The sequence below is a fragment of the Azospirillum himalayense genome, from assembly GCF_042657465.1.
GTDB classification, from domain to species: Bacteria; Pseudomonadota; Alphaproteobacteria; order Azospirillales; family Azospirillaceae; genus Azospirillum; species Azospirillum himalayense.
In genome coordinates this window covers 1-57,671 of record NZ_JBHSLC010000017.1, presented here as the reverse complement: position 1 = coordinate 57,671, position 57,671 = coordinate 1, and the positions used below count along the sequence as shown (strand labels likewise).

At 65.2% G+C, this 57,671-nt stretch carries 46 protein-coding genes and 2 pseudogenes (1 of these 48 running past the window's edge); 13 read left to right on the top strand and 35 right to left on the bottom strand.

The annotated features are described in order from the left end of the window. Positions 1 to 539, top strand: the 3' portion of a protein-coding gene (cysN, locus tag ACFPMG_RS11550) for a sulfate adenylyltransferase subunit CysN (RefSeq protein WP_376995277.1). The gene continues 1,372 nt to the left of window position 1, outside the view; 539 of the gene's 1,911 nt are visible here — the last part of the coding sequence; its start codon lies beyond the left edge, outside the window; its stop codon occupies positions 537 to 539. Positions 540 to 591: 52 nt separating this feature from the next. On the opposite strand, the gene gmhB is transcribed toward cysN, so the two are convergent. The 15 genes from gmhB to ACFPMG_RS11475 form a co-directional block, all read right to left on the bottom strand. Next, entirely contained in the window at positions 592 to 1,149 is a 558-nt protein-coding gene (gmhB, locus tag ACFPMG_RS11545) for an HAD family hydrolase (RefSeq protein ID WP_376995276.1), read from the bottom strand. Positions 1,150 to 1,334: 185 nt separating this feature from the next. After that, complete coding sequence (locus ACFPMG_RS11540) at positions 1,335 to 2,213, bottom strand: hypothetical protein (RefSeq protein WP_376995274.1); 879 nt, start codon at positions 2,211 to 2,213, stop codon at positions 1,335 to 1,337. 159 nt (positions 2,214 to 2,372) lie between these two features. After that, on the bottom strand, positions 2,373 to 3,269 hold the full coding sequence (rfbD, locus tag ACFPMG_RS11535; RefSeq protein WP_376995273.1) for a dTDP-4-dehydrorhamnose reductase: 897 nt from the start codon (positions 3,267 to 3,269) through the stop codon (positions 2,373 to 2,375). Further along, positions 3,269 to 4,333, bottom strand: a complete 1,065-nt coding sequence (gene rfbB / locus ACFPMG_RS11530) for a dTDP-glucose 4,6-dehydratase (RefSeq protein ID WP_376995272.1) — start codon at positions 4,331 to 4,333, stop codon at positions 3,269 to 3,271. Before rfbB ends, rfbD begins: the two co-directional genes overlap by 1 nt. Positions 4,334 to 4,348: 15 nt before the next feature. Then, a complete protein-coding gene (gene rfbC, locus ACFPMG_RS11525; RefSeq protein ID WP_376995285.1) occupies positions 4,349 to 4,906 on the bottom strand; it encodes a dTDP-4-dehydrorhamnose 3,5-epimerase in 558 nt (185 codons plus the stop codon). A gap of 145 nt (positions 4,907 to 5,051) precedes the next feature. Further along, the gene (locus tag ACFPMG_RS11520) at positions 5,052 to 5,903 is read right to left on the bottom strand and encodes a hypothetical protein (RefSeq protein ID WP_376995271.1); all 852 of its coding nucleotides are present in this window, start codon (positions 5,901 to 5,903) and stop codon (positions 5,052 to 5,054) included. 108 nt (positions 5,904 to 6,011) lie between these two features. After that, positions 6,012 to 7,733, bottom strand: a complete 1,722-nt coding sequence (locus ACFPMG_RS11515) for a tetratricopeptide repeat protein (RefSeq protein WP_376995270.1) — start codon at positions 7,731 to 7,733, stop codon at positions 6,012 to 6,014. A gap of 42 nt (positions 7,734 to 7,775) precedes the next feature. Continuing rightward, complete coding sequence (locus ACFPMG_RS11510; protein WP_376995269.1) at positions 7,776 to 9,140, bottom strand: HlyD family type I secretion periplasmic adaptor subunit; 1,365 nt, start codon at positions 9,138 to 9,140, stop codon at positions 7,776 to 7,778. Next, positions 9,100 to 11,289, bottom strand: coding sequence for a peptidase domain-containing ABC transporter (locus tag ACFPMG_RS11505; RefSeq protein ID WP_376995268.1), 2,190 nt, complete (start codon positions 11,287 to 11,289; stop codon positions 9,100 to 9,102). The genes ACFPMG_RS11510 and ACFPMG_RS11505 overlap by 41 nt, the downstream gene beginning before the upstream one ends. A 287-nt stretch (positions 11,290 to 11,576) precedes the next feature. Continuing rightward, positions 11,577 to 12,200, bottom strand: coding sequence for a DUF1796 family putative cysteine peptidase (locus ACFPMG_RS11500; protein ID WP_376995267.1), 624 nt, complete (start codon positions 12,198 to 12,200; stop codon positions 11,577 to 11,579). A gap of 71 nt (positions 12,201 to 12,271) precedes the next feature. Continuing rightward, positions 12,272 to 13,978, bottom strand: coding sequence for a glycosyltransferase family 61 protein (locus tag ACFPMG_RS11495; protein ID WP_376995265.1), 1,707 nt, complete (start codon positions 13,976 to 13,978; stop codon positions 12,272 to 12,274). Positions 13,979 to 14,045: 67 nt separating this feature from the next. Beyond that, positions 14,046 to 14,924 carry a DUF7796 domain-containing protein gene (locus tag ACFPMG_RS11490; RefSeq protein WP_376995264.1) on the bottom strand — a complete coding sequence of 293 codons (879 nt, stop codon included), beginning with the start codon at positions 14,922 to 14,924 and terminating at the stop codon, positions 14,046 to 14,048. Between the two features lie 45 nt (positions 14,925 to 14,969). Continuing rightward, positions 14,970 to 16,082 carry an FkbM family methyltransferase gene (locus ACFPMG_RS11485; protein ID WP_376995262.1) on the bottom strand — a complete coding sequence of 371 codons (1,113 nt, stop codon included), beginning with the start codon at positions 16,080 to 16,082 and terminating at the stop codon, positions 14,970 to 14,972. Between the two features lie 54 nt (positions 16,083 to 16,136). Next, on the bottom strand, positions 16,137 to 17,435 hold the full coding sequence (locus ACFPMG_RS11480; RefSeq protein ID WP_376995261.1) for a hypothetical protein: 1,299 nt from the start codon (positions 17,433 to 17,435) through the stop codon (positions 16,137 to 16,139). An 83-nt stretch (positions 17,436 to 17,518) separates the two neighbouring features. Continuing rightward, entirely contained in the window at positions 17,519 to 18,340 is an 822-nt protein-coding gene (locus tag ACFPMG_RS11475; RefSeq protein WP_376995260.1) for a hypothetical protein, read from the bottom strand. A 253-nt stretch (positions 18,341 to 18,593) separates the two neighbouring features. On the opposite strand from ACFPMG_RS11475, the gene ACFPMG_RS11470 reads away from it, so the two are divergent. Together ACFPMG_RS11470 and ACFPMG_RS11465 are read left to right on the top strand one after the other, a co-directional pair. Beyond that, a complete protein-coding gene (locus ACFPMG_RS11470) occupies positions 18,594 to 20,078 on the top strand; it encodes a hypothetical protein (RefSeq protein ID WP_376995259.1) in 1,485 nt (494 codons plus the stop codon). Positions 20,079 to 20,196: 118 nt separating this feature from the next. Beyond that, a complete protein-coding gene (locus ACFPMG_RS11465; RefSeq protein ID WP_376995258.1) occupies positions 20,197 to 22,029 on the top strand; it encodes a ParB N-terminal domain-containing protein in 1,833 nt (610 codons plus the stop codon). Positions 22,030 to 22,111: 82 nt separating this feature from the next. Here the strand turns inward: ACFPMG_RS11465 and ACFPMG_RS11460 are convergent, their stop codons facing one another. Genes ACFPMG_RS11460 through ACFPMG_RS11450 form a run of 3 tightly spaced genes read right to left on the bottom strand, consistent with a single transcriptional unit; the run spans position 22,112 to position 23,647 of the window. Then, complete coding sequence (locus ACFPMG_RS11460; RefSeq protein WP_376995256.1) at positions 22,112 to 22,390, bottom strand: hypothetical protein; 279 nt, start codon at positions 22,388 to 22,390, stop codon at positions 22,112 to 22,114. 41 nt (positions 22,391 to 22,431) lie between these two features. Beyond that, the gene (locus tag ACFPMG_RS11455; protein ID WP_376995255.1) at positions 22,432 to 23,316 is read right to left on the bottom strand and encodes a hypothetical protein; all 885 of its coding nucleotides are present in this window, start codon (positions 23,314 to 23,316) and stop codon (positions 22,432 to 22,434) included. Positions 23,317 to 23,326: 10 nt separating this feature from the next. Beyond that, positions 23,327 to 23,647: an NAD/NADP transhydrogenase alpha subunit-like protein gene (locus ACFPMG_RS11450; RefSeq protein ID WP_376995254.1), complete on the bottom strand. Its 321-nt coding sequence runs from the start codon at positions 23,645 to 23,647 to the stop codon at positions 23,327 to 23,329. A 610-nt stretch (positions 23,648 to 24,257) separates the two neighbouring features. Here ACFPMG_RS11450 and ACFPMG_RS11445 point away from each other — a divergent pair. From ACFPMG_RS11445 to ACFPMG_RS11435, 3 genes are all read left to right on the top strand, one after another. Continuing rightward, positions 24,258 to 24,920, top strand: coding sequence for a DUF1796 family putative cysteine peptidase (locus tag ACFPMG_RS11445; protein WP_376995253.1), 663 nt, complete (start codon positions 24,258 to 24,260; stop codon positions 24,918 to 24,920). Positions 24,921 to 25,401: 481 nt separating this feature from the next. Next, positions 25,402 to 25,794, top strand: a complete 393-nt coding sequence (locus ACFPMG_RS11440; protein ID WP_376995252.1) for an HAD family hydrolase — start codon at positions 25,402 to 25,404, stop codon at positions 25,792 to 25,794. Further along, on the top strand, positions 25,791 to 27,425 hold the full coding sequence (locus ACFPMG_RS11435; protein WP_376995251.1) for a phosphotransferase: 1,635 nt from the start codon (positions 25,791 to 25,793) through the stop codon (positions 27,423 to 27,425). The genes ACFPMG_RS11440 and ACFPMG_RS11435 overlap by 4 nt, the downstream gene beginning before the upstream one ends. 25 nt (positions 27,426 to 27,450) lie before the next feature. Here the strand turns inward: ACFPMG_RS11435 and ACFPMG_RS11430 are convergent, their stop codons facing one another. Further along, complete coding sequence (locus tag ACFPMG_RS11430) at positions 27,451 to 28,824, bottom strand: sulfotransferase family 2 domain-containing protein (protein ID WP_376995250.1); 1,374 nt, start codon at positions 28,822 to 28,824, stop codon at positions 27,451 to 27,453. Between the two features lie 268 nt (positions 28,825 to 29,092). On the opposite strand from ACFPMG_RS11430, the pseudogene ACFPMG_RS11425 reads away from it, so the two are divergent. Next, positions 29,093 to 29,287, top strand: a pseudogene (locus tag ACFPMG_RS11425) (IS5/IS1182 family transposase); the annotation flags it as partial. 77 nt (positions 29,288 to 29,364) lie between these two features. Here the strand turns inward: ACFPMG_RS11425 and ACFPMG_RS11420 are convergent. From ACFPMG_RS11420 to ACFPMG_RS11355, 14 genes and pseudogenes are all read right to left on the bottom strand, one after another. After that, complete coding sequence (locus ACFPMG_RS11420) at positions 29,365 to 31,167, bottom strand: glycosyltransferase family 61 protein (RefSeq protein WP_376995249.1); 1,803 nt, start codon at positions 31,165 to 31,167, stop codon at positions 29,365 to 29,367. A 101-nt stretch (positions 31,168 to 31,268) separates the two neighbouring features. After that, the gene (locus tag ACFPMG_RS11415; RefSeq protein ID WP_376995248.1) at positions 31,269 to 32,006 is read right to left on the bottom strand and encodes a glycosyltransferase family 2 protein; all 738 of its coding nucleotides are present in this window, start codon (positions 32,004 to 32,006) and stop codon (positions 31,269 to 31,271) included. Positions 32,007 to 32,117: 111 nt separating this feature from the next. Further along, positions 32,118 to 36,275, bottom strand: a complete 4,158-nt coding sequence (locus tag ACFPMG_RS11410) for a glycosyltransferase family 4 protein (RefSeq protein ID WP_376995247.1) — start codon at positions 36,273 to 36,275, stop codon at positions 32,118 to 32,120. 13 nt (positions 36,276 to 36,288) lie between these two features. After that, entirely contained in the window at positions 36,289 to 36,990 is a 702-nt protein-coding gene (locus ACFPMG_RS11405; RefSeq protein ID WP_376995246.1) for a DUF4214 domain-containing protein, read from the bottom strand. 229 nt (positions 36,991 to 37,219) lie between these two features. Then, positions 37,220 to 37,456, bottom strand: a complete 237-nt coding sequence (locus ACFPMG_RS11400; protein WP_376995245.1) for a hypothetical protein — start codon at positions 37,454 to 37,456, stop codon at positions 37,220 to 37,222. Between the two features lie 167 nt (positions 37,457 to 37,623). Then, positions 37,624 to 38,187 carry a D-sedoheptulose-7-phosphate isomerase gene (locus ACFPMG_RS11395; RefSeq protein WP_376995244.1) on the bottom strand — a complete coding sequence of 188 codons (564 nt, stop codon included), beginning with the start codon at positions 38,185 to 38,187 and terminating at the stop codon, positions 37,624 to 37,626. A gap of 336 nt (positions 38,188 to 38,523) precedes the next feature. Further along, positions 38,524 to 38,678: pseudogene (locus ACFPMG_RS11390) on the bottom strand (transposase); the annotation flags it as partial. A gap of 24 nt (positions 38,679 to 38,702) precedes the next feature. Further along, positions 38,703 to 39,614, bottom strand: coding sequence for a recombinase family protein (locus tag ACFPMG_RS11385; RefSeq protein WP_376995242.1), 912 nt, complete (start codon positions 39,612 to 39,614; stop codon positions 38,703 to 38,705). A 915-nt stretch (positions 39,615 to 40,529) separates the two neighbouring features. Next, entirely contained in the window at positions 40,530 to 41,375 is an 846-nt protein-coding gene (locus ACFPMG_RS11380; protein ID WP_376995241.1) for an amino acid kinase family protein, read from the bottom strand. A gap of 13 nt (positions 41,376 to 41,388) precedes the next feature. Next, positions 41,389 to 42,201, bottom strand: a complete 813-nt coding sequence (locus tag ACFPMG_RS11375; RefSeq protein WP_376995240.1) for an amino acid kinase family protein — start codon at positions 42,199 to 42,201, stop codon at positions 41,389 to 41,391. An 872-nt stretch (positions 42,202 to 43,073) separates the two neighbouring features. Further along, positions 43,074 to 44,279: a glycosyltransferase family 4 protein gene (locus tag ACFPMG_RS11370; RefSeq protein WP_376995239.1), complete on the bottom strand. Its 1,206-nt coding sequence runs from the start codon at positions 44,277 to 44,279 to the stop codon at positions 43,074 to 43,076. A 50-nt stretch (positions 44,280 to 44,329) separates the two neighbouring features. Continuing rightward, positions 44,330 to 45,022, bottom strand: a complete 693-nt coding sequence (locus tag ACFPMG_RS11365) for a TVP38/TMEM64 family protein (RefSeq protein WP_376995238.1) — start codon at positions 45,020 to 45,022, stop codon at positions 44,330 to 44,332. A gap of 370 nt (positions 45,023 to 45,392) precedes the next feature. Beyond that, positions 45,393 to 45,548, bottom strand: a complete 156-nt coding sequence (locus ACFPMG_RS11360) for a hypothetical protein (protein ID WP_376995237.1) — start codon at positions 45,546 to 45,548, stop codon at positions 45,393 to 45,395. A 1-nt stretch (position 45,549) separates the two neighbouring features. Continuing rightward, on the bottom strand, positions 45,550 to 46,128 hold the full coding sequence (locus ACFPMG_RS11355; protein ID WP_376995236.1) for an NUDIX hydrolase: 579 nt from the start codon (positions 46,126 to 46,128) through the stop codon (positions 45,550 to 45,552). Between the two features lie 575 nt (positions 46,129 to 46,703). On the opposite strand from ACFPMG_RS11355, the gene ACFPMG_RS11350 reads away from it, so the two are divergent. The 6 genes from ACFPMG_RS11350 to ACFPMG_RS11325 all read left to right on the top strand — a co-directional run bounded on the left by ACFPMG_RS11350 (position 46,704) and on the right by ACFPMG_RS11325 (position 54,776). Next, positions 46,704 to 47,135, top strand: coding sequence for a tripartite tricarboxylate transporter TctB family protein (locus ACFPMG_RS11350; RefSeq protein WP_376995235.1), 432 nt, complete (start codon positions 46,704 to 46,706; stop codon positions 47,133 to 47,135). After that, the gene (locus tag ACFPMG_RS11345; protein WP_376995234.1) at positions 47,135 to 48,637 is read left to right on the top strand and encodes a tripartite tricarboxylate transporter permease; all 1,503 of its coding nucleotides are present in this window, start codon (positions 47,135 to 47,137) and stop codon (positions 48,635 to 48,637) included. Before ACFPMG_RS11350 ends, ACFPMG_RS11345 begins: the two co-directional genes overlap by 1 nt. Positions 48,638 to 48,718: 81 nt before the next feature. Next, entirely contained in the window at positions 48,719 to 49,387 is a 669-nt protein-coding gene (locus tag ACFPMG_RS11340) for a 4-carboxy-4-hydroxy-2-oxoadipate aldolase/oxaloacetate decarboxylase (RefSeq protein ID WP_376995233.1), read from the top strand. 99 nt (positions 49,388 to 49,486) lie between these two features. Beyond that, a complete protein-coding gene (locus ACFPMG_RS11335) occupies positions 49,487 to 49,855 on the top strand; it encodes a hypothetical protein (protein WP_376995232.1) in 369 nt (122 codons plus the stop codon). A 495-nt stretch (positions 49,856 to 50,350) separates the two neighbouring features. Further along, complete coding sequence (locus ACFPMG_RS11330) at positions 50,351 to 53,506, top strand: FG-GAP-like repeat-containing protein (protein WP_376995231.1); 3,156 nt, start codon at positions 50,351 to 50,353, stop codon at positions 53,504 to 53,506. Between the two features lie 151 nt (positions 53,507 to 53,657). After that, the gene (locus ACFPMG_RS11325) at positions 53,658 to 54,776 is read left to right on the top strand and encodes an NAD(P)/FAD-dependent oxidoreductase (protein WP_376995230.1); all 1,119 of its coding nucleotides are present in this window, start codon (positions 53,658 to 53,660) and stop codon (positions 54,774 to 54,776) included. Positions 54,777 to 54,813: 37 nt separating this feature from the next. Here the strand turns inward: ACFPMG_RS11325 and ACFPMG_RS11320 are convergent, their stop codons facing one another. Both ACFPMG_RS11320 and ACFPMG_RS11315 read right to left on the bottom strand, forming a co-directional pair. Beyond that, positions 54,814 to 56,337 carry a glycosyltransferase gene (locus ACFPMG_RS11320; RefSeq protein ID WP_376995229.1) on the bottom strand — a complete coding sequence of 508 codons (1,524 nt, stop codon included), beginning with the start codon at positions 56,335 to 56,337 and terminating at the stop codon, positions 54,814 to 54,816. Further along, positions 56,334 to 57,347: a lysylphosphatidylglycerol synthase transmembrane domain-containing protein gene (locus tag ACFPMG_RS11315; RefSeq protein ID WP_376995228.1), complete on the bottom strand. Its 1,014-nt coding sequence runs from the start codon at positions 57,345 to 57,347 to the stop codon at positions 56,334 to 56,336. The genes ACFPMG_RS11320 and ACFPMG_RS11315 overlap by 4 nt, the downstream gene beginning before the upstream one ends. Positions 57,348 to 57,671 lie beyond the last annotated feature (324 nt).

Sequence of the window (57,671 nt, the reverse complement as noted above, 5' to 3'; positions counted from 1 at the left end):
AGACGCCCTGCGTGCTGTGGTTCACCGGCCTGTCGGGGGCCGGGAAGTCCACCGTCGCCGACGTGGTGGAGCAAAACCTGCACCGCCGCGGTCTGCGCACCATGAGCCTGGACGGCGACAACATCCGCCGCGGGCTGAACAAGGATCTCGGCTTCACCGACGAGGACCGGGTGGAGAACATCCGCCGCGTCGCCGAGGTGGCGAAGCTGATGGTCGAAGCCGGGATGATCGTGCTGGTCAGCTTCATCTCGCCCTTCCGCAGCGAGCGCCGTCTGGCGCGGGAGCTTCTGGAACCGGGCGAATTCCTGGAGATCTTCGTGGACGCGCCGCTCGGTGTTTGCGAGGCGCGCGATCCCAAGGGCCTGTACCGGAAGGCCCGTGCCGGCCAGCTCCCCCACTTCACCGGCATCGACAGCCCCTACGAGCCGCCCGAGGCGCCGGAGTTGCGCTTGCAGGCCGGCGAGGAGACGCCCGACCGCCTGGCCGCCCATGTGCTGGCCCTGCTTGAGGCGCGTGGCATGGTGCCGCCGGTCGGTTGAGCCCAGTACGGCCGGGCGGCCGTCAATTTAGCCCAGGACGGCCGCCCGGCCGTCAGGTGATGTGGGGGATCAGGTCGGTGTGGCGGGCGATGGTCAGGCTGGCCATCGACGCACTGGGCTTGCCTTCCTTCGGAGGGGCGCAGGCGTCCGGCAGCAGCGCCCGCAGCCCGACGCCAGCCGCCCGCGCGGCCTCCATGTCGGTCGCCTGATCGCCCAGAAAGACCGACCGGGCGAGGTCGAGGTCCAGGCGCCGCGCCGCCTCCAAGATCATGCCGGGGTTCGGCTTGCGCCAGAAGCTGTCGCGCGCGTAGCGCTCCACCACACCCCCGCGGTGATACGGGCAATGGAAGATCCCGGACAACTCGACGCCGTGCCGCCGGAATTCGCCACCCATCCAGGCGCTCAGCTCCAGGAACGCGGCCTCGGTGTAAAGGCCGCGCGCGATGCCGGACTGGTTGGTGATGACGGCAATGCGCAGGCCGCGGTCGACGGCGTGCCGGGCCAGGGCGAAGACGCCGTCCATGAAGACGAAGCGCTTGCGCTCGAAGACATAGCCATGGTCGACGTTCACAACCCCGTCGCGGTCGAGCAGCAAGGCCCGGCAAGGCATCGTACGATTTTCCTGGGCGTTCAGGCGCTGCGCGCTTCTTAGCAAGGGGAGCGGCTGGCGCGCAACGCTGGAGCTTTCCCGAAGCGGCCTCATCCGGCCCCGACGGGATCGCCGGCGCGGCGGTCGAGCCCTGCCGTGCGGCCGATGCGACCGGACAGAAGCATCACACGCCGAGGCGCGTCCGGTCAGCCCACCCAGCGCGGCTGTCTGGGTACGCCGGGCCGGTCGAGCCAGTTGCCGAGATAGCGGTTGCCGGCGTGGCGGATTTCCAGGAAGCCGGCGGATTCCAGGGCTGGCTTGTGGATGCGGAAGGTCTTCAGCATGCCGAGCGTGGCGGCGCTTTCCAGCGGACCGGCGAAGGCCGTGTCGTGGTCGCCGAAATGGGGCTGCGCGGCCCAGTGGGCCATCTGCGCGGCGTTCAGGAAGAAGCAGCCGGCGTGCGGGTTGTGCGGGCGCTCGAAGACGACCGGGGTGCCGAGCGCTTGGCAGGCCAGGGGCTCCCGGTCCGCGGCCGACTGCCAGGGAGCGGCGAAGTCGGCCGACAAATGGCCATCGATGTAGAGCTTTTCCGCAGAGCCCGGCCGGATCTCGTAGCGGTGCGGAAGCAGGAGTGCGTCGGAGCCGGCTTGGTCGAGGAACCAAGCGAGCTTGTCGAAGAACAGAGGGTCTTGAAGGATCAGGTCGTCCTCCATGTAGCCGTACCAGTCATAGACGCCGATCCGTTCCGCCAGGACACCGTGGCAGGCGAAGCCGAGAAGCAACGGCTCGGCCTGGGTCGGCCGATGGGTGGACAGGGAGGTATCCGGGGGTAGGGCCGTCAGCGCGTGCCGGCCCTGCGTCGTGCAGACGACGATGTCGAGTTGCGCCTCGGCGGCCCGATTGGCCAGCCTGCGGATGTTGTGCCGACGGTTCAGAAGCTGCGATTGCCGCGGTCCGAAGGCCCGGTGAAGGGAGGCCAGCACCTCGTGCAGCATCGTCGCACGGCCGGCGGCGTTGCCGCCGGTCGATCCGTACTGGCCGGGTCCGGCCTCGACATAATGGGGGATCGTGATGAGCAGCTTCATGCGATCCCTCAAGAGGTCCCGGGCGCCCTCGGGCGCGTTGCGCGCAGACTAGGATCTCCGCGCGGGTTGTTCAACCTGCGCGGAGGTGTCCTGCCTGTGATGGCCCCATGGGCGCGAAGACCATGCGGCGACAGCAGTCGGACCGGCTCCGGGAAACCGCTAGGAGGAGGACAGGACGCTGTCCAGCATCCCGGGAAGGGCCATTTCCCATGGCCGCAGCGTCAGACCGTGCACGCGCGCCAGCCGGCCGCAGTCGAGCACGGAATTGGCCGGCCGACGCGCCGGCGTCGGGAAGTCCGCGGTGGTGATGGCCTCCACATGCGGAACCTTGGCCAGATGCGGGGCCGCCAGCTCGAAAATTCGCCTCGCGAAGCCGCACCAGCTCGTGGCGCCTTGCCCTGTGGCGTGGAAGGTGCCGAAGCCCTCCGCCGGCATGGCCCCGGCCGTCACGTCCAGCCGTTCGGCAAGAGCGAGGAGGGTGTCCGCCAGGTCACCCGCGAAGGTCGGGCAGCCGCGCTGGTCGTCGACGACCCGCAGCCGGTCGCGCTCGCGGCCAAGGCGCAGCATGGTCTTGACGAAGTTGTGGCCGTGGACGCCGTAGACCCAGGCGGTGCGCAGGATGACGTGCCGTGGGCACAGGCGGCGGACCGCCTCCTCTCCCGCCAGCTTGCTGGCTCCATAGACGCCGAGCGGCGCCACCGGGTCGTCCTCGCGGTAGGGGGTGGGCTTGCTGCCGTCGAAGACATAGTCGGTGGACACGTGGATCAGCGGGACGCCGGCATCGGCGCAGGCCTCCGCCAGATGGGCCGGGCCGTCGCGGTTCACAGCGTAGGCGGCATCGGCATCGGCTTCCGCCTTGTCGACCGCCGTGTAGGCTGCGGCGTTGACGACCACGGACGGTGCCGCCTCCCGGACCAGCCGGCGCACCGCGTCCCGGTCCGTGATGTCCAAGGTCGCCCGCCCGGTGCTGCGGCAGGCGATGCCGGCCGGCGCGGCACGGCGGGCCACCTCCCAGCCGAGCTGGCCGTCCGCGCCGGTGAGCAGGAGGCGGACCATCACGCCAGCTCCGCCACCGGTGTCAGCCCGAGCCGCTCACCGGCGTAGCGTCCGTTGCGGATGTCCTCCCACCAGGGGCGGTTCTCCAGATACCAGGCGACCGTCTTGCGCAGCCCGCTCTCGAAGGTCTCGCGCGGGCGCCAGCCCAACTCGCGCCCGATCTTGGTGATGTCCATGGCGTAGCGCGCGTCGTGCCCCGGGCGGTCGGCGACGTGGGCAATCAGGCCCCGGCGCGGCGCGGCGCTCGGCACCATCTCGTCGAGCAGGTCGCAGATCTGGCCCACCACGTCGATGTTGCGCCGCTCCGCCTCGCCGCCGATGTTGTAGGTCTCGCCGGTGCGGCCGCGGGTCGCCACGGTCCACAGCGCACGCGCATGATCCTCGACGAACAGCCAGTCGCGGACGTTCTCGCCGGTTCCGTAGACCGGCAGCGGCTTGCCCTCAAGCCCCTTCAGGATCATCAGCGGAATCAGCTTCTCGGGGAAATGGTAGGGGCCGTAGTTGTTGGAGCAGTTGGTGACCACGGTCGGCAGGCCATAGGTGTGGTGCCAGGCGCGGACCAGATGGTCCGACGACGCCTTGCTGGCCGAATAGGGGCTGGTCGGGGCGTAGGGGGTCGTCTCGGTGAACAGCCCCTCGTCGCCCAGCGAGCCGTAGACCTCGTCGGTCGAGATGTGGTGGAAGCGGAAGGAGTCGCGCGCGGCGCCGTGCAGCCTGGACCAATGGGCGCGAGCCACCTCCAGCAGGGTGTAAGTGCCAACGATGTTGGTCTCGATGAAGGCCGCCGGCCCTTCGATGGAGCGGTCGACGTGGCTCTCCGCCGCCAGATGCATCACCACGTCGGGCTGCACCGCGGCGAACAGATCGGCCATGGCTGCCTTGTCGCCAATGTCGGCCCGCACGAAGCGGTAGCGCGGGTTTCCGGCGACGCTGGCCAGGGAGGCGAGGTTGCCGGCATAGGTCAGCTTGTCGACGTTGATCACATCGGCGTCGGTCTCGCCGATCAGCAGACGGACCACAGCCGATCCGATGAAGCCGGCGCCTCCCGTTACGATCACCTTCATCGCGCGGAATTCCGATCAGTAGTGGAAGACGGCCGGCAATTCGCCGAGACGCGGCTGGACCCGGTCTTTGGCCGACAGGATGGCCTGGGCCTTGGACACGGGCCAGGCGATGCCCAGGTCCGGATCGTTCCAGAGTAGGCCCTTGTCGTGCGCGGGTGAATAGACGTTGCTGACCTTGTAGAGGACTTCGGTGTCCGGTTCCAGGGTCACCAGGCCGTGGGCGAAGCCGATGGGGATCAGGATCTGGTTCCACGTCGCGGCGGAGATGACCGCCGAGACGTGCCGGCCGTAGGTCGGCGACCCGACCCGCAGGTCGACAGCGACGTCGAGGATGGCGCCGCGCAGCACGCGGACCAGCTTGTCCTGCGCGAAGGGCGGGGTCTGGAAATGCAGCCCGCGCACGGTGCCCGTCTCCGCCGAGAAGGAATGATTGTCCTGCACGAAGTCGATGTCGATGCCGGCATCCGCAAAAGAGGCCTTGCTGTAGGTTTCCGAGAAGAAGCCGCGCTCGTCACCATGCTTTTTCGGCCGGATGATCTTGATTTCAGGTATGTCCAGAGATTCGACAGAAATCGACATGAAAAACCTTCCGAAACCAGAAACCACACGGCCAGCTTACACGTTGGCTTATGATGCTTAAAGATGAGTAAACCTTATCTTCTGATGCCCTCCGCGACGGAAAGCCTGGACCCTTGCCGTCGGGAGCATGGCCCAGGGCTTACGGATGGAGCCATGGAACTGTGGCCTCGATCCAATGGGAGCGGCGGTCGATCAATGCCCGGCACTCGGTGGACAGGCCGTGCAGCCAATGCACCAGAAGGTCCTGGGCCACGCCGGCGGCCTCCGCGCCATGGACGCGGCGCAGGGCGTCGGCGAAAGCCGCGTCTTCCGCGGGCAAAGGTGGGAGCGTATCGAGAATGCCGACCAGGAACGCGGCGCAATCGACGCCGGCCCGCATCCAGCTGTCCATCGACCAGGCGACGGGGGCATCGTCGCGGTGGTAGATGGGCGGGTCGCGGAACTGGACAAGCGTGAAGCCGCGCAGCAGACCGGCCACCGGAACCAGGTAGTCCCACCACGGAACGCCGAGGCAGAAGCGGCGGGGGATAGCGTCGGGCAGCCGTCGGGACAGGTGGAAGAGGTCGAAGCCGTGCTCGTAGACCGTCACCTCGTCCAGAGACCGGGTGAAGTTCTTGCGCCGCGAGACCACCAGAACGCCCGCATCCGAAGGGCCATCCGGCCGGAGGTCGGCCATGGCGGGCGCCGAGAAGTTTCTGGCGAACAGGATGTCGGCGTTGGTCAGGGTGAAGCCGCGGCCCTGCCGGTCGAAATAGCCGAAGATATCCTCCAGCGCGACCAGCGGCTTGGCATAGAGATCGGTGGTGTCGGTCGGCGCCTCGACCAGGGCGATCCCCGGATCGGTCCCCCGCGCGCCCAGCTCCGCAAGCTCGGACTCGCTGTGGAAGGACAAGGGCGCGCATCCGGACAGCCGCCACGACCGGATGCAGGCGAGCGTGTAGGGATCGGATGCGGTTTTCGGCACCAGGGACGTCGCGAGGGGGATCAGCATGATGCCTGCAGCAAGGGCCGGTTCGGAAGAGCGTTGGCGCGTTCTTCTATAGCGGGCTTGCACGTTCGGCAAGTGGACGAGGGTGTCGATTCCACCTGGAAGCGGACGTCAGGCTTGCCCGTTCCCCGCTTCCGGCATCCGGGTGGCCATTGCCGCTCCAGGCTTGTCCTGAGGCGTGGCGTTGCGCGCGCGGAGTTGCTCGAGGATGGTCTTTGCCCGATCGTCGTCCAGCTCCACCGCCTGGACCAGCCAGCGTTCCGCCTGCGCCATGTCCTTGTCCGGACGCCAGATGGCGTTCAACTCGCCGAGCGCCACCATGGCCGCCGCCTCCTTCTTCTGGGCGGCGGCGGTCAGCCAGCGTTCGGCTTCGGCCAGATCCTGAGGCACGCCGAGGCCCTGCATGAAGAAGCGGCCCAGATTCACCTGCGCCCCCGTATGCCCCTGCTCGGCCGCCTTGCGCGACCATTTGGCGCCTTCCTTGTAGTCCTGCGGCACGCCATCGCCGCTGGCGAAGATCGCACCCAGCCGGAACTGGGCGAGCATGCTGCCTTGTTCGGCGGCCCGGCGGTACCAGTCGAGCGCGGTCGCCGGGTTGCGCGGTACGCCCAGCCCGAGGCTGTGAAAGAGGGCGATGTTGTAGCCTGCGTCCGGGTTGCCCTGCTCGGCGGCCCGCCGGAACCAGTCCATGGCGCGGTTGTAGTCGCGGTCGACGCCCCGGCCTTCGGCGTAGAAGGCGCCGATGCGCAGCTGCGCCTGGCTGTCGCCCTGTCCGGCCGCCCGTTCGTACCAGCGGGCAGCCTCCATCTCGTCCTTCGGCACGCCCGTTCCGGCCAGATACATCTGGGCGATGACGTGCTGCGCGCGGCGGTTTCCCAACTCGGCGGCGCCGCGATACCAGGCGGCGGCCTCGAACAGGTTGGGCTGGACGCCGTGTCCGCGGCTGTGCAGTTCGCCCAGCAGCACCATCGCCTCCGTGTCGCCCTGGACCGCCGCCTTGCGCAGCCAGGTCTCGGCCTTTCCGGCGTCCTGCGGCACCCCGAAGCCGCGAGTGTAAAGCGTTCCAAGCGCTCGCTGGGCGGCGGCGCTGCCGGCATCGGCGGCGCGGCGGTAGCAGGCGGCGGCTTCGGCGGCGTCCTGCGCCACGCCCAATCCCGCCGCGTACTGGCTTCCCAGATAGTACCAAGCCATCGGGCTGTCCTGCTCGGCGGCCTTCTGGAACCAGGCGCGCGCAGCCTCGGGGTCGGGCTTGCCCCGGTAGCCGCCGGCGAGCAGGGTGCCGAGGCCGAGCTGGGCGGCCGCGTTGCCCTGTTCCGCGGCGCGGCGGTACCAAGTCTCGGCTTCCTCGTAGTCGGGCTTGATGCCGAAGCCGGAGGCGTGCATGTAGCCCAGCATCGCCTGGGCGGAGACGACGCCCTGCTCGGCCGCCGCCCGCGCCCAGCGCAGCGCCTCCTCGTAGTCCTGGTCGATCTTGAGGCCGTTGGGGAAGAGCCGCGCCAGGGCGTCGTCGGTCGGCGTCAGGCCCTTGGCCCCCTCGCAGCCGTAATAATACATCTCGGCCAGCCGGGCCTGTGCGTCCGGGTTACCCTGCTCGGCCGCCTGCCGGTACCAGCCGACGGCGTCCACGGCGTTGCGCAGCACGCCTTCGCCGAAGTCGTACAGGCGGCCGATGCGGTGCTGGGCCTTGGCGTGGCCGGCACGCGCGGCTTCCAACCAAGCGTCGAACGCGGCCTTGTGCTGGCCCCGCTCGTAAGCCTTCAGCCCCTGGTCGAACGCGTCCTCGGGCGATCCCCGCCCGAGGAACTTCTTGGCAGCGCGGAACACTTGCCGCATGGAACATCCACCTTGCGCATCTTCGTGGAACAGCTTGCGGAATTACGGCTCCCGCATGCCTTCCGACACGTTCTTCATCACGCCTTCCAAGAGATAGGACATGATGGTCCGCTGTCCCACCAGGATGTCGGCGCTCACCGGCATGCCGGGGATCAGCCGGAAATCCTTCGGGACGTCGCGCAACGTCACGTCGGTCAGCTCGATGCGGGACCGGTAGAACGGTTGCCGGACCTGACTGCCGTCTTCGCGCTGGGTGAAGGAGTCTTCGCTGATGGTGCGGACGACGCCCTTGGCCATGCCGTGCTTGAGATAGCGGTAGGCCTCGAACTTGACCTGCACCTCGTCGCCCACCTTCACCGAGCCCTGGTCAGCCGTGTTGATCTCGGCCTCGATTTCGAGCTTGGCGTTGAGCGGCATCAGGGTGAAGAGCTGGCGCGCGCTTTCCACCACCGACCCGACCGAGAAGTGGCCGATGTCCAGAACCACGGCGTCCTCGACCGCCCGCAGGGCGACCAGATCACGCCGCTTCTGGGCCTTGGACAGCTCCTCGTTCGCTTGGTTCAGTTCGTTGCGGCGCGCCACCAGGGAGACCATCACCTCGCTGCGCCATTGCTGGATGAAGGCATCCCGCTCCGCGCGCAGGGCCTCCAGGTCGTGGCTGGCCGTGCGGATGGTGCTGTCGCTGATCGACAGGTTGCGCTCGACCTCGACGCGCGAGTCGGCCGCCAGCAACGAGTTGAGCTTGCTGCCGACCTGGTTGCGCTCCAGCTCGTGCCGCATCGTTTCCACCTGGGTGACGATGCCCAGGCGGGCCTTGTAATACTTGGCGTCCTCGCGGCTGCGGCCGATGGTCGCTTCCGCCGTCTGGATGCGCTGGTCGTAGTTGGCGAGCTTCGCCCGCAATTCCGCCTGCCGGGATTTCCAGAGCGACGCCTGCATCAGGTTGTCGGGGTCCTTGCGCCCGGCCGCCTCGAAGGGCTTGCCGTCGGCCTCGGCCGTCAGGCGCGCGATCTCCGCCTCCAGGCTGCGGGTCTTGGCCTGGAGCTGGGCCACGTCGGCCGCCGAGAAGGTCGGGTCGAGCATCGCCAGGACTTCGCCGCGCCGCACCGTCTGGCCGACGTGCACGTCGATGCTGCGGACGATCGAGACTTCGAGCGGCTGCACCACGATGGTCGGCGTCTGCGCGACCACGCGGCCCGGCGACGCGACGACCCGGTCGATGTTGAGCACCGAAGCCATCACGATCAGCGCGACCATCATGCCGACCAGAGCCCACAGCGTGATGCGCGCCGTGAAGGGGTCCGGGCTGCCGATCAGTTCTGCCGTCTCGCCCTGGGAGTCGTTTATCGCCTGCTCGGCATCCCGGTCAGGAACTGGATGCGGTCGACGTAAGAGAAGGGCGGTCATGGGTCGGTCCTGGAGCGAGATGGCGGTTTTGCTGGAACCAGAGGTGCCGGTAGACGTCGCAGCGGTTCAGCAGCTCGTCGTGCTTGCCGGCGTCATACAGCTTGCCGCGTTCGAGAACGAGAATCTGGTCGCAGTTCACGAGCGAGGCGAGCCGGTGGGAAATGACGATCATCGTGCGGCCCTGGCCGATGCGGGTCAGGTTGTTGTTGATGATCGCCTCGCTGTCGGGATCGAGCGCGCTCGTCGCCTCGTCGAGGATCAGCACCGACGGGTCGACGAGCAGGGCGCGGGCGATGGCGAGGCGCTGCTTCTGGCCGCCCGAGAGGTTGCTCGACCCCTCTTCGATCTGAGTCTCGTAGCCGCGCGGCAGGCGTTCGATGAATTCCTCCGCGCCGGCCAGGCGGGCGGCCCGCATCACCTCGTCGAGCGAGGCGCTCTGGCGCGCCGCCATGATGTTTTCACGGATCGTGCCCTGGAACAGGAAGTTGTCCTGGAGCACCACGCCGAGGTTGGAACGCAGGTGGTTCAGGTCGATCTCGCGCAGGTCGACGCCGTCGATCTTGATCAGGCCGTCGTACTGCTGGTGCAGACCCTGCAGCAGGCGGGTGACGGTCGTCTTGCCCGAGCCGCTGCGCCCCATGATGCCGACCGTGGTGCCCGGCTCGATGGTGAAGGACACGCCGTCGAGCGCGTAGTTCTGCGAGCCGGGGTAGCGGAAGCGAATGTCGTTGAAGCTGATGTTGCCCTTGATCGCCGGGCGCACGCCGCGGCTGTTGCGGGGCCGTTCCGGCTGCTGGTTGACCACGCCGGCAACCTGGCCGATGGCGCCCCGGACCTCCTGCAGCTGCTGCATGATGCCGGCGATCTGCACGAAGGGTGCCACCGCGCGCTGCGCGATCATGCTGAAGGCTACGATGACGCCGGCCTGGACGACGGCGTCATCGCCGATGGCGAGATAGGCGCCGAGCCCCAGAGTGCCGATATAGACCGCGCGCTCCAGCGGCTGCAGGATCGTCTGCGGCTGGTTGTTGAGCAGGTTCATGGCCTTGGTCGCGCGCACCGCCTCGGCGACGCGGACGTCCCATTCCATCCGCTTGCGCCCTTCCAGCGCCAGCGACTTCACCGTGCGCATGCCGTGCAGGATCTCGATCATGAACGAGCCCTTGCGCTGCTCCGCTTCGATCACCCGCTTGTAGGCCCGGCCCATCGGCCTGATGTAGATGTAGACGACGAAGAACATCAGCGCGGCCAGGCCGAGCACCAGGAAGGCCAGGTGCGGGCTGAGCACGAACATCACCGGGACCAGGATGATCAGGGTCATCGTGTCCAGCATGGTCCCGAACAGCTGCCCGGTCAGGAAATTGCGGATGCGCCAGACTTCGTTCAGGCGATAGTTGATGATGCCGGTCGGCGTGCGCTCGAAGAAGTCGATCGGCAGGTTGATCATGCGCTCGAAGATGTACAGGCTGATGCGCGCGTCGATCTTGGACGTGCCGACGGCGATCAGGTAGCGCCGCAGGTAGCCGAACAGCGCCTCGAAGCCGATCAGGAAGGCCATGGCTCCGGTCAGGACAGCCAGGGTCGACAGGCGCTGGTGGACCAGCACGCGGTCGATGATGACCATGTAGGTCAGCGGCGGCACCATGACGAGGAGGCTGAGCATCAGCGCCGACACGGCGATGTCGCGGAAGGTTTTCCGTTCCTTGAGCATCTGCCCGACCAGCCACATGAGGCCGAACGGCTGCTCCTCGTCGTTCAGGGCGTAGGAGCGCTTGAACAGAATGGTCTCGCCGTCCCACACGGAGCTGAGGCGGACCTCGTCGACCGCGACGCAGGCGTCCTCGCTGCTCAGCGGGTCCTGCAGGACCGCCGCCGAGGTCGAGCCGTTCTCCCGGAAGCCGATCAGAAGCATCGCGCGGCCGTCGCGCAGGCGCAGCAGCGCCGGCAGCGCCTTGCCCAGGCGCGTCAGATGCTTCCAGCTCAAGGTCGTCGGCCGGGCGGTAAGGCCGTTTTCCTGGGCGATCTTGGTCAGCAGCTTCGGTCCGATCTCATCCGCGCTGATTGCGTAGTCGCGCAGAATCTGGTCGACGGACAAATGGAGGCCATGGTGGCGCGCCGCGATGACAAGTGCATGCAGGTTTGTGTGCATGGCCGTCCCGGCCGGTTCGTCGTGCGAATGTGTGGCGGTCTGGCTGTGCATCGCGGGTCTTTGGTTCCAAGGCTCGTCTGACGAGCGGACTGTAATGTAGAATCTACAACGAATACAAGCGACCCTCTGTGACCAATCTCCCTTCTGATGGGGGAACTCCTTCTACCCATATCGATTGGATAGGATGCGTACAAAGCGATTCCCGGGGAAATCCGATCGCTTTCGGGTTGTGGTCCATGGAATGATGCGGACGGTGCCCGATGGCTCCGTCCGCATTATCCTTTCGATCAATGCCGCCCCGCTGATCCACCGGTTTCTGGCGGTCGGCGAGCGCTGAAAGCGTTTATCAGCCAGCTGTATGTGCCGGCTGTATGACGTGGAGGGGGCGCGATGTGCGACCCGGAGGACGTCGCGCCGTGGCCCCTGATTGGCGCGACACTTCCGCCATTGCGCGGATGACGAAGGCTTTGGGCGCGGGGCTCTTCCCGCATGCGGCCGATTTTTGTTCTCGGCGACCGCCAATTGAGCGCGTCAAAGATTGATCGCATACTGATGAATGAGCCGGCGGACGACGAGTTCGTCCAAAGGATCCCGAACTGTGTGGGGCCAAGCGGACTGAGTGGTCGCATTCTCCAAGCGACATGGGAGCCGACTTCGGCCTCCAGACGCACCTCGGCAATCGGCAACTCCGGACAGGTCGGGTCCATGGTCAGGAACAACAGGGCCGGACGGGCCGTGATCGTCTCCAACGCGGCGGCCAGAGAGGAGAAAGTCGGGAAACCGTCGGGAGATTGCGTGACCAGGACGAACAGGATCGGATCACTGGAAGCCATGACAGCCCGCCAGCGTTCCACGCATCGCGTGAAGTGGGCGTAGTCACGCTCATTCGCCGGAATATGGTGGTTGAACATGGACGCGATGCCGAATTCCCGCCCGTAAAAGGAATGCTCGCATCCCTTCCGATCTGCATGCAACCGTGTTGTCATTCCGACGCGGTCGACGCCACCGGTGGGGCCGCCATGGCATCGGTGTGGACGCTGATCCATTTGAAGCCGATCGACAGGTGGCGCTGGTCGGTGGCGTTCGGGTCCAGGAAAGTGGGCGGGCAGGCCGCCGGCGCCTCGATCCACAGGACGCGCTCCCGTGTCGGGTTGTCGAAGGCCAATTCGATGGTGCCCTCCCCACCGCTGATGGCCGGGCTTCGGACCTCCTCGCCCAACCGGAAGCGGACACCCCGCGCCACGCCCGGTCCGAAGTAGGAGCACAGGCAGGACAGGCGCACCTCCCGCGGCAACGGGGCATCGAAGGTGATCGAGGCCAGCGTGCCGTCGGCCCAGGAGCCCCATCCTTCCGCGGCGCTGAAGCCGGTGAAGCGCGCGGGTGCGGCGTCGATGGCGCCGCTGCTGAAATCGATGTGGAGCGGCCCGGTCCAGCCGGCCTTTCCGGTGTCCGTGGCGGCGGTCCGGTCCGGATCGGACCCGAAGGCGCCGAGGTGGAGGCGCCGCACGCGCGCCACCGTATCGTCCACGTCCAGCGACCAGCTGGTGTGCACGCTGCCGCGGCCGACCCGTCGCGAAACCAGCATGTGGTAGTCCAGGTCGAAGGCGCGGCTCATCAGGAAATAGTGGGGGGCGTTCAGGAAGCCGTGGGGGAACAGCTCCAGCACCAGGGTGGACTTGCGGCAGAATCCCAGGTTGGTCAGGCCGGCGCCGTGGCTGGCGACGACGATGTCGGCATCGGCGAAGGCGAGAACCTGCTGGTCGTAGGTCAGGCCGGACGCCTCGAGGATGGTGAAGCCGCAGTCGGCCAGCCGCTTGATGAGGGCGTCCTCCTCGATCAGCAGGCGCGCGCCGCTGTCGCGGCGGCTGAGATAGAGGCGGTTCGTCCCGCCGCCCGCCGCGATGCCGGCCCGGCTTCCGCCGTCCGCACCGGGGCGCACGGCCTTCAGGATCGTGGCGTAGGTCGCCCGGGTCCAGCGGTTGGGGAGCCAGCTCGGCTCGAAGGTCATCGAGGTGAGCAGCAGCCGGGAGAAGCGGTGCGGCCGGTTCCCCAGCTCCACCACCCGCCCGGCCTCCACGCCGAGCAGTTCCAGCGAGCGCCGCTGCCACGGCCGCAGAGTCGGCACCACCAGCCGCACGCGGTCCAGAAGGCCGGTCTTCCTCAGGAAGACGACGATGCCCAGGGCGTCCTGGTGCCAGTGGTAGTAGTTGTTGCAGGAATGGTGGCACAGCAGCACCGCGGGCTCGTCCACCGGCACGGCTCCACCCTCCGGCCCCGCGCCGAGCGCCTGCACGTCCGGCATCCCGGCGAGATGCAGGAAGGGGTTGCCGCGCAGGGCCGGCCACAGGCTTTCCAGGATCAGGGTGCCGGAGTCATCCACCACGCAGCAGGCGTTTCCCACCACCGTGGCGTCGTTGAGCGCGATCAGCCGCAGCGGCGGCAGGGGGTTCGCCATCGCCTTTTCGAAGGTGAAACGGTTGAAGCCGCCCAGCGCGTCCAGGGCGGCGGTGTCGTAGTCGGCGCAGGGGGCCGTGGTGAAGGAAACCGTGTCCATCTCGTCCCGCAGCCGCAGGACGACCTCCTCCCCACGCTCCAGCAGCGAGCCCTTCCAGGCGTCGTCCGCCAGCGGGACCGTCCGGATGGGCAGCGTGTCCAGGAGCTTCCGGGTGTTCAGTGAGAAGAGCTTCATGATGGATACCGCGGCATGGGACGGAGGGAAGGGGAAGGCGAGGCGGCGGCGAGGCCCGCCCGGGCGGTCAGTCGGTGCGGACGGCTCCGCTCAGGACCGTTTCCCAGTCCTGCGCGCTGCGGAAACGGCCTTGCGCCCGCATGGCGCGCTCATGCTCGGCCGGGTACTTCACGTAGCAGCTCAGGGCCGCGTCGTACTCTCCCATCGTCCAGGTGCTGGTGTCGGATGCGCCGCGCGCCGCGAACATGAAGAAGGGAAACCGGCGCAGCCGGTGGGCCACGCCGAAACGCTCCAGATGCATGCGCAGGCAGCGTTCCGGGTTCCAGTTCCGGTACCAGCTCATGCGCCGGTACAGGTCGTCCGGCTCCCGCAGGATGTATTCCAGGAAGTTCAGGCCCGCCTCGACGTCGGCGCGGCTGAACAGACCGTAGCGGTCGACGATGCCATGATAGTCCTCGCCGTCCGGAACCCAGAAGTACCGGGAATCGAGCAGCGACAGGGGTGGGTGCGGACAGACGTAGTAATAGTCGGAGCGTGTGACGATGAAGCGGTCGTAGGCGTCCAGCGCGCCGCTTTTCCGCAGGTTGTGCAGCAGGAACCAGCGGTAGAAGGTGCCGATCCCGGCCGAGGCCGGGTGGGCGTGCGGGCCCTTGATGCCGCCGAGCCATTGGGACGGCACCTCCATGAGGCGCCGCCAGTCGGCTGTGCTGCCGAGGATGCGGGCAGCCATGTCGTAGACGTCGCCGTAATCCTCCGGTTCCTCGATGGTCCAGCGATGTTGGGCGTTCGCGAAGAAAGGGTTGGTGTGGTCGTAATCGGGGCCGACGCCGACGCATACGGCCAGGTCGGCTCCGATTTCGTCCAGGACGAACCGCTTGAAACTCGGCCAGGTGACCTCGTGGGCACGGGTCTGGTTGATGATGCAGACGAGGGTACGCTCAGCCATGACTTTTGCCTCGGGGCGCAAGCATCCTGTGTTCCAAACCGGCCGTCAGTCCTTTGGGAACGGAATCCGCTCGGGATCACGCGGGGCACGGGCCAGCACCTCGACCTCGTCCAGATGCAGGGCGTCCTGTTCCTGGAGCTGCAGGCGAACGAAGCGGGCCAGGACGCCCGGGCAGGCGATCCGCAAGGGAGCCCCGTCGATGCCGCCGATGCGGCTGCCGTCGTGGCGGTGCAGTGTCCGCCAGTGGACGCCGTCCGGAGAGACCAGCGCGCACAGGGTCCGGACCCGGTCGATGCTGTCCGGCGCGTCGATGCGGTTGTGGATGACGATTTCCTCCAGAACCGTCGGCGCCAGCAGGTCGACCTGCCACCACGGGGCGACCTCGAATTCGGTGTGGAAGCCGAAGCTGCCCGTCTTGATGCCGTCGACGGCGCCCTGCGGGTCGTTGGTGCGCGACCAGCGGGAATAGGAACTTTGCGTCGCCGGCTTGTGCAGGGCGACGTTGCGCAAGGGGCGCTCGTCCTGCGCGTCGGCGGGCGCTGCGCGCATGAAGAAGGCGTCGCCCCAGCCCTGCGGGCCGATCTGCAACCAACGCATGCGGAAGCCGAAGCCGGCGAGGAAGTGCCGGATCATCTCCAGCGTGGCGCCATCCTCGTACAGCGGCTCCTCGGCCACCTCGACGTAGACGAAGTCGAGCGTCCGCAACAGATGCCGGGCGCCGGACAGGACGAGCAGGTCGGCGCCCTGCGTGTCGATGACCATCAGGTCGATCGGCCGGTCGGCGAAGCGTTCGCCGATCAGCGTGTCGACGGTGGTGGACACGACCTCGATGTGGTCGACGTAGGTGATGTCCGGGTAAATCTCGGCATGCTGCCCGATGCCCAGCACGCTGGACGACGCGCCGTCGTTGCTCGACACGTTGAGCCGCACGGTCTTCCCGCCGCGGTCCAGACACAGCGCCTGTACGGGGATATGGCCCGGCGTACCGCCGACGCGCGCCTGAAGGTCGGCGAACAGGTGCGGGATCGGTTCGACGTAGACGATGGTTTGCGCACCGGAGTCCCGGTAGAGGCCGAACTCCTGCCCCCGGTGGGCGCCGACATGGATGATGCCGCGGGGACGCCGTCCGAACGAGGCGATGAGCGAAACGGGATCCATCGGGGACTCCGAAAGAGGTTGCCGGCAAGGACGGAAAGGCGGCCGTCGGGCGGCTTAGCCTCGAAAAGCGGCCAGCGGAATCGGTTCCAGCAGCGTCACCTTGTGAAGCAGCCGGTCGTACAGGCTTCGCCGGACAACGAACAGCGTGCCGCGCTTGGCGCCCGTCTCAAGCCGTGGCGGCATCCAAGGCATCAGGCAGACCAGGTCGGCCGAGGCCGGCAGCCGCGGCGCCAGATACTCCAGCGACAGTTCGGCGCCGCCCTCGTAGGCGTCGTAGCCATAGTCATGCAATGGATGCTTGAAGTCGTCGACCATGATGACGAAGTCGTCGCAGCGCTCCAGGATCAGCGCAATTTCGCCGTCGAGCGGCAGGTCGGCGTTCCAGTGGGCGTCGAGGTAGAACAGCGGCAGGCGGAAGCGGGGACGGTCCGTGGTCAGCAGTTGCATCAGGAACGCCCGCGAATCCCCATTGAACAAGGACACGTTGGGCAGGTGGCACAGCCGGACCAAGCTGTCGTAATAGGCTTCCTCGTTCAGCTCGCAGGCGAAGACCGGCCGTCCGAGACCCGAGAAATACTCGGTCGTCGTGCCGCGGTAGGCGCCGGTTTCCACAAAGGCATCGAACTGCAGCAGGGCGTCGAGGTCGCGCAGTATCCGCTGGCGAATCTCCTGCCCGTTGAGCGGGCCGCCGAAGCCGAGCCGCCGGTTCGGATGCTCCATATCGCGCCGGACGGCGGCGACCAGGGCTTCCATCGTCTCCTCCAGGACGTGCGGGCTGCGTCCCGTGGCGAGCAGCCGGCGCAGGGAGGCGACGAGACCGCGCGCCAGTTCCTTCCGGTCGTCGTCGGTGGGCGGGGTGCCGGCGTCCGTGGTGGCGTCGGACAGCCGGGCGTCGCAACCGGGAACCGTCGCGGGCCCGTCCACGGGGAACAGCGCCAGGCTCTGCACCGTCGGGATCCAGCCGTTGCGCTGCAGCGTCACGTCGATCGGGCCGGCCGGCAGATCGACCGTCCCTTGAAAGCGCCACATGGCCTCGCCCTGGGTCCAGCCGCCGGTCGGCTCGGCCAGGGCGTTTCCCAGGGCCGGGCGGCCGCCGACGCGCAAAGACACGGGGCGGGGGGCCTCGGCGGCGTAGAGGGCCCAGACCTCGTGCGGGCCGGGCGCCTCCACCGCGGGGTGCCACGACAGCCGGATCTCGGCGCCGTCCGGTGTTCCTTCGGCGCACACGAACACGGACGGCCCGTACCCGCCATCCCGCAGGGCGTTCGTCGAGGACGCCAGCGTGTTCGCATCGAGAAGCAGTGCGGAACCGGAACGGCGGCGGGCGTAGGGGGCGAAAGGCGGGAAATGCATGCTTGACGGCCGATCCAGCGTGGCAAGGTGGGGTGGATGCGTGTCTCTGGGCGCTCGTCCCCGCGAGGGGACGGCGACCGGCACTATCCCGGGAAGCGGCGCAGATTCGCCGGGAGAACCTGGAAATCCTCCTGCGTCAAATCGACGCCGTGCCAGAGGAGGCGTTTTTCGCCGACCACGCCGATGGTGCCGTCGAAGAGCTGGAAAATCTTGGTCTCATGGGCGACGTCGTACATGGCGTCGATGCTGTTGTCGGCGATACCGAAACGGTCGAACAGGTCGCGGCGGACGAAGAAGCCGTTCCATTTCGTCGCGCAGACCAGTTCGTACCCCTTGGCCTTGCCCAACTCGATCAGGGCCAGCAGCGAGCATCCCTGCTGGACCGACGGGTCGAGGTCCTGGATGAACAGGACGTCGTTCGGGATGGTCGGGTTGAATTCGACGACCACGACCGTCGGCCGGTGGACCGTCAGCGACTTCCACATGTGCCAGTCGTTGCCGTCGATGTCGAGCACCAGAAGGTCGAAGTCGACGGGGAGCGGCGTCCGCTTCAGCAGGTCGTCGAGCGTGCAACCCGGCTCGAAGCCGGCGAAGGCGTTGATGCCGAACACGCGTCCGGCGTGTGGGGCGTGGTTGTGCTGCAATTGCCTGAAGCGGTGGGAGTCGCCCTCGATCAAGGCGGCACTCCATCCCTGATCGGCGATCAGGTGCCAGCTGTTGCTGTGGTTCAGGCCGTCCCAGGCACCGATCTCGACGCACCAACGGTGTTTTGGTTGAATAACTTCGAATATTGCGCGGATGACGCCGTCCTCGCCGTCCTGAGACCGCACATTGCGCCGGTGGGACAGAAGCCATGCGCTCTCGGGCTTAACTCGGCTGTAACGACGATGCTCGATGATCGGCATGATGCGACGGTTTCAGCAATTGAAAGAATGCGTTCCTGGGCATTGCCCAGCTTTTGACGCAAGTTCCAACTTACTGAGACAACCGATTAGCCGCAAGAGACAACCTCGGCCTAACCGCATAGGAGCCTGGATAGGGGCCGCATAGGTCTCGCCGGCTTTCGGTAATGACGACGATTGTCAGACAGGGTAACTTTGCGAAAATGCCTCTTCAATTCCGTGCAGGGTGGAGCGACAGAAAGCGGGTAGGGAGGAAATGTCTCTGATTTCCAAGCCCAGGGTGGCGATTCTCGGCGACCTGTTCCGGAGCTATGAGGAGGAAGGCTTCGTCCGCTGGACCCAGAGGCCCAACGTCGCTTGGCTCGCGGCGATCGTGCGCGCGGCCCTTCCGGATATCGAGGTGACGGCGATCACGCCGGAAAGCCTCGGCTTCGATCCGGCCGGGATCATGGCGGAGGAGGAGCTTCCGGCAACTCCGGACGGCTGGCTCACGTCCTTCGACCGGCATCCGACCGGCGCCGTTGCAACCGCGATGAAGGCGTTGCGCGGGCAATTCGTCGTCGGATTCGAACTGCCTCCGGGCTTGCGGTCGGCGCTCCAGGACGCCGGAGCCGACGTGATCAATCTGGCGATCCACCCGGTCCGCTGTCTGGACGATCTGTTGTTTTCCCTTCAGGCCGATGAGCGCATTGAGCGGCACTTTGCCAGCCATGCGATCCGGATGCAGGAGATGGGGTGGAAGCTGGGGCGGATGCGGGCGCGGCTGGCGCGCGAACGGGCGTACGCTCCGGCCACGTCCGGCCGCGCGGCGGTCCTGTTCGGGCAGATGCGGATCGACCGCTCGCTTATGGCTGGCGGCCGCCTCGTGTCGCTGCTCGATTTTGCGGACCGGATCCGAGAGATCGCCGCCCGGCACGACTGCCTGTATGTCCGCGCCCATCCCCTTGAGGCTCCGCGGTCGGACGTGCTGGAAATGCTGGCCGCCATTCCCGGCGTCCTGATGACGGACCGGAACGTCTACGAACTCCTCGACGCACCGGACGTCGTGAGCGTCTGCGCCATCTCTTCCTCCGTGCTCTACGAAGCCGGCCTGTTCAACAAACCGGCGGAAGCCTTCATCCCTCACCCGGATTTCGGACTTCCGCCCATCCCCAGGGGGCTTGCGCTTGATCTCGACGGCTTCGCCAGGGGACTGTCGGCCCTGGTCGGCACCCCGCCGCAGCGTTTCGAGCAAGCTCCGGGCGCGTTGCGCGAGGTGGTCGGGCAGAACTGGGGGTTGACGCCCGCGGCGACCGGCCCACTGCACCGCCGCCCGCCCGTGTTGCCGAACAGGGAGGTCTGCCTGGCCGACGCCGAGATGAAGGACGCCCGGCTGTGTGGATGGCGCGTCCATGCGGACTGGGGGCTGTGGAGCGTGGGTGCGCACGCCGTCCTTGAGTTCCGCTGGCCGGAGAGCATCACCGACCCCATTCCGGTCGCATGCCGGCTGATGGCCGGCCCCAGCCATCCGTCGCGCAGGCCGACCCTCACGATCGTCGCCGGCGGCGAGGTCGTCCATAAATCCGACGCCATCGGGTTTAACGATCCCGTGACGATCACCTTCGAAGTCCGCCCCCCCGCCCGGGGCGACCGCTTCCAAGTCCACATTTTTTCCTCTGATCCCCAAGCGCCGCAGGAGATTGGGCTCAACGACGATTCCATGCCGCTCGGCGCGGCCTGCTTCAGCCTCCATCGCTGCTGACGGCGTGGATGCACGACGAGTACAACCACGCTGGTTTACGGCAAGGCGGGGGCGAATCCCGGCTTGATCGGTCCAGGTCGGGGAATTCCGCCGGGTCAAGTTTTTCGAAGGATTTGACGTGTCCGAGACCTGCGCCATCGCCGAAGACGACCGTTGCGGGTCGCACACGCCTGCCGGGCTCCCGGAATTCGTCGAGCCGGGCGGTTTGTTCAGCCCGCAGCGGCTGGACCTCTGCGTCAAGTATCTCTACGCCCGCGCCATCCTCGACCACCGCCGCGAGGACCTGTTCGAGCGCCTTTACGTCCGGCATGTCCTGCTGCGCACCGGCGGGCGTGAACCGAATGATTTTACCGGCGCGCCTTCGGGCAAGCAAAGCATCGACGACTATGTGAACGGCTTTCGTCGTTTGTTGGACGACATCCGTGAGAACGGCTACGACGCTTCCAGCCCGGTCCCGGTCATGGGGGACGGGCGGATCGGCAATGGCGCCCACCGTCTGGCCGCGTGCCGCGCCCTCGGCGTTCCCGTGGCCGTCAGCCGTCATGAAGGCCAGGGCGGAACCTGGAATTTCGACTGGTTCGTCCGACATGGGTTCGCTCCGCCGGACCTGCAGCGCATCCTGCATTGCTGGGTAACCCTGGACCGGCAAGCCGTCGTGATCGTGTTGTGGCCGGCGGTGAAGCCGCTGTGGCGGCAGTTGACCGATCTGTGCAGGGGCACGCTGGAGATGGTCGGCGCGCTGACCCTGGATTGCCGGGATATGGAGCGGCCGGCCTTCGACAGTCTGATTCTCGACCTCTACGCCGACGAGTCCTCCGATCATGCTCACGGCCTCGCCCATATCGAGCGCAAATGCGATCTGCTGGGCCATCACCCTGCCGAGTTGCAGATCCTCGTAATGACGCCGGGCGCCCACACTCCACCCGATTTTTCGCCGGCGTCCCTGAAGAATGACATGCGTGATTACGCCAGCCCGCTGGTGAGGAAGGAGGATTTCATCACATGTCACGCCTCGGCCTCGCCGGACGAGGCCCGGCATATGGCCGACACGCTGCTGTGCCCGGAATATCTCTCCGCCGTCGGGCTGCGGCGCAGCCGCCGGCCCCGGGGTGAGTTCCTGGCGTGGCTCAACGATTACGACCAAGCCCTCGCCGGGCAGGGGCTGGCTCAGCAGGACTGCTGCATCGTCGGCAGCTCGCCGTTGGAGATCAACGGGATCCGCTTGTCGACCGATATCGACTTCGCCGTGCGTGAGCCGGTCCGGGAGGGGCGGTATCACGAGGGGCCCGTCAATCTGGGCGGCAGCGTCGACGTGGTCAGCCGCGGCTATCACCGCAGCGACAGGCGGCCGTGGATTTCCGATGCCGAGTTGATGTCCAATCCCGATTGGCACTTCCGGTTCCGCGGGCGCGCTTTCGCGGGGGTGGACATCGTCCACGACCGCAAGGACTTCTCGCGCCGGCCGAAGGACTGCGCGGATGTCGACCGGATCGACGCGCTGCGCGGCGAGCCGGTCTATCGGGACTGGCTGCACGAGGTCACGCGGCTGGATTTCCGGTGCGGCGGCAATCTTGCGGAATTCGTCGTCCTGGGGTGGTCCTGCATCGAACATTGGGGCACCTGGACGGACGGTGACGTCGCCTCGCTGCTGCTGCCCGTACCGCGCCTGGCGTTCGGCAGTCTGGTCGTCAATGCGCGCATGCTGGCGGCCGCCCCGGAGGGCGTGGCGCAGCATGCGCGGGTGGTGGTGAATGGAACCGTCGTCGGGGAATGGGAGGTGCGGCCCGGAGCCATCGAGGAGCGGGTCGTGGAGATTCCGGCTGCGATGATCGAGCAGGCGTCCCGCTTTGCGTTGAGGCTCGAGGTCTTGGCTCCCTACTCTCCGGGTGAGGACCAGCGGCGTTTGGGGCTGGGCCTCATCGAACTCCTATGCCGGGCGACACGCCGTTGACGGGGTCGGGACGGGGTGTTCCGGCCGCGGTCGGAGGGCCTGCGGCCGGAGGATGGTCAAGACAGGAACGGCCGTCGCGGCATCAGCCGGCGGTGGCGCCCTCCCACTCCGGGCGTCCGGACAGGGCGGCGTAGACGGCCGCCCGGCTCGGCTCGGCGGAGGCCCCGAGTTCCACCAGCGTCAGCCGCAGGCCGGGCAGGGTTCCGAGCGGCTGGCAACCCGTGCGCCGGGCGGCCTCGTCCACGTAACTGGCGAGCACGATGTCGCAAACGCCCTCGCGGAAATGGGTCTGCAGCACCGCGACGTGGTGATAGGTGGCGGTCACGCCGAAGGGCGTGGCGACCGGTTTGCACAGGGCCATGGGAGCACTCCTTGGAAAAGGTGGGGATTGGAAGGCGGGGATCAGGCGGCCAGCAGGCGGCGCACGGTGCCGCCGGCATCCTTGACTTCGATGCAACCGGAGGCGGTCAGCCCGCTCGCGGCGGTGTAGGCGCCGAAGCGGAGGCGTCCGCTTCCCTTCGGCGTCAGCGTCAGGTCGATGTTGGCGTCCGCACCGGAGGCCGCGAGACTGGGCGCGCCGCCGGAAACGGCCCCGGTCACGTCGATCCGGTTTACGGCGCCGCTGGTGGGGATGACCCGCAGGCTTTCGGCGCCGGGGTACTGCCCCAGCGTGATGGTGCCGTCGGACGCGACGCGCATGCGTTCGATGGGGTTGGTCGAGCCGTTCGGCGTCGTGTAGAAGACGAACCGCCCGGGCATGCTGTTCACTGCCGCCGCACCGTCCACGTCGACACCCAGGATGGCGGCGCGGTGATAGGTGGTGCCGTCCGCTCCGTTGAAGGCGAGTTGCCCGATGCCGTCACCCCATTGCAGCAGGGCGTTCTGCCCCACGGTCGAACCGCGTGAGCGTTCGAAAAAGACGTAGGCGCCGCCGACGTCGGTGCCGTTGAAGCGCCATAACGTGGCTGACGGGTTCCCGTCCTGGATGACCTGGAGACGTCCGGTGGCGCTGAATGCTCCGGATAGGGAGGTGGTGTGATTGAGAATTGTACGGCCCGACGGATCGACGGTCAGGCGTTGCTTTCCGTTGGTCGCCAGGGCCAGCGTGTCGTCGGCGGGGGAGAAGAGGCCGGTGTTGCCGTCTCCGGCCGGGGCCAGGGACGGGGCCGCTGCGCTGCCCGCGGGCATTTGCACTTGGCCGGAAAAGACCGGGCTGGCGAGCGGCGCCAGACCCGACAGGTTTGGGAGGGGAGCGCGCGCCGGCGTGTGATAGGGGCCGATGACCATGGCGTTCCCCTTATTGATAGAAGACGAGGTTGACGGTGCAGGCCGCCGGCGCCGCGAGCCCGATGATGGAAAGTCCGGCAACATCGCGGGCGACCGGGTTCAGTTCCGGGGCGGAGCCGTCCAGCACGTCCGCGGCCGGCACCGCGGCAGCGGCGCCGAATCGGACCCAGACGTCGCCGGTGGCGTTGAGCAGCATCACACGCGCGCCGCCGGGCACCGTTATGGTCTTGGTCTGTCCAGCCGCCAGCATGACGGCGAAGCTGGTGTCGGATCGGGCTAGTCCGGCGGTTGCCCGGCCCATGGCATCGTTGAGACCAATCAAGGGGGACATTCAGGCGCCTTTCAGTTGGGTGATCGAAGCCGGCCGAGGCCGGGTAAAAAAAAGCCCACACGGGAGGCCGTGCGGGCGTGCAGGACCTGCCTGCAGGCCTATTATAGGATTATATTCTAGATTTGATCAAGGTTGATTCTGGCAGCGCTCTGATTTTTCGAGTTGGCAGTGCAGGCTAGGTATTCGGGCCGTCTGATACCACTGAACTGGAGCTGTTGAAGAAGCGGTGAAGGGCTGATACCGCCGCACCGGAGCGTCTACGCTTCTTCACCAGCCACCCCTGACGCTCATGTTTCAAGGCTTAGAGTGCCGATCAAAACCTCGTTCAGTCCGAGCGAAATCAATGGCTTGGGGCCATGAAGGCATGGTTTTGATCCGTGCTCTTAGGCCCGGCGGTATGAGCCATCATATCTTGTCTGAGCACATAGACCGGTAGGATGAAAGCTCGATGCGAATGCATTTCTGCTCACGTATGCGATACTTGTTGAGCATCTCCTAAACATGCACACAAAGAGATAGCATTTACAAAATAGGCACTGATTTATATTGAAAATTTTCAATTTATCTCTATTATGCGTGAAACTGGAGCATATGTCTGAATGGTGTGGATATGGATTTTCCAATTATTAGCCTTGGAACAAATTGTGAGATCACTTTTAATCTAAGAAAGTGCTTTGGAATTGATAAGTCGTATCCATTCGACTGGTTGATAACGCCTATAGAATCAGTGTCTTCTATATTGAGGAACCGATTCGAAATAGATTTAACATGTGAAAATTTGGAAATAGTCGGTGATGGGAAGTCTGTTATCAATAAAAAGTATAGAATATTGCATCATCACGATTTTATCAGAAGTAATAATGGAGCGATATCTGGTTCTTGGCAAGATGAGATAGAATCAGTTAGGAGTAAATATATTTTTTTGTCTTCCCGTTTCTTTGACGACATAAGCTCCACAAAAAGGGCTATTTTTGTCGTAAACAGAGATGGTGGGCATGATTGGCTTGAGCGCCCTAAGGGTTATGCTCTGTCATCTAGCTACGCTGCTATTGCCTCTGAAATTCGCCGCACGTTTCCTGGCCTCAATTTCCGCCTTGCAGTCTTTAACGCTACAGATGAAGGCGTGCGTCAAGTGTCTGCAGAGGACGGTGCCATTTGGGTTTCTCCTTCAATAATCGATTACGGTGATCGTGAGGGAGGGGAGCAGGCTCATTTTGCGGGATCGCTCAGGGGGTGGGAGGAGGCTCTGAAACGGGCTGTTGCGGATTTTTAAAGTTCGCCTTGACACTCAATAAGATAGCGTAGGGTCAAGCTGTTGCCTGTGAGTGCATGGCTTTTCAATGATACCGAATATTAAACAAACCGTTAACCATTATCGGGTAGCTTCTAAATTACGACAACTGTATTGAAGAATTTATGACCGTAAGGCCATTACCTGATCTAGAATTAATTCCTATTTGCAGGAGGAGGGGGGCTTTCTATTGTATTTATTAGCCTGGAGGTGAGCTTTATATTAATAAGACGTTTAGCTATTAATGAAGAAGAAGTTTTTACGGGAAGTTTACTGTATATTTTTAATATTCATAATATAATCTTTTTGTTTTTCTAATATCAATCCAATTAATTGCCAAAATGCCGATTCTGTATCAGATTATTTTTCGCGTAATTTCTGCATAGAGGTGTAAAAGATTATGCTTTATTAAGGCATAAGATCTAATCTCTGCTCTGTTTCCACTTGGATGAATGGTTGTTTGATGAAACGGCTCATCATCGATCTCGATGGCACCCTGACTTTCGATTCGAAGGACACCGACTATCCGGACAAGGCGCCCAATCATGAGGTGATCGCCAAGCTGCGAACCTATCGGGCGGCCGGCTTCGAGATCGTCATTCATACCAGCCGGAACATGCGCACCTACGGTGGCGTGGTGGGCCGCATCAACGTGCATACGCTGCCGGGCATCCTCGACTGGCTGGACCGGCACGGCGTTCCCTACGATGAGGTTGTCGTGGGCAAGCCCTGGTGCGGCACCGAGGGCTTCTATGTGGACGACCGCAGCATCCGGCCGTCCGAGTTCGCCCGGCTGAGTCCGGAAGAAATCAAGCGGCTTCTGGAGGCCGAGTCCGCCGTGGAGGTGGAGGCATGACGACGGTTCTGATCACGTCAGGCGCCTATGTGGGAACGGAGTTCGTCGCCGAGTTCGGGCGACTGCCGCCGGCCTTTCTGCCGGTCGGCAACCGACGCCTTTACGAACGGCAGATTGAGCGGCTGCGGTCGGCCAATCCGGCCCGTCTTCTTCTGTCCATTCCCGAGGATTTCACTCCCGACGAGTTCGACCTGGCGAAGCTTGAGCATCTTGGGGTCGAGTTGGTTCGGGTCCCGGACAATCTCCGGCTGGGCGAGTCGGTGGTCTTCGTGCTCAACGTCACGGCGCCCGGTGACGGCGAACTGCGCATCCTGCACGGCGATACCCTGATCGAGGACATCGACTTCCCGCAGCTGGACGTCGTCTCGGTTGATTCGACCGACGAATATTATCTCTGGGCCGAATGGCGGGACGAGGACAAGGGCTTGCCGGCCGTGATGGACGAGTTTCCGACCACCGGAACCGGACGCCAGTATCTCAGCGGCTATTTCTCCTTTTCAAGCAGCCACTTGCTCGTGCAGTCGATCACGCGCGCCCGTGGTGACTTCATTGCCGGCTTGATGGGTTACAGCGGCAGCCGGCGCCTTCGTCCCATCAAGACGGGCGCCTGGATGGACTTCGGCCATCTCCAGACCTACTACCAGTCGCGCACCCGCATGACCACGCAGCGGGCCTTCAACGATCTGCAGATCACCGGCCGCGTCGTCGCCAAGTCGAGCCACGATGCGCGCAAGATGCTCGCGGAAGCCGCCTGGTATGAGAAGTTGCCGCCGCGCCTGCGGACCTTCACGCCGCATCTGCTGGGTGTATCCACCGAAACGTCCCAGATCAGCTACGAGGTCGAATATCTGCATCACCTGCCGCTGAGCGACCTTTATGTGTTCGGCCGGCTGCCCCAGGTGGTCTGGCGTTCCATTTTCCGGGCGCTCGACGAATGGGTGACGGCTTGCAGCGGCTACCAGCCCGAAGCGGCGACTCAGGAGATCGAGGCCACGCGGACGCTGTACCGGGAAAAGACCATGGAGCGCCTGGAGCGCTTCGCCGCCGACACCGGCCTGGATCTGGACGGTCACTGGGTTCTGAACGGGCAGGAGCTCCCCTCCCTGCGGGCCATCACCGAGGCCGCCGCCGCCGCCGTCCGCCCGCCGGAGGAGCAGGACATCCGGGTCATCCACGGCGATCTGTGCTTCAGCAACATCCTTTATGACTTCCGGACGCAGCGCGTAAAGCTGATCGACCCGCGCGCCCTGAACGGCCGGGGTGAGCCGACCATCTACGGCGATCGGCGGTACGACCTCGCGAAGCTGCATCATTCGGTGGTTGGTCTGTATGATTTCATCATCGCCGGTCAGTACCGGCTTGACGTGCGCCCGGATCGCCGGATCGAGTTCGCTCTGCCGACGGAAGGGCGGATTCGCGAGATCCAGGAGGAGTTCCTGCGGACCCGCTTCGGTGGGCTGACTCTGCACGACGCGGCCAGCCTGCCGATCTCGATCCTGTTTTTCCTCTCCATGCTGCCCCTGCACGCGGACCATCCGCAACGGCAGATGGCCATGCTGGCGAACGCGCTGCGGCTTTACGACACACTCGTTGCGCAGGGCGCACGGGCGGATAGCCTCGCCATCGTGTGATCGGCCTTATCGCTTGGGGGCGGGATCAGCGGTCCGGAAAAAGCTCAATCCACTGCATGTGGAGGGCGAGCAGCCGGGAATCGCCAGGAACCCGCCGCCCCTGTCCGGGGCAGGTGAAACGCACGCGGACAAAGCCTGATTCCTTCAGAAGCCGTGCAGGAATCGCCGCATCCACCATCATCTCGCGGCCGAAGGTTGTCTGCCAGGAGTCCCGGTCGATTATGGTGCCGTTGATAGACAATTCAACCTTGCTAAATTCAAAGCCTTCCAAAAAGTCGAAGCAGGCGCGCATACGGTAGTCGTTTCCCGGGTTTAGCCAAGCGTCAAAGGCGATGTCTTCGCCACCCCAGTATGAATAAAGACGACGACCGTTGAGGTTTGCCCCAATATCCTCTCTTCCAAAGGCGTTCTTTACGACGCCGGATTCACGTTGATAAACGCCATTGGCAAAAAAGGAGTTCTCAAAATTCCAATAATAGTGGGATTCTCTTCGGTTGCCTGTTGATTCGTAGCGCTCTCTGGCATCCTCGAGCTGTTCTTGGATCTTTTGCGCTTCCATCGTTTCACGCGCTTCAATGGCGGCGTAGAGTTCGAGGTCGAGGGAGACAAGGCGTTCGATTTCGGCCAGGTCTTGCTTCCGCACTTCGGTCAGCTTGAGCTGGCCTTCGTTCAGGCGATGCAAATCCGCCTGCTCCGGCACGGGCCAGTTCATGTCCATGCATAGGGCGCTGATGTTGTGCAGCCAGTTCTCGATGGTGCCGACATAGTCCAGCGTGTTTGCGAACGCCAAGGCATCCTCAAGCATCTCCGGCGAGCCGAGCCGGTCCATCAGCGAAGGCCGCTGCCAGCCATGAGGGTTGACGAGCAAGGGGGTTGCGACGGTTCCCCCGATGCCGTAGAGGCTGCATTGCAAGTTCATGATCTCGGCCCGCCCGGCTTCGCTTGCCAGGAACGTGGACAGGTCCATGCCGGCGAAGATCCGATAGTCCGGCAGGCTGTCGGCCAAGGTCCGCAAATGCTTGAAGTGGGAAATCGCCCGTTCGACCGGTTGGCGGACGAACGAAATCGTCCGAAAATCCTGACCGCACATCTGGTAAGCGGTCTGCACCGCGTGGGAGCGCAGGAGGCGGGTATTCCGCAACTCGCTCATCGGCATCCGTTGAAGGTCGAGAGGCGACAGAAGGGTGCTGATTTCGTTGACGTGGAAGAATTTTCCGAAGAACCCACCGATCGAGGTTCCGCCGGCCTTCGGAATGTGCAGAAAGCACAACCTATCATTTCGCGGGATTGACGCAGGCTGAGGATGCGCACACTCAACTGTATCGGAATCATTTATCCTTGGAGCTGGATTGATGTCCGGGGCACAGCTCTTGGAGAAAGCCTTCAGCGCACTTTTCATAAAGCCCATCACCGCCTCAAAGACAGTTCGCTTGATTGCCCAATCTCCCTCGGAGCGAGAAAATGGACGATCAATTTTTTGGACACGAACCTTGCTGGAGAGTTTTTACCGCACTTTGCGAAACACGTCGCCAAAAATTTCAATTCTATAGAGAGTGACTCTGTTTCTTAATGCCCGGACCCATAAAGGGACTCTCCTGGATGGAATCGTTGTGACAAAGCCTTGGGGACGGGGGCTTGTGAAGAACGACGGGCAGTTGTGACTGACGATGATCGACTCCACGGCGGTGTGTCCATCGTTTGGTGAACGGCGGCAAAGGGGAAAGCGGGGCCAGGCCATCGAGCGGTCCCATGGTGGACAAACCACCAGAATCCATGCCCTGAGCGATCCGCACGGTCAGCCGCTTGCCTTTCCGTCGACGGACGGTCAGGCTGCCGACCGCACCGCCGCCATCCGCCCTTTGCTCTCCCGTCACGCCAAGGCATGCAACCCGCCGGCGCCCAGGTCTTCCCAGGTCGGCACCGCCATTGGCCTTGCCTATCACGCCATATTTTCTAGAAGTTTTTCTACTTTAGCGGCAACGGCGTCGATGTCGACGATGATGTTGATGTTGTCGTTCTGTCCAACCGCGACGTCGTTGGCCGTCGGATTCAGCGCAACGCTCATAATGCTGTGCCAGCGTTGGCTGCGTATGCTGGCGACCATTGGGAAGAAGCGGCTGGTCATTCCGAAGCTCGGAGACTGAATGGCGATTACATCGATGCCGGGCGGGGCGAACACCATGTTGGACATGCCGGCTCCCACCGCGCCAACGATGATCTTGGCCTTGGACAGCACTTGAACTTCGTTGTCGAAATCCAGAGCGCCTGGGTTGATGGCGACAAAGCCAAGCCGCGACAGGCGCTCGATCAATTCTGCTTCGTTCAGAAGGCGCCGTTTCCACTCTGCGTCTGAACGCGAAATGTAGACGAGTTCGGGGGATTCGATGGTTGCCGTCTCCCGCGTCGCCTCCACCAAGCGATCGTACACGGCGAACGCCTCGGGATGGACCCACCCCATGTTGAAGGCGGTGAAAGATCCGGCGAGCAGGCTGTCGCAATACATCGTGTGCGTCAGATCGTGGGTCACGACCCTATCGCCACTAAACCCCAACAACTCCAGAGCCCGCCTTTGGTAGCGCCGGATGTCCGACGACACGATCACCGTGTCGACCCCGGCCTGCCAGGCGGCGGTCACCTGGGGAAGGATCTCGAACAGCCAATGCTGATAATTTTCCTCCCAAGCCTGTGTCAGCAGCAGCGCCTTCCTGTAGCAGTGCTGACCGACCGCCGCCACGTTCACGTGATAGCCACCGTCCTTGTGCGGAGCAATGTATGGGATTTCCCAATAGTGTCCCTCGCGCACCATCTCCTTCTGGGCACACAGGCTTCCGGAGAACAGGCGGCCGTTGCGGTCGAGAACGCCCGAATGCCCGATCAGGCGGGCGCCGCGGAAGTGCGCGCAGCGGAAGGCATCGTAGTGGAGATGGGGCCGTTTCGCGTCGGAGGCGTCCTGGCTCGCTTCCGACGCCGTGTTGGGAATGGAGCCCGCCGGCAGAATTTCAGCATACCGATCCTCGTGCCGCGTCAGTTCGGCGGCATCGACCGGATCTCCCAGGGCATCGAAGCCGACCAGTTCCAGGCGCGTGCCAACCGCGCCGCGATCCATCGGTTCGGATGATGCCTTGATGCGCAGGGAAACGAACCGCATCGTCCCACCATCCGCTGCCGAGTGGAGGAACTCCCATTCCGGGGATGCGTCCTCATCGCTCAGCCGGTCGACGAGGGAGGTTACCGCGTCGTGCGCGCCGTGGAGAACCACGCGGGCGAGCGGGCGGGCGACGGATTGGGAAACCGTGCGCAGATCGCCATAGGCGGTGGCGGGATCATGGATGTTGGTGAAGACGATCAGGTCGGCGGGCCGCAGAAGTTTCGCGCCCAGCGCCTCAGACAGACTCATCCGGTACAGGGCGCAATCGGAACGGCGCTCCCGCTGGAGGCGATCCAGGAGCAGGGACGCGTTGGGGCGATGCGGCGCCGGGACCACCCCATAGAAATTGTGTGCCGGGTTGGATCCGGCGATCATGACTTCGAATGGCCGCGTGTCCGACGGATCAATGGCCAGTACGCTGAAACCATTTCGGATGACCGTTCTTCCAAGGAAGGCCATATAGGCGTTGAGAACAAGATCCGCACCGTCGTCTTGAACCGTTGCGGAAACTTCCTTGATGAAATAATCCTTCACATAGCCGGCATCGTTGCTCGTCAATGCCTTTAGAAATTGAATATCATCAAGACTCAGCATCGCCTATTCCTATTATTCGGGATTAGAGCGTGGATGAAACCCGGTCTGGATTCGAGAGAATAAACAGATTTGGCTGCCGGACCGGAATTTTTTGGTTGCTCTCAAGATTCCTGCTTCAAAAGAGCTTCGTATTCATCAGGGACTCCGCAAAATATAACGTCTTTCTTCTGTATCTTGGCATATCGGACGTCATGGCCGTTTCGGATCAGCTCGTTGTAAAGCGGAGCGACATACAACTCGCTGCCCTGGAGTGCTTCCGCCGGCAAGCCGGCCTGGGCCTGGTAGGCGGCCTGAAAGAGGACGGCGCTTCGGAAATGGTAAAGTCCCGTGCAGCACAGGTTGGAGATTTCCCGCTTCTCCGCAGTTTCCGTAACACCATAGGGGCGGGAGGCATCCGGCCGGACATAGGACCAGTTCGCTCCGCTGCCTTCGAAAACCTCCAGGTACCCATCCACGGCAGTGACGTCGAAGGCATCGGGATAGCGGAAGGAGGGCCGAAAGGTGTCTATGTTGAAGATGGTCACCGCATCCGTATCCGCGCAGCCGGTCCGGGACAGCCCTTCCATGACCGTCTCCGCCTGGCCGCGCGTCATCTCGGGCAGGACAACCACCCGGGCATCGGCAATCCCCAGCGCCGCGCACTCGCGTTTCACAAAAGCCTCTGTGTCCTGGACGTCGCGAACGACGAACAGGAATGGTTGCGTCGCGAAGTAGGCGGAAAAGCTGTCAACGGCGTGACTGAACACGCTGCGCCCACCGAGCGGCAGCATGTATTTCGGCTGTCTGTAGCCAGCCTTGGTGAACCGGCTGCTCAAACCCACCATCGGGATCACGATCACTGTCAGACACCCTTTCCCAATCGACACCGGGCGAACCGGTTCATCTGCCACTCTTCATGGACCTGATGGACCGGTTCGGCAAGCAATCCGTTTGTTGCTTCACTTGAAAAGCTAGACGAAAGTCCCCTCGTCCATATTCCAAGCTGTCTTGGTCTGTCCCTTATTGTCGCAGACGTCGACAACGATGTCGCGGAAACGCTCGGCTGCGGTGCTCCACGTGAAGTGGCGCATGGCTTTCTTCTGACCGGCGTCTCCCATCCGGGTGGCCTGCTCCGGGTTGGACAGCAGAGTCGCCATCGCCTGTGTCACCTCGCCCATGCTGCCGACCAGCAGGCCATCCTTTCCATCCTCCACCAGTTCGGTGAAGGACAGGCAACGCCGGTTGGCGATGACCGGGCGTCCGCTCATCCAGGCCTCGACAAGGACGATGCCGAAGCTTTCGCTGGTGCTCATCGTCACGAGCCCGACGCAGCCGGCCAATGCGCCAAGGGCCAAGTCGCGGCTGAGGCGGCCATAATAGTGGATGTTCTGCCCCTCCAGCGCCAGACGGTCCTCGTCTGGTCCGATCAGCACGAGATCGACGGAAAGACCGGTGTTGCGCAGCAGCTCCTGGTGAGCCTCCACGATCGTGCGATAGCCTTTGGAACCGGTTTTGCGCCCCAATACCAGGAAATAAGGCCTGTCGCTGTTGCGGAACGCGCGGAACTCCTCCGACTGGCGCCCGCGCGCCAAGTATTCCATGGGCTCCACGCCACCGCCCGGCAGCACCGGGGCGTTCACCCCAAGTTTGGCAAAAAAGTGGGTGCTGACCCAATGCGAGAAGGACAGAACGGCATTCGCGCCGGTGAAAAGCTCGTAGTACTGGCGCCAGTGATAGAACTGGTCGTCGACATGATAGTGGGGCAGCACGATGAGCGGAACGCCCGCCTTGCGGATCGCCTGCGCCACATCCACCGAGTTGCTGAACGGCACGCCCTGCAGCAGGACGACGTCATACTCGTGGGCCACCGCCCGCACATGATCCACCAAGGCTGGCGAGCGTGGGCCGCGCAGGCGCAGGAATGCCTCCTCGTCGACGGCGGAGCGGGCTTGCGCCACCTGCCGGAGGGCGTCGATCCAGCCGGCGGAGTCGATGTCCCGCCAGATCATTTCGAAGCCTTGTTCCAGCGGGACCTCCCGCCAGATGCCTTGCCGTCCCTGCACGATTTCGAGCTTCTTGAGCAGGATGCCAAGCTGACGCACGTCTTCTCCGGTCGCCGGGCGGGTGGGCATGGTCAGGCTGACGCGGTGGCTCGTGTCCGGCATCAAGGCCAGGTCGAACGAGAAGTCATCCCGCAGCGTCAGGCGGGCGGGCGGGTCGTCGTCGACCTGGATGTCGACCTCGACCGCGCCCGGATGCCAACCACTGAGGCGGATGCCGGACACCCCCTGGGCGACGTGGATGTCCGCCTGGTTGCTGGACCAGCGGTGGAAGGTGTGGTCATGCAGTTCGGCGTCGTACCAGCCGCCCAGCAGGCAGGAGGTGGGCATCTGGCCGGCGGCGGACCGGCCCAGTTGACGCCGCTCGGCCATCCAGACCTGCCACAGCCGTTCCCCCGCCGCCTTCTGCATGGCGTCATCGATGGGGGCGGGTGGGAAGAGTGCGATCTTGTCGACGAAGGACGCGAACAGACGCTCGGGCTTCGTCTGGGTTGCTTGGTAGGTGGAGGCAAAATGGTGGATGTTGGTGATGTGGCCGACGTCCGGAGCCACCAGATCGATCGACATGCCGGTCAGTTCCGTGCACCGCTTGAGCAAGCGCACGAGGTATTCCTCCGCACCGCCCAGGCACGGTTCCGTGTAGCGGTACGTCACCACCAGCATACGGTGCGATTTGCCGGACCGGGTGGTCGTCACCCGACCCAGAACCTCTTCATAGGATTTTCCGAGGCGCTTCCAATCCAAGTTCCGGATAGCGAAGCGATAGCCGGCCTCGGCAATCGCCGTCCGGGCGTCCGGATCGCCGACAAGGCTACCGATCGCCTCGACGAACTGCTCGCCACTGTGCGCAATGAGCAGCTCCACGCCGTGTTCGACAGTGAAGCCGCGCACCCCGTCCGCCATCGACACCGCCGGAAGGGCATAGCCGAAATAATCCGAGAGCTTGAGGTTCGAGCCGCCGCCGCTGACCACCGGGTTGAGTGCGATGTCGGCCTGGAGCAGAAGCTCGTGCTTCCGCCGGTCTGACACCACGCCGAAGCGCCGCAGGTTGGGCATGTCCGCGTAGGCGCCCAGTGACTCGCCCACGGAGCCGATGATCCACAACTGCATGTTCGGAAAGCGAGGGAGAACGCTTTCGCACAGCGTCTTCGCGGCCTCGACGTTCGGTGGGTGCCCGCTGCCGACGAAGACGGCCCGGAAGCCAGTCGACAAATCCCTGGTCCGGCGCTCGGCGAGGATCGCCCGAGCATCCATTTCGGAAAGCACCTCGCATCCGTTCAGCACGACCTCGGCAGGGATGTCCGGGTGCCGCGCCTGCAGGGCTGCCTTGTCGGCTGCCGTGGTGGTGATGACCACGTCCGACCGTTCGTGCAGATAATCCTCCAGCCTGCGCACGAAGGCGGTGAGGATCTCGCCGTCGCTGTGGGGCTTGAGGATGTCAGCCTTCATGTCGGCTTCGACATTGTGGGATTCGTAGACGACGGCCCTGTAGGCTCCGATGGCTTCAAGCAGAGGCGACATGTATGGATGCGAAAAGACGACCACGCCGGCCTTGTCACTGAGACGCCGGAACAGCCGGACCAGCCAGTTGTTGCCCAGGCAGAAGAGCGCCGCGGAGATGTCGTTGATCGAAATCCAATTCCGGCTGTTGGTGCCGTCTTCGAAGACTTTCTGGTCCGCCGTCTTGGGAACGCGGATTTCGGTGAAGCCCGGCGACAGTTCCTCGATCTCGATGATCGGCTTATCGTGGAGGCAGAGGAAGGCGATATAGCGCTCTTTTGCAACCTCGCTCAGCAGGCTGTGGATCCGCTTGGACCCTCCGGACACCGCGTTCCGGACGGAATAATCGTTGACCACCAGCGCGAGCGGGTGCGGCTGGGCGGGGGTGACGGGCGGAGCGTCGATAACACGCTCGACCGCGTCGGCAACCGCCTGGCCGATCTTGGTCCAGGAGAAGTTCTGGATGGCGGCGTGCCGGGCGGCGTCCGACAGGGACCGGCGCAAGTCCGGATCGAGCACGATGCGCGCCACCGCCGCGTCGAACGTGTTGGGCTCCGCAAGCAGGGCGTTCACGCCGTCGGTCAGGCCGAGCCCGCGGGCGCCCGTCGCAGTGGTTATGATCGGAAGCCCGGCGGCCATGGCTTCAACCATCTTCAAGCTGGTGCCGGCGCCGGCGAAGATGGGGTTGACGAAGAAGGAGGCGCGCTGGAACAGCGTCTTTTTCTCCTCGCTGCTGACCTCGCCAAGGAGTTGCACATTACCCGGCGCGCTTGCGATGGACTGGCAGACACGGCCTGCGATGACGAAGCGCTGCCGCGGGAACTGGGAGGCCAGCTTTTCGACAATGAAGCGGGCGCCCTCGACATTGGGCGGGTGCTGCGATCCCATGAAGAGGGCGTAGGCGTCCGGTCCTTCGACTTCCTGGCGCTCGAAAGTGAACTCGGCGGAGGAGAACCCGTTTGCCGCCAGCCGCAGCTTCTCCGGAGGCACGCTGTAGAGCAGGTGGAACTTGAGAAGTTCTTCGGGGGAAGTCGCGAAAACCAGCGCGCTCTTGTCCACCAGGGAGCGTTCGAGCTGGCTGATCAGGTCGATGGCCTCCTGGGCATGCGCTCCATGAGCGAGAGATGTGATCATCTCGCTCTCAAGATTGTGGCTGTTGTAAATACGCGGCTTGCCATCCAATCCGATGCCGCGGTCGTATGGGAGCGTGTAGGGGAACTCGTGGATGACCGCGTCGGCGCTCGCCGCCAGCTCGGCGACAACCTTATGGTACTGAGTATCGCCGCGGCCGACCATGGCGCAGACGACCCCGGCCAGTTCCCCGGTCAGGCCCGCCTTGTGACAGGCGTCATAGGCGCTGTCGAAGGAGGAATCCTTTGGAACACGGTATTCGCGGAAGGCCGCGCTGTGCTGCACAACCTCAAAGCGGCTCTGCCCATAGGTCCATGAGACGAGGCTGATGTCGAAGCGTTCGCTGAGCTGCTTGTACATGTTGTACAACCGCAGTTCGCCGCCGCTCACAGGTGGGGTAAAAGCCGGAAAAAAGCAGAGGACGAGAAGCTTTTTCATAATGGCGCCCACCTTACTTGTTCTTAATGGTAAGGAACTGGTGTTCAAGAACAATGATGTTTGAAGACATTCCTTCAATCATATTGAACAGATGCTTAACGATATGATCGCCTGGAGTGATTCCAAGGATAAAGACGGGTTCATGGCGGTCTTTATGTTCGCTGGAGCCAAGCAACGATGCCAAGATGTCCGATCGGGACACGCCGTTCTCCATCGCCTCCCGGTAAGAGCTCATGCCGCCGGGGTCGGGCGCGCGCTTCAGGATGGCATGATACGCGCTCGTCAGGAATTCGTTGACGTCCTCGCAGGCGAAGTCGTCCTGGGTGTAGAACAGGCGCGTCGTGTCCCTTCGGCTGTCGCTGGCTTCCAGCTCCTGCTCCGTCGCGTCATGGAGAATGCGGATGTGCCGGACTTTGGGAGATGCCGCCTTTTGCAGAACGTCCAGAAGCTGCCGGCGGCTCAACGTGCCGCGGCGCAGGGCGCTGACATAGTACCGGAAGCCGCCGAGGTCAGGAGCATGCCCGAAGATCACCATGTAGGCGTGGAAGACCGCCTCCGCATCCGTCATGCGGTGCACCTCCGCGAGGGAAAGGGTCGCCTCGTGCGGTGCTTCCGGAGGAAGCTGCATGTTGTTGCGGCTGCGAACCTTCGAAATCACGTCATGGATCGTGCTTACGATGTCTCCAGGCTCGCATGCAGGCATCTTCTCAGTCACAGGCAGGCTCCATTCCTTGGGTATCGAAATTACTGTTTGGTTCTAAGGAAAGAGGCGAGGGTTCAGATCCGTTAACGTCGAGCGTTCTGCAGAGCGGTGCCGACCGGCTGCAGGCTGGGGAACCTCGAAGAGAACGGAGTCTTATTTCGGTGCGTTGCTGCCCCATCATTGATTCTGGATAGGCGCATCGGGACGTCCTCGCACACGGCGGAGAGCCATGCCCATGGAGTCAGAGGTTGATGTCGGATGGATGACATGCCTGGACATCGAATTGCACAGCCTCGATGAAGCGGAGTTCCTCAAAGCGGGTTGCGGAACGTTTCCGGTCCATCGCTTCACGCCAGGGCACAGCCGAGGCTTTTGCCGGAAAGGCGCTGGAAGCACAGCCGTGCGGGCAAAGAGCACCATTTTCTGCCCGCATCGCTTTTAGGAGGCATTCTCCCCTCCAAAGGTTTTCTAACTGCATCAGGAGGGCTGCACATCGGCCTCCGGCCACATCTTTTTCGGGGGGTAATGGTAAAATTTATGTAAACATACGAAGGTTTCCAGGATCGACCTCGCGCATCGGCTCAAATCCTCCATTCCGTTTGCTTAAAAAAGATACTTGCTCTGCCCTCTCCCCAAGTTTCTTGGTCAGGCGCACCGCATTTCGATCATCTCGCAGATGTAGTGGTACAGGCAGAGATGAACCTGTTGAATGTCCGGCGTGTGACGCGACGGCACGGCGATCAAGTGGTCGCACAGCGCCGCCATCTTGCCGCCGCCATCCCCGGTCAGCCCAACCGTTGCCATGCCGGCCGCCCGTGCTGCCGTGAGGGCGTTCAGAACATTGGCCGAATTGCCGCTCGTGCTGATCCCCAAAAGCACGCCGCCGGGCTCGGCATAGGCTTCCACTTGGCGGGAGAAGACGGTGGCGTAATCATAATCGTTGGCCCAAGCGGTGAGCACCGCCGAATTGGACGACAGGCAGATGGCCTTCAGGGCGCGCCGCTCCTTCAGGAAACGGCCGACCAGCTCGCCCGTGATGTGCATGGCATCCGACGCCGAGCCGCCGTTGCCGCAGACCAGCAGGGGGCGGCCGCCGCGCAGCGCGTCGGACATGGCGGTGATCGCCGCTTCCACCACCGTGTCGAGGGCGGGCGTGGCCGTCCGCTGGATCAGCGCGGCCGCCGTGGCGAGGTGGGCAGAAAGGCTCATCAACCACTCCGTGAAGACCCGAAGGCGCCGGCATCCGGCGCGACGGCCGAACTATAGGAGGGTGGGGACACGGCATCAAGGCGGGTTCGGGCGATGGCAGCCCCACGTCGCGCGAGCTTCGATCCGTGCTCGCCGCAATGCGGCCGGTGAGGCAGCGACGTCCGCCGTCAGGTATGGGAGTGGCACAAGGGCATCTCCGTCTGACGGCATGTCGTGAAAAGGAGTGCGCTTGAGCCGACGCGGAGGGATGGTGTCCTGAGATTTGGTGTGGAGCTGGAGGGCAGTGATGAGGTCTCCGGCCGCCATGCGCCGCGGGGCGCGGAATGCCCTGAGACCCCCAAGCACCTCGCGGCGGCCATCGGCGTTCACCGCCACGGCGATGGTGACAGCCACCGAGACGATGCGCCTGTTCCGTCGGAGCTTTACGTAAGCGGCGTCGAGCCGCAGGTGGGGCCAATCGCCTTGATGGGACGCTCCAGGAAAGCCTTCACCCAGCGTGAGCGGCGGGCCAACCGCTACGCGCTTTCCACTTTCCACACCAGCCCCTGCTCCTTGGCGCGGTCGAGCAAATGCTTCACCGACGAGCGGCTCCAGCGCAGGCCGCCGCGCGGCGTGCGCTGCCCCATGCCCTGCAGACGGCGCGCGATGCCGTCCAGCGTGATGCCGGGCTCGGCGAGCGCCAGCCCCGCCACCATCCGCACGAGGTCGTCGCTGTCGATGCGCTTGGGGGCCGGATCGAGGATGTCCTGGCGGACCAGCCCCGCCGCGGCGAGCCGGCGCACGGCGCGGATCAGGCTGTTGGGCGTCCACGGCTTGCGGTCCCACGGCCGGAGCCGGCCCTGCCCTTTCAGCGCGCGCACCACCTGATCCCAGGGCGCCGTCGGGCGCAGGGCCTCGACGGTCGGCAGAAAGGCCTGGGCGTGCGCGACCACCAGATCGTCGCGGGCGGTTTCGCGACCCCGGTGGGCCTTCTCCAGCGCCGCCGGGTCGCGCCGCCGCAGGCCGGGGTTGCCCGGTTCCTTGCCCCGCGCGACCGCCGCCGCCAGCCCGGCGATCGAGCGCTCGCGGATCAGGGCCCGTTCCAGCTCGGCCGCGGCACCGAGAACCTGCAGGGCAAAGCGTCCCTGCGGGCTGGTGGTGTCGATCGGATCGCCCAGCGACTTGAAGGCGATCCCACGCTGACCCAGCCCGTCGATCACCTCCAGCAGGTGGAACAGCGAGCGCGCCAGCCGGTCGATGCGCGCCACCACCAGCGTGTCGCCCTTCTTCAGGCTGGCAAGCGCCTTGGCCAGCACCGGGCGGTCGCGGTCGCCGCCCGACGCGTGCTCCTCGAAGATGACCGAGCAGCCGGCCTGCTTGAGGGCGAGGAGCTGCGAGTCCGTGGACTGCTCCTCGGTGGAGACGCGGGCATAGGCGACGAGGGCCACGGGGCCTCCTGGACGGTTCGGGCGGAAAAATGCCCGCCGGAACCCCTTGTACAGAATGTCGGTTGGTTTTATCCACCCGGATGAACATGGAGGCAGGGCCGGGAACGGCGAAACCACCACCGATCAAAGCCCACCTGAGCGGTTCTGGCGCGCGACAAAATGCCAGTGACCGCCGACTGCTCGGAGGCCGCGGAAGGCGACGAAAGCCCCGCGAAACCAGCTGCGGAATGGATCTGGCGGCGGTGACGGCGGCTCTCGTCCGGAACGGATCATTGGCAGATCAACGACATGGCAGCAATCCAAAGGCCACCCAAGGACGCTTTTCGCATGAACTGCCCGCATTTCGCACGATCCGGTCTGCAAAACGGGGGCAGGGAGGACGTCGAAGCCTTAGGAATCCGGCTTTTCGCACGAACCACCCGACAACGACAGCGCGAAACCGGCTTCTCTAAACGAACCTACCCGGCAACGACATGTGGCAGAACATGGCACCGGTTGCGGAACCAATTCTTTTCTTCAGTATCATCTTCGGTGGCTCCATAGCCCTTGCATCCGGGGGCAGAGTGGTCCTTCGCTCGCTGGCCCAGTCTGTTCATGGCGGAACGGGACACTGCCGCCCAAAGTCACAAGCCCTGGGCTTTTGCTCCCTCCGTCCGGGTCGGTCATCGCCGCAGTGCGATCATAGGATCGGCAAAAAAGGGACCTTGCTCCGTTCCACCCCGATGGCGGCGCATCATCGACCGAACTCAAACTCCCACACGCCCCAATCTCGGCTCCGGCTCCCCAGCCAAGCAGATCGACCAAGGGGCTTATCCAGAACGAACACGCAATCCGCAACGCCCCGATCATCAGCGGAGCCGTGGGCTCCATGGATGATCGGGGCCTGATCTGCGCCGCCGGAGGGCGAGGGTATGCTCAGAACTGGCGGGCGCCGGTGCGGATGCCGGTGTGGATGATGGTGCCGACATGCTCGCCGCGCAGCGCGGCGGTCAGGCGGCCCGGCACCAGCCCGTTGACGACCTGCACACGCTCCAGATGGCGGGCGTTCGCCATCACCTCCAGCAGCGCGCCGTCCAGCGGCAGCGTGCCGCCCCGCGTTGCCAGTTCGGCGGCGGTGGTCTCGCGCAGCAGCTCCGCCGTGCCGCCCTCGGGGCCGTTCGGGTCGGCGGTGTGGATGCCGTCCACATCCTCCACGACGGTCAGCCCGGCGGCGCCCAGGGCGTCGGCCAGCAGGAAGGCGCCGGTGTCGGCCCGGTGCTGCGGGATGCGCGAGCCGGGGAACTCGTGGTGGTGATAGGGCGGGAAGGCGCTGCCCACCACCGCGCGGGCGGCCGACAGATGGACCGCGAGCTGGTTCGCGATGGTCCCGTGCTCGACGTAGGACACGCCGTCCGGCGAGAGCAGCGCGGCCAGGATGTGGCCGTTCTGCCCGGCCTCGGTCGCGGCGAGCGGGGCGAGCGAGCCGACCGGCAGGCCGAGGTCCAGTCCGACGCTGTACAGATGGCGGGCGCGGATGCCGGCGCCGGTCAGGATCAGCAGCCGATGCTCCGGCAGGATGCTGCGGATCTCCTCGACGATCGGCAGGATCGCCTCGTGGCCGCGGTCCATGATCGACCGCCCGCCGATCTTCACGACCTGGAGCCAGGGCAGCAGGCGGATCGGGCGGACGCCGGCGACCGGGGCGGTCAGGCTGCCGTCGAGAAGGGTCTGGCGCGCGAGTGGCGAGGCCACATGCTTGATGCTGTTGGTGGTGTCGGACATGGCGTGTGGTCCTTCAGCGCGCGGTGATGATGGTGCCGACATGCTCGCCGGCGAGCGCGCGGGTCAGGTTGCCGGGGACGAGGCCGTTGATGACCTGCACCTCGCGGACGTGGCGGGCGTTCTTCAGCAGGTCGAGCACCGGGAATTCCAGGATCGAGTCCTGAAGCCCCTTCGCCTTCATCTCGTCCACCGAGATCTTCGGGATGAAGGCGGCGTTCTTCGAGGTCTTCGGGTTCTCGGTGTAGAGCCCGTTCTCGTCCTTCACGTAGATCATCGCCTTGCAGCCGAACTGCTCGGCCACCAGGAAACAGCCGGCATCGGTGCGGTAGGGCGGAATGACGCCTTCGGCGGCGGGGCGCATCCACAGCTTGTAGGGCGGCATGCCGCTGAAGACGACGGCGTTCACTTCGGCGAGGAACAACGGTACCGACGACAAACCGGCGCCGTCGACCGCGGAGATGCCGTGCTTGGCGAGAAGCTGGCCGAGCATCGCGGCGTTCTGGTCGGCGACCGAGCCGCCGAGCTGCGAAAGCAGACCGGCCGGCAGGTTCAGCCCCGCCGCGATCGAATAGAGGTGGCGGGCGCGGGTGCCGGCGCCGGTCCCGATCAGCAGCTTGTGGTCCTTGCGGGCGGCGACGATCTCGTCGACCAGCGGGTAGACGGCGGCGCGGCCGCGGTCGATGACGCTCTGTCCGCCGATCTTAAGCACCGTGGCGTTCGGCAGGATGCGGAAGTCCGCCGCGGCGTCCGCCGCCGCCAGAAGCTGCGCGTCGGTCAGTGACCGTTGCATGAGGAGCGCTTCAAGCTCCGCTGTCGTGCTGGTCATGAGGGGCTGTTCCCTTTCGATTTCCAAGACATGTCCGTCCACCTCGGCAGGCCCGCAGACCTCCCGGCGGGTCGTTCTCTCCCCAGCGGCTTTCAGGAGGGCCGTGCCCGAGTGGAACACCAGCCCGGCACCTGGGCCTTGTTTATCAGCGCAGCGGATTGCCCGACATGGACCCTGCGCACCGCTCGATGCCGAACATGACGGCCGACTCCAAGAACCGATTGCAACGATGGCGATAATATTGGAAGGCGGAAAATGCCGCTTCCCATACCATTCCATCGCCTCTCTTGGGCAGCACTCTTGGATATCGTCCGCAATAATCGCCAACAACGGAAAATTGATAGATCACCGGCTGGGCGTCAATTGAAAAATACAGGCGGGGTTTTGTTCTGGGCGTTATAAAGAAAAACTTCATAACGACTTGATGCAGAGGAGGTGTATGGTAATTACAAGACAAAAAGAATTATCTGAAGCAAATATTGCGTGAAAACTCAGATTGCTCCTGAGGAACAAAGCCGGTGCAGCGATCGGCGGATCACGGCGCGTTTGATCCAAGCGAGAACACGAAGGCGATCTTGTCGGATCGAATTGCGATGTGGCGTCAGTGCTTGGTCCAGCCGCCGCATTGTTCAATGGCGATGCGCCCATGGAATGGCAGATTGAATCGCAACCTGCGGCAATGCCAGGAGCGCTCATGATCGGCGCCGAACGGAATGACCCGCCCCGATGTGTCGTATCGGCTCAGGCGCACGCCACGCGCACGCCGTTCTGCTTCAACGGGACGCCAATCCGCTCGGACTCCGTTTTTCGCATCATCACGGGGGGCAGCCGCCCGCCCAAGCCAGAGCTTCAGGCGCGGCCCGTTACGGCATCTAGGCCATGCCGCGGATCAGCGCGATCTGGCGTTCCAGGCAGCGCGGCAGGTCGAAGCGCTCCACCGCTGTCTCCCGCGCGTTGCGGGCCAGCGGGGCGAAGGCGCCGGGGTCCTCCAGCACCGCGACGGCCTTGTCGGCGATGTCCTGGGGAGAAAAGAAATCGGCCAGCAGCCCGTTCTCCCCATGCCGGATCACCTCCCGCACCGGGGCGGTGTCGGAGCCGATCACCACGCAGCCGAGCGCCATGGATTCCACCATCGACCAGGACAGGACGAAGGGATAGGTCAGGTAGACGTGCGCCCGCGACACCCGCAGAATGGACAGGTACTGGGCATAAGGGAGATGCCCCAGGAAATGGACGCGGGCAGGGTCGAGCGGCACCTCGGCCAGCATGGTCTCCCGCCAGTTCTTCCCGCCAGGGGGGGCCGAGCCGTAGCTGACCTCGTTGCCGCCGGCAATCAGCACATGGGCCTTGGGTCGTGCCTCCAGAATGCGCGGCAGGGCACGCATGAAGCTGGGGAAACCGCGATAGGGTTCCAGGTTGCGCACGGCGTAGGTCAGCACCTCGTCCTGGCGCGTCAGCACCGTGCCGTCCGGCAGCGTGACGCGGACGTCCGGGTCGGGCAGGAGTTGAGCGGTGTCCACGCCGTCGTGGATGACCTCGATCTTCGAATGGAAGGGCGCTGGATGGGAGTCGCGCTGCCATTGGGTGGGGGCGATGCCGCGGTCGCAGGCTTCCAGAGACAGCAGCAGCGGTGTGCTGCGCATCCGCAGACGCAGCACCGTGTCCACATTGACCGGAACCGACGGGTCGAAGCCGACGTCCAGCCCTTGGGCGCGGTAGAAGAACTCGCAGTAGTTCAGATAGGGAATGTTGGGGAACACGTCCTTGACGAACAGGGTCTCGCCCCAGCCCGGATGGCCGACGATGACGTCGGGGCGGAAGCGCTCCTCGCGCAGCCCCATCAGCAGCCGGGCCACGGCCTGGCCGTGCAGCACCGCGTTCTCGGTGGAGATCAGATAGGGGTGCGCGTTCTCCCGCGCGGTGCGGCTTGGCTGGTAGGAGAGGCGGCGCACGTTCGGGATCTCCCGGTCGGCACGCTTGGTGATGAAGACGACGCGATTCGCCGGATCGGCGGCCAGGGAGGCGGCCAGATGCTTGTACTGGCCGGGCATGTTCTGGTGGATGAAGACGATGTTCATGGTGCCTCCGCAGGGGCCGGACACGTGCAGGAATCGGACAGGCGCCGCCGTCAGGCGCGCCCGGCGCCGAACCTCTCCCGCAGCTTCGGCCCGACCTTCGGCAGCAGGACGGACAGGATCAGCAGACTGAGCCCGATGACGGTCGGCGCGATCCAGTCCGGTTTGCCGGCCAGGGCGTGGTCGCCCGCGGCCCCGAACTGCACGAAGGCTACCGTCATCGGCAACTGTCCGATCAGCGATCCGAAGGCGTAGGCACCAAGCCGCACCCGCGTCAGGCCGAGCGCGTAGTTCACCCCGCTGTGCGGCAGCACGGGGACCAGCCGCAGCATGGCGACGGCCCGCCAGCCGCCCGTCTCCAGCCGGCGCAGGATGTCGCCCCAGCGCGCCCCGTCCAGGGCCGGGACCAGCCCGTCGCAGACGTAGCGGGTCAGCAGGAAGCCGGTGGAGGCGCCGATCACGCTGCCTGCCGCCGCCAGCACCCCGCCCCACCAGACGCCGAAGACCAACCCGGCGACCATCGCCATGACGGAGCGTGGAAAGAACAGCAGGCTGGCCAGGATGTGCAGGAGCAGGAACAGGATCGGCGCCGCGGGGTGGTGGCGCAGGATGTCCTGGAGGGCGTCCATCCCGAAGGCCCCATGCCACGCCCACCAAGCCCCGCTACCGCCGAGCAGGAGCAGGACGAGCAGCCCCCGCCCCAGGTTGCGGAGGGTGGACAGGGAAGGCGTGTGGCGTTCGGCCATGGTGCGGGCCTTTGATCCGTCGGATTGGGGTTCGCTGGTCTGGCTTGCATATCACGGGCGCTACCGCACCGCGAGAGACGATCGCGCTCCCGACGGTATGCGTGCCCCGCGGGCGGTGGGAAAGAAAAAGGCCGCAGCCAGGACGGCGCGGCCTTCAAGTCTAGGGAGGAAACGCCCAAAGGGCATCCGGGAATCAATCTATGCTGCATCGCAGCAAAGGTCAAGCCCTCGGTGAGTCCCCATTGCCGGAAATACCCCGCCCTCAACCCACCCCACCGGATCGCAGATATCGGAAAAAGAAAAGGCTGCAGCCGGTGAGGCGCAGCCTAGTTTTGGGAGGGAGGAAACCAAGTGAACTTGGTGAGGCTATTTATGAGCTGATTTGATTAACAGCGCGTAAACAGACGATCTGCTCCGAGGACATACCTATTTTTTGATAAAGATCAGTAAAGCCAAGCTCACGCTTCAGTCTGCAAGAGCCGCCTTGCTGCACGCAGGCCAGCAGCGCCGCGTCACGGATGATCACGTCATGGGTGCCGGCGCGCGAGCGCCGCCCGGATGTCGGCCTGCCACACCATGCTGACCAGGGCGACCTGGGTGAGCAGGGCGATCTCGCCGTGTCCGACGGCGGCCAGAAGCTCCTCCCGCGTCATGAACAGAATCTCCGTTTCCTCCAGGTCGTCCGACAGGGGATCGGCGACCCGGCGGCAGCCTGTGGCGTGGAACATGTGGGACACCGCGCCGCCCTGGTTGGCGTTGACCGTGTAGCCGCCGAGCGCCATCCAGTGGTCCGAGACGAAGCCGGTCTCCTCCAGAAGCTCCCGCCGGGCCGCCTCCAGCGGATCCTCGCCCGGTGACAGATGGCCGCCGGGGAAGGTCAGGTTCACACGCCGCGGACCATGCCGGTACTGGCGGTAGACGATGGCGCGCCCGTCCTCCGTCTCGGCGAAGATGCAGGCGAAGGACGGCATGTCGAACTGGTAGTAGTCCCGGATGACCCGCCCGTCGGGCAGTTCCACCGTCTCGACATGAACTTTCAGAAACGGATCGGCGTCGAGCAGTTCGCGGCTTTCGAGCACAGTCCACGGGCGCAGGCGGCGCGTCATCCCTGGGTCTCCTTCGTCTTATCCTTGCTCACGGCGTGTTCTTGTTCGCGCTGCGCCCTGGGTAACGGGCAGGGGCCGCCGGGGCAAGAAACATGAAAGGGCGGCCTCCGGATTCCGCCATGCCGCGTGCATTCGATAACACTCATAAATCGTTCAGGCGCTTACCAGTCAATAGGGCAAGCGAAAAACCTCATATATGGGATCGCACGAGTTAGAAAACGGCGCGTTATCGACACTCTTGCTCTTTTTGGTAATCTCACTAGGATGGAATGACAACGATCAGTAAAGATTATGCGTTAAATTTTATCCTTATGCTTGTGAAAGCGATGGACCGGTGACCCCAGCCGCACCCCTCCCGAAAGCCGCCCATTGAAAGCCGTCGAAGCCCCATGCCGAGCCTACCCCTCTCAGACCTCCGCCCATCCTCTTCCGCGTCCGCCCCGCCCCACGGTCCGTTCGCCCCCCCTCGCGGCACCGCGCGAAGCGCGCCCGAAAACACGCTGCCAGCCATTGCGCCGGCCATTGCGGATGATGGAGGAGCGCCTCTGCGGGTTCCGGTCCGGGCTGCGCAGGATTTGGCTGCCGGCCTGCTGATCGTGGCCTTCGGGCTGGGCGCCCTGTGGCTGGGGCGCGCCTGGCCGACCGGAACGCTGGCCTATGTGCAATCCGGCTTCTTCCCACGGATGATCGGGCTGCTGATGGTGCTGGCAGGCGCCGTGGTGGCCGGACGCAGCCTTCCGCTTCACAGCACCGCTCTGCCGTCCTGGGCTTGGCGCCCGCTGGTCGGGGTGACGGCGGCGGTGCTGGCCTTCGCCGGAACGGTGGAGACGCTGGGGCTGGTGCCGGCGGTGCTGATCCTGGTGGGGCTCGGCAATCTGGCCGGACAGAGGCTGCGCCCGGTTCCGCTGGTGCTGCTGGGCGGCGCCCTGGCGGCGGGCTGTGTCGCGCTGTTCGTCTGGGGGCTGGGCCTGCCCCTGCGGGTGTGGCCCCTGTGGGTGTCACCGTGATGGAGCTGATCGCCAATCTTCTGCTCGGCCTGTCGGTCTCGCTGTCTCCGGACAATCTGCTGCTGTGCTTCGGCGGGGCGCTGATCGGCACGCTGATCGGCGTTCTTCCCGGTCTGGGACCGACCGCGACGGTGGCGATGCTGCTGCCGCTGACCTTCCACCTGCCGCCGGTCGGCGCGCTCATCATGCTGGCCGGCATCTTCTACGGCTCGCAGTACGGCGGGTCGGCGACGGCCATCCTGGTGAACCTGCCCGGCGAATCCTCGTCCGTCGTCACCTGCCTGGACGGCCACGCCATGGCACGGCAGGGCCGGGCCGGAGTGGCGCTCGCCACGGCGGCGCTCGCCTCGCTGTTCGCCGGGATCGTCACCACGCTCCTGATCGCCGTGGCCGGTCCGCCGCTGGCCGGGGTGGCGCTCGCCTTCGGGCCGGCGGAGTATGTGTCGCTGATGCTGCTGGGGCTGATCGGGGCGGTGACCCTGGCGCATGGGGCGGTCGTGAAGGCCATCGCGATGATCCTGCTGGGCCTGTTGCTGAGCATGGTCGGCACCGACGTCAATTCCGGCGACACGCGCTTCACCTTCGGCCTGCCGCAGCTTTACGACGGCATCGACTTCGTGCCGCTCGCCATGGGGCTGTTCGGGCTGGCGGAGATCATCAGCAGCCTGGAGCAGACCGGCGGTGCCGGGCGGACCACCGCCCCCATCGCCAGCCTGTGGCCGAAGCGCGAGGACATCCGCCAGGCCGTGCCGGCGACGGTGCGCGGCACGGTGATGGGGGCGCTGCTCGGCATCCTGCCCGGGGGCGGCGCCACGCTGGGCTCCTTCGCCGCCTATTCGCTGGAGAAGAAGCTGGCCCGCCGGCCGGAACGCTTCGGCCAGGGCGCAATCGAGGGGGTGGCCGCGCCGGAGGCCGCCAACAACGCCGCGTCCCAGGCCTGCTTCATCCCAATGCTCAGCCTGGGCATCCCACCCAACGCCATCATGGCCCTGATGATCGGCGCCATGACCATCCACGGCATCACGCCGGGGCCGCAGATCATGGTCAAGCAGCCGGAGCTGTTCTGGGGCATGATCGCCAGCATGCTGATCGGCAACGTGATCCTGGTGATCCTGAACCTGCCGATGATCGGACTGTGGGTGCGGCTGCTGAAGGTGCCCTACGGCTATCTGTTCCCGGCCATCCTGGTCTTCTGCTGCATCGGCACCTACACGCTGAACAACAACGGCTTCAACGTCCTGCTGATGGCCCTGTTCGGCGTCCTGGGCTATGTGCTGCGCAAGCTGGAGTGCGAGCCGGCGCCGCTGATGCTGGGCTTCGTGCTGGGGCCCATGCTGGAGGAGAATCTGGGGCGCGCCCTGCTGCTGTCGGGCGGCGATCCCACCGTTTTCGCCACCCGCCCGATCAGCGGCAGCCTGCTGGCCGCCGCCGGTCTCCTGCTGCTCCTGATGGTTCTGCCGTCCGTGCGCCGCCGCCGCGACGAAGCCTTCAAGGACGAGTGAGCCCCGAGCCTTTTTCTTCGCTCCGCCCACCCCGCCTTCCAGAGGATGGACGGCCTTCCCGCCGCGAAAGGTGCCTGCCCGATGACCGTCATCAAAGAATTCCTCCGCCCCGCTCCCGATCTGCTCGCCGCCTTCCGCGGCCAGTCCCCGGCCACGCTGCACGAAGCGATGGGCAAGAAGGGCGCCATGTCCTTTCCGATCAAGCCGCTCTACCAAGGCATGACGCTGTTCGGCACCGCGGTGACCGTGTCCGCGGGCCCCACCGACAATCTGATGATCCACGCCGCCATGGCGCTGACCCGTCCGGGCGACGTGCTGGTGGTCGATTTCAAGGGCATGACCGAGGCCGGCCCCTGGGGCGATGTGCTGACCGAGGCGGCGATCGAGCGGGGTCTGGCCGGGCTGGTGATCGACGGTTGCGTGCGCGACGCCGCGGCCATCCGCAAGATGGGCTTTCCGGTCTTCTGCCGGGGCACCAGCATGAAGGGCACCACCAAGACCCAGCCCACGGGCGACGTGAACACCCCCATCGTCTGCGGCGGCGTGATGGTCATGCCGGGCGACATCCTGGTCGGCGACGACGACGGGGTGGTCGTGGTGCCCCAGGCCGAGGCCGCCGCGACGCTCGCCAAGGCGGCGGAGCGCGAGCGGATGGAGGAGGGCCTGCGCACCCAGCTCCGCGCCGGGCGGACGACGGTCGAGGCGCTGAAGCTGGAACCCGATCTGCAGGCCGGCGGCATCACTCTCTGAGAGGCTGTCGAGAAGAAAACTCAATAAATCTTCCGCTCATATGCCTTTTTGGCAAAGGACCCAAACACGCCGTCGATCGAGGCATGCCACGTCATCACGATGGGGGACGATCGCCTGTGGCCGGAGCGGTCTCCAACAGATTCGACCGATCAGAGCGGGCTGTCGTTTCGAAGATTTTCACGAAAGGAACGCATCGCGGATGTGCGGCGTGGCCGCAAAACCCAACCAACGGCCGCGGCGATCGACCGTCAATCCGTCAAGGCAGCCGAATGCGGCGGCCCGTGCGGCTATGATGGCGGCAACAAAATCAGCGGAGGAAAGCGGCAGACCTTGGTCGATACGGAAGGCGATCTTCTGAAGGTGAGGTGCATGCTCCTACCGGCGGGCGTGCGCCTGCGGTTTCCCGCGATCCAACTCGTCTGGGCAGACACGCATCATCAAGGGCTGAAGACCTGGATCAAGGCCTGAAGACCTGGGCGAAAGACCGGTGCGGTTGGCGAGACGTGGAGAAGAAGCTGTGCCTGGACGGGCAGCCTGCATGACGAGCTGAAAAAGGCTTTTCCCAAGCCTCCGACGATTATGCGCCAACGTCGCCGCACATCGGATGGGGTGGACGCACCACGAAAGGGCGGCTGGCACAGCCGTCTCACATCCATTCCCCTCCCCAAAATCTCTTGAAAATACGGAGTAGGGATATCGATTGCGTCGACATCCTCCTCGCAAGGATCATCTCTTGGTCCAAAGACTAAAGTCAATCTGAAGTGATTAATCACCATAAACTGCTACTATCAATTCATGGACTTATAATGCTAGTCCCGCAGATAAGTATGAGTTATTACTTATTAGGGAATTGCAAGATTATGCCGTGGAAAATCATGTCATATGGCATCCCGCTTTGCCGTAACCGCGAACGATGCGACGGGATGCCAAAATGATCACAACAGAATCCACGGAGAGTTTCCCTTGAACGAAGTCATCATCGCGGACGCTGGGATCGAGGATCTCGACGGGCTGCTCGGCTCCCGTCGTCCCGACGTTCAGGTCACGCTCGTCTCCGCCACCGACGATGTCCACGCCATTCTGGCCGAGGTTCTCGCCCAGCGACCAACCGCTGTCCATCTGGTCGCCCATGGCGAACCGGGGCGGGTCCGGCTGGGCGCCCGACCGCTGGACGCGCAATCGTTGCTCGACCGCTCCTGGCCGGACGCGCGTGGCACGGAGATCCACATCCACGCCTGCCACGCCGCCATGGGCGAGACGGGGCGCCGCCTTCTTGACCGTCTGGCCGCGGCCACAGGCGCCGCGGTCGCGGCCGCCACGGGGCCCGTCGGGCCGGCTGCGCGGGGCGCCTCCTGGCGGCTGGACGCGTGGACGGCGCCGGTGATGGCGGCCTCCCCTCTCGCCGGGGCCGATGGCTGGAACCATGTGCTGGCCGTCACCGGCACCGCGACCACCGGCAACGACACCTTGAGCAGCGATGATGCCGCCGACCTCGTGGATGGCGGGGCGGGCAACGACGTCCTGATCGGCAACGGCGGCAACGACACGCTGATCGGCGGACTCGGCCATGACACCATGGACGGCGGGGCCGGGGCCGACGTGTTCGACGGCGGCGACGGCTTCGACATCGTCACCTACGAGAACGCCACCACCGGCATGGTCATCGACATCGGCAACCCGGCGAACAGCACGGGCGATGCCGCCGGCGACAGCTTCACCGGCATCGAGCGCTGGATCGGCTCCAACTACGCCGACACCATGGTGGCCGGCAACGACCCGGTGTGGTTCTGGGGCCATGCGGGCGACGACGTGGAGATCGGCGGCGCCGGCAACGACACCATGGAGAGCGGCGACGGCAACGACACCGTCTATGGCGGGGCCGGTGATGACCAGATCTACAGCCGTGCCGACAACGACGTGCTCTATGGCGAGGACGGCAACGACCTGATCTACGGCGGCTGGGGCAACGACATGCTCGACGGCGGCGCCGGCAACGACACCCTGTTCGGTGAAGGGGACACCGACACCATGTACGGGGGCGCCGGCGACGACAGCATGGACGGCGGCCAGGGCAACGATCTGATGTACGGCGGCGACGGCAACGACACGCTGATCGGCGGCATCGGTCACGACACCATGGAAGGCGGGGCCGGGGCCGACGTGTTCGACGGCGGCGACGGCTTCGACGAGGTGACCTACGCGAACGCCACCGCGGGCGTCGTTCTGGATCTGCGCAACCCGGCGAACAGCACGGGCGACGCCGCGGGCGACAGCTTCACCAACATCGAGCGCTGGATCGGCAGCGAGTTCGACGACCAACTGGTCGCCAACGACGACGGCGTCTGGTTCTGGGGCCATGGCGGCAACGACGTCGAGATCGGCGGCGCCGGCAACGACACGATGGAAAGCGGTACCGGCAACGACACGATCTACGGCGGCGGCGGCGACGACAGGGCCTTCGGGCGGGCCGACGACGACATGCTGTACGGCGAGGACGGCAACGACCTGCTGGCCGGCGGCGGCGGCAACGACATGCTCGACGGCGGCACCGGCAACGACACGCTGATCGGCGACTGGGGCGTCGACACGATGATCGGCGGCGATGGCGACGACGTCTTTTACAGCGGCGCCCACGACCCCCTGCCGGAGGCCGACGTCATCCAGGGCGGGGCGGGCAACGACACCTTCATCATCGCCGCGCAGAGCGACGCCGGAACCGTGTCCTTCGATGGCGGCGATGGCACCGACACGCTGCGCATCAGCTCCGACAACATTGCCGACCCGGAGAACAAGATCACCACGGCGACGCCGCAGATCGACATCTCCGGCATGATCCTGACCAGCGTGGAAAGGCTGGAGCTGACCGGCAGCGTGCGCCACACGGTGACGATGACCACCGCCCAGGCCAATGGCTTCACCGGCGGCATCACGGGCGCCACCGGCGGCGACGTCTTCACCATCACCGGCACGGCGATGGCCGGCGCGGTCACCGCCGGCGACGGCAGCCAACTCACCGCCGGGCAGGTGCAGGTGGAGACGGTGAACGGCGTCACCCTGCTGCGCATCGGTACGGACGCGACGGCCGGCGCCGATGTGACGCTGCGTTTGGCCGGCAGCTTCGCGGCGAACCAGTTCCAGGTGAGCGGTTCCAGCATCACGCTCATGCAACCGGCCGCCGAGCCGCTGCAGACGTGGCATGGGCCGGACATGAACGGTGACGGCACCGCCGACATCCTGATGCTCAACGCACAGACCGGTGAGCTCAATCTGGTCAGCACGGTGAACGGCACCGTGACCGGCCAAGCGGTCAGCATCGCCGCTCCCGCCGACTGGAGCGTCATGGGGCAGGCGGACTTCACCGGCGACGGCAAGACCGACCTGCTGTGGCGTCACAACAACAGCGGCGATGTCGGCGTCTGGACGATGGATGGCCCGACCGTGACCGGGACGGCCATGGTTGCCAGCGGCATCGATCCCAATTGGGCTCCGGTGGCGACCGGCGATTTCGGCGGCGACGGCAAGGCCGACATCCTGCTGCGCAACAGCCAGACCAACGAAGTCGGGATATGGCAGATGGATGGCTCGCAGATCGCGGGCACCGCGTCCCTGGGCATTGTGGCGCCGGAATGGGAAGTGCTCGGCGCCGCCGACTTCACCGGCGACGGCAAGGCCGACCTGCTGTGGCGGAACAGCACGACCCATGAGCTCGGCCTTTGGGAAATGGACGGGACCACGCTGACGCAAGCCGGAGCGACATCGCTGCAGGCTGGGGGGGACTGGCAGGTCGGCGGCCTCGGTGATGTGGACGGCGACGGCAAGGCCGACATCATTTTCCGCAACCGCACCACCGAGCAGGTCGACATCTGGAAAATGGACGGCTTTACCGCCACCGAAGCCCGGGTCGTCGATGGCGTGTCCAACGACTGGGCGATCGAGGGCGTGGGCGACTACAACGGTGACGGCCGCTCCGACATTCTGTGGCAGCACACCGACGGCACGGTGGCCGCATGGAACTCGGTCGATCAGGGCGGCGCCATCGGCATCGACCCGCGCGTCATCACCACGGCGAGCGGCATGAGCCCGGTTTCCCTGGGCGGCAACATGACCGGCGCAGGCTGAGCGGGAACGGCATTCCCGACGTTGCGAAGGTGCCGGGCGGAGACGCCCGGCATTTTCGCATCCGGCCCTATCGTTCCTGTCCGTGTCCCTTGTGGGCGGGGCCGTTCTGCGGCTTCTATGGCGGTCCATCGCCGGACGGAGAGAGCGAGAGATGGAGCGTGTGGGCTGTGTGGTGGTCGGGGCCGGGGTGATCGGGTTGGCGGTTGCCCGGCGGTTGGCGCTTGCGGGAATCGAGGTGGTGCTCCTTGAGGCGGAGGACGCCATCGGCACCGGCACCAGCTCGCGCAATTCCGAAGTCATCCATGCCGGCATCTACTATCCCACAGGCAGCCTGCGGGCGCGGCTGTGCGTGGCCGGGCGGGAGGCGCTCTACGCCTTTTGCCGGGAGCATGGTGTGGAGCATCGCCGCATCGGCAAGCTGATCGTCGCCACCGACGACAGCCAGCGTCCCCGGTTGGAGGCCATCCGCGCCCAGGCGGCGGCCAACGGCGTGGACGACCTGTATGAGATCTCCGCCGCCGATGCCAAGGCGCTGGAACCCAACCTGCATTGCGTCGGTGCCTTGGTGTCGCCGTCCACCGGCATCATCGACAGCCACGGTCTGATGCTGGCCCTGCAAGGCGACGCGGAGGATGCAGGCGCCATGCTGGCCTTCCATAGTCCGCTGGAACGGGCGCACCGGATCGGTGACGGTTTCGAGCTGGAGGTCGGCGGGGCGGAACCGATGCGCATCGCCTGCACGATGCTGGTCAACGCCGCTGGGCTGGGTGCCTGGAACGTGGCGCGTGGGTTGGAGGGGTTCCCGGCCGGCCTCGTTCCGCCGCGGGTTCTGGCGAAGGGCAACTACTACGCCCTGGCGCGGGGCCGCTCCCCCTTCGCGAGGCTGGTCTACCCGATTCCGGTGGAGGGTGGGCTCGGCGTTCACCTGACGCTGGATCTCGCCGGTCAAGCCCGCTTCGGTCCCGACGTGGAATGGCTGGCCCGGGACCGCTGCGATCGCATCGACTACGCCGTCGATCCCAAGCGGGCCGATGCCTTCTACGGCGAGGTGCGCCGCTACTGGCCCGGCCTGCCCGACGGCGCGCTGGTGCCCGCCTATTCGGGCGTCCGCCCCAAGCTGAGCGGTCCCGGCCAGCCGCAAGCCGATTTCCTGATCCAGGGACCGGAAGCGCACGGCGTCGCCGGTCTCGTCAATCTTTTCGGCATGGAATCGCCGGGCCTGACCTCCTGCCTTGCCATCGCCGGGGAGGTGGCGGACCAGCTGCTTTGACGTGGCCCCCAACCTTGTCCCGGCCCGTGCGCGCCGCTCAGAACGCCTTCAGCTTTTTCCAGGCGAACAGGACCATGCGGAGCAGCAGGAAGCCATGGCTGAAGCGGCTGATCTGGGTTTCGCCATAGGTGCGGTCGGCGTAGCGGATCGGCACCTCGACAATCTTCAGATTCAGCTTGGCGGCGCCGAAGATCAGATCGAAATCGCCGAACGGGTCGAAGTCGCCAAAGTAATGACGGTTGGCCACGATCTTCTCGTAATCGCGCTTCCACAGCACCTTCGTGCCGCACAGCGTGTCGGTGAATCGCGTGTTCAGCAGAAACGAGAAGATCTGCGCGAAGGTCCGGTTCGCCACCCAGTTCAGGAAACGCATCGCTTGGTCAGCCATCGGATAGACCAGACGCGTTCCGTTGATGAATTCGCCCTTGCCCGACGCGATCGCCTGGTAGAACTTCGGCAGGCTCTCCGGCGGCACCGTCAGGTCGGCGTCCAGGATCATCAGGATGTCGCCGCGCGCCGCGTTGAAGCCGGCGCGCACCGCGTCGCCCTTGCCCTTGCCGGGCTGCTTCAGCACCTTGATATCCCAGTCCGGGTAGGCGTCGCGCACGCGCAGGCATTCCTCGTAGGTCTGGTCCCGGCTGTTGCCCTCGACGTAGATCACCTCCAGGTCCGGGCAGAAGCGCGGCAGCCGGCGGATCGCGTTCTCGATGTTGCCGCGTTCATTGCGGCAGGGGACCAGCACCGTGCAGGACGGCGGCGTCGCCGGGCTGCTCTCCGCCACCGCCGGCCGCGCCACCACGTAATTGCGCACGCACAGCCGCCGCACGCCGGGCAGCGGCGCGATCCAACGGTTGACCAGCGTCCCCAGACCGAATCCCCGGCGCGGCACCAACTGGCGCCATTCCCGGCGCACGGGTTCCCAGCCGGCGAGGTCGAGCAGGTTCATGGTGTCGGCGGTGCTGAGCCAATTGTGCTGGCCCTGCGGCATCTTCAGCCCCAGCCGCTCCGCCCAGCCCAGGATCGGCTCCCAGGCGCGGCTGTGATAACTGACGATGATGCGCGTCTGCGGCGTGGAGAAGCGGTGCAGAAGGCGCAGCGTCGCCTCGCAGTCGTCCAGGAAGCCGATGGTGTCCGACAGCAGGATGACGTCGAAGGTCCCCGCGATGCGCGCAAGGTCGGCGGGGTCTTCGGCGTTGCCGACGTGGAATTCCAGGCCGGGGTGGCGCTCGCGGGCGCGTTGGATCATGCCGGGGGCGATGTCGATGCCGACGCCGCGCGAGGGCTTCAGAAAGCCCAGCGTGTCGCCCAGTCCGCAGCCAACCTCCAGCACGCTGGCGCCGTCGGGCACCAGAAAGCGCAAGTAGGCGCGGTCGGCCTCGTGAAAGGCGGCGTTGCGCGCGGCCCAGCGCTCGACCTGTGGGGCCAGCGTCTCGAACAGGGCGCGTACGGCTTCCTGGCGTGGGCTGAGGGGGTGGCTCGCCTCAGTGCCGGAATGGCCATCGGCATGGCTGCCAGGCGCGGTGTCGTGCCGGTCGGAGTGTTCGAGGGTCGTGGGGTTCATGGAAACGTTCCGAAAGCACCGGACCGCGCCTTGCGGCGGCCCGAGAGGCCGAGCCAGAACAGGCCGCCCGGCAGGGAGGACAGGGTGACGGACAGGCCGATCATCAGCGACAGGACCAGAGCCTCCGCCGCGCCGAGGCCATAGAGCGCGAAGCCGGCGACGAAGGCCCCCTCCCGCACGCCCCAGCCGTTGAGCGAGAGGGGCAGCGCCGCGGCGAAGATGGTCATCGGCACGACCGCCACGGCGTCGGCGACCGTCACCGGCAGTGCCAGGGCGCGGGCGTAGGCGACCACCGCGGCGACGGTGCAGACATGCACGACCACGCTGTGCAGCAGGCCGCTCAATGCAGCCCGGCTCAGCAGCGCCGCGCGCAGGCGGGCAACCTGCGCCTGCAGCGCGAGAACGGGCGGACGCCTGGCGAAGGACGGCAGGGGAATGCGGTCCGCCTGGATGCCGGCGACCAGCCCTCCCAGCAGCAGGAAAGCGGCGAACGGGCCGGCCCAGGCGACGGCCGGCGGCGCGGCGGCGACAAGGTGCGGCAGGCCGACGAACAGCAGCGCGATGCAGCCGACCAGAGCGAGCAGCCGGTCCATGACCAAGGCGAGGACGACGGCCGACGAGGACAGGCCGCCGCGGTAGGTCAGCCAGCCGCGCACCACGTCCCCCCCAAGCGCCCCCGGCAGCACCTGGCCGAAGAACAGCCCGGTGAACATCAGGCGCAACGCCAACCCATGCGAGACACGCTCCCCCGCCGCGCGCAGGGAGTCGCGCCAGCGTTCCCCGGCGCAGACCGCGGCCAGGATCTTGGCCAGAAAGCCGGCGGCCAGCCATGCCGGGTCGGCACCGGCGATGCGTGCCAGCACGCCACTCCAGTCCGCGCTGGAAGCGAGAAAGCCGAGCACGGCAATCGTCACCGCCAGCTTGGCACCCAGCATCCAGCGCCCGCCCGGCTTCGGCGCGGGCAGCGCGACCGGCTCCGTCGTGGAAAGGCTGACGTCGTGACTGCTCAAAACACCCAAAGCCCCGAAAAATGGCCGGGCACTCTACCGTTTTGCCTAGCCTGCGTCCATAAGCATCCATTCTGGCGTTATGACCACCGGAAGCGCCGCAATGCCCCGGAAAAGCCATGAGCATTGCGTTCGGGCAGACAGGGAACTGGGCGTGAAGGCGCCCATGTCCCGGCTTATCCGGCTCCGGCGAGGGTCCCGGCCATGCGGACGGGGGTCCAGCCGGCGGCGTTGGCGATGATGCGCGGCTCGATGCCGATGGCGCCGTTCTGGTCGAAGGAGCGCCAGGCGGCGATGGTGTCGTCGTTGCTGTTGCGCCACAGCACG

What these genes read in the sequence shown, in the direction of transcription:
- ACFPMG_RS11355 (WP_376995236.1), bottom strand. Translation starts at nt 46,128, where the DNA reads ATGACGCGCCGCCTGCGCCCGTGGACTGTGCTCGAAAGCCGCGAACTG.
- ACFPMG_RS11480 (WP_376995261.1), bottom strand. Translation starts at nt 17,435, where the DNA reads ATGCATTTCCCGCCTTTCGCCCCCTACGCCCGCCGCCGTTCCGGTTCC.
- ACFPMG_RS11440 (WP_376995252.1), top strand. Translation starts at nt 25,402, where the DNA reads ATGAAACGGCTCATCATCGATCTCGATGGCACCCTGACTTTCGATTCG.
- ACFPMG_RS11540 (WP_376995274.1), bottom strand. Translation starts at nt 2,213, where the DNA reads ATGAAGCTGCTCATCACGATCCCCCATTATGTCGAGGCCGGACCCGGC.
- ACFPMG_RS11510 (WP_376995269.1), bottom strand. Translation starts at nt 9,140, where the DNA reads ATGACCGCCCTTCTCTTACGTCGACCGCATCCAGTTCCTGACCGGGAT.
- ACFPMG_RS11335 (WP_376995232.1), top strand. Translation starts at nt 49,487, where the DNA reads ATGGGGGACGATCGCCTGTGGCCGGAGCGGTCTCCAACAGATTCGACC.
- ACFPMG_RS11340 (WP_376995233.1), top strand. Translation starts at nt 48,719, where the DNA reads ATGACCGTCATCAAAGAATTCCTCCGCCCCGCTCCCGATCTGCTCGCC.
- ACFPMG_RS11325 (WP_376995230.1), top strand. Translation starts at nt 53,658, where the DNA reads ATGGAGCGTGTGGGCTGTGTGGTGGTCGGGGCCGGGGTGATCGGGTTG.
- ACFPMG_RS11420 (WP_376995249.1), bottom strand. Translation starts at nt 31,167, where the DNA reads ATGCTGAGTCTTGATGATATTCAATTTCTAAAGGCATTGACGAGCAAC.
- ACFPMG_RS11495 (WP_376995265.1), bottom strand. Translation starts at nt 13,978, where the DNA reads ATGAAGCTCTTCTCACTGAACACCCGGAAGCTCCTGGACACGCTGCCC.
- ACFPMG_RS11375 (WP_376995240.1), bottom strand. Translation starts at nt 42,201, where the DNA reads ATGACCAGCACGACAGCGGAGCTTGAAGCGCTCCTCATGCAACGGTCA.
- ACFPMG_RS11320 (WP_376995229.1), bottom strand. Translation starts at nt 56,337, where the DNA reads ATGAACCCCACGACCCTCGAACACTCCGACCGGCACGACACCGCGCCT.
- ACFPMG_RS11505 (WP_376995268.1), bottom strand. Translation starts at nt 11,289, where the DNA reads ATGCACACAAACCTGCATGCACTTGTCATCGCGGCGCGCCACCATGGC.
- ACFPMG_RS11475 (WP_376995260.1), bottom strand. Translation starts at nt 18,340, where the DNA reads ATGCCGATCATCGAGCATCGTCGTTACAGCCGAGTTAAGCCCGAGAGC.
- ACFPMG_RS11485 (WP_376995262.1), bottom strand. Translation starts at nt 16,082, where the DNA reads ATGGATCCCGTTTCGCTCATCGCCTCGTTCGGACGGCGTCCCCGCGGC.
- ACFPMG_RS11430 (WP_376995250.1), bottom strand. Translation starts at nt 28,824, where the DNA reads ATGAAAAGTGCGCTGAAGGCTTTCTCCAAGAGCTGTGCCCCGGACATC.
- ACFPMG_RS11445 (WP_376995253.1), top strand. Translation starts at nt 24,258, where the DNA reads ATGGATTTTCCAATTATTAGCCTTGGAACAAATTGTGAGATCACTTTT.
- ACFPMG_RS11470 (WP_376995259.1), top strand. Translation starts at nt 18,594, where the DNA reads ATGTCTCTGATTTCCAAGCCCAGGGTGGCGATTCTCGGCGACCTGTTC.
- ACFPMG_RS11370 (WP_376995239.1), bottom strand. Translation starts at nt 44,279, where the DNA reads ATGAACATCGTCTTCATCCACCAGAACATGCCCGGCCAGTACAAGCAT.
- ACFPMG_RS11460 (WP_376995256.1), bottom strand. Translation starts at nt 22,390, where the DNA reads ATGGCCCTGTGCAAACCGGTCGCCACGCCCTTCGGCGTGACCGCCACC.
- ACFPMG_RS11500 (WP_376995267.1), bottom strand. Translation starts at nt 12,200, where the DNA reads ATGTTCAACCACCATATTCCGGCGAATGAGCGTGACTACGCCCACTTC.
- ACFPMG_RS11450 (WP_376995254.1), bottom strand. Translation starts at nt 23,647, where the DNA reads ATGTCCCCCTTGATTGGTCTCAACGATGCCATGGGCCGGGCAACCGCC.
- ACFPMG_RS11380 (WP_376995241.1), bottom strand. Translation starts at nt 41,375, where the DNA reads ATGTCCGACACCACCAACAGCATCAAGCATGTGGCCTCGCCACTCGCG.
- ACFPMG_RS11435 (WP_376995251.1), top strand. Translation starts at nt 25,791, where the DNA reads ATGACGACGGTTCTGATCACGTCAGGCGCCTATGTGGGAACGGAGTTC.
- ACFPMG_RS11410 (WP_376995247.1), bottom strand. Translation starts at nt 36,275, where the DNA reads ATGAAAAAGCTTCTCGTCCTCTGCTTTTTTCCGGCTTTTACCCCACCT.
- ACFPMG_RS11365 (WP_376995238.1), bottom strand. Translation starts at nt 45,022, where the DNA reads ATGGCCGAACGCCACACGCCTTCCCTGTCCACCCTCCGCAACCTGGGG.
- ACFPMG_RS11520 (WP_376995271.1), bottom strand. Translation starts at nt 5,903, where the DNA reads ATGCTGATCCCCCTCGCGACGTCCCTGGTGCCGAAAACCGCATCCGAT.
- ACFPMG_RS11400 (WP_376995245.1), bottom strand. Translation starts at nt 37,456, where the DNA reads ATGCAGTTAGAAAACCTTTGGAGGGGAGAATGCCTCCTAAAAGCGATG.
- rfbB (WP_376995272.1), bottom strand. Translation starts at nt 4,333, where the DNA reads ATGAAGGTGATCGTAACGGGAGGCGCCGGCTTCATCGGATCGGCTGTG.
- ACFPMG_RS11515 (WP_376995270.1), bottom strand. Translation starts at nt 7,733, where the DNA reads ATGCGGCAAGTGTTCCGCGCTGCCAAGAAGTTCCTCGGGCGGGGATCG.
- ACFPMG_RS11395 (WP_376995244.1), bottom strand. Translation starts at nt 38,187, where the DNA reads ATGAGCCTTTCTGCCCACCTCGCCACGGCGGCCGCGCTGATCCAGCGG.
- ACFPMG_RS11490 (WP_376995264.1), bottom strand. Translation starts at nt 14,924, where the DNA reads ATGGCTGAGCGTACCCTCGTCTGCATCATCAACCAGACCCGTGCCCAC.
- rfbD (WP_376995273.1), bottom strand. Translation starts at nt 3,269, where the DNA reads ATGGTCCGCCTCCTGCTCACCGGCGCGGACGGCCAGCTCGGCTGGGAG.
- ACFPMG_RS11345 (WP_376995234.1), top strand. Translation starts at nt 47,135, where the DNA reads ATGGAGCTGATCGCCAATCTTCTGCTCGGCCTGTCGGTCTCGCTGTCT.
- gmhB (WP_376995276.1), bottom strand. Translation starts at nt 1,149, where the DNA reads ATGCCTTGCCGGGCCTTGCTGCTCGACCGCGACGGGGTTGTGAACGTC.
- ACFPMG_RS11455 (WP_376995255.1), bottom strand. Translation starts at nt 23,316, where the DNA reads ATGGTCATCGGCCCCTATCACACGCCGGCGCGCGCTCCCCTCCCAAAC.